Here is a 57,671-nt window from a genome sequence, read left to right on the forward strand (position 1 = left end):
CCCCCCACGCCCCTTTCGCCCGCTTGGCCCCCCCCGCCCCCAGCCCCTTTGCCTGGCCAAGGAGATTTTACCCTCCCTCAGCCTCCGCCCCCTCCGCCCCACCCCCCCTTCCCACCTCAGCCAGAAGACCCGCCCCCACCCCCCTACCCGCCTCCGTAATCCCACTTCCGTTGGCATGAAGGCCGGTGGACGTTCAAAGTCCGGCGCTGCTTGGAAAATCTCTGACGCTGATCCGCCTCCCTTCCCCAGCCCGTCCCCAACGTCCAACGTCTTCACCCACCCACTTCCCCATTGCGGCTGCCAACAATTTCCCCTCAGCCCGCCCGCCCTCGCGCTGCGTGCTTGCCGGACGCCCCCCTTTGCCGTAAGGTGCGCCCAGCCTGAGTTCTTTTCCCGCGCCGGTGTGGCGAAATGGCAGACGCACAGGACTTAAAATCCTGGGACCGTAAAAAGTCGTGTGGGTTCGAGTCCCACCACCGGCACCAGCCTTCGCCCCCGCTACTCCCCTCCGCTCATCATGCGAATGAGGAAATAATACTGCCGAACCAGGAAGTGAATGGGCACTGTCTCAGTAATAGTGCCGTCCCCCCCAATCCGGCCCGAGGCCACCACCACCCACTCCGCCACCGGCTGCGTAATGCGCTCCGAGGCCAGAATCTCGTAGCTCCAGCCCGGCTGCCCGCCCGTGGCTCGCAGCACCAGGTTGTCATGATCTCGCACCGGCGCCGCAAACACAGGACCGGCCGGCGGGGCGCGCGTCACCCGTATCGTGCCATCCACCAACAAGTTGCTGACATCCCACCGCAACCCTCCCGGCAAAGCCGGCAGCTCCAGTTCATTAAACGTGTATAGAATCCTTGCCGCATCAAACAAATCAAAGGTATCGCCATCCGCCAGCGCATCCCCGCTGGCCACCACCCGCAGCGTCCCGCCGCATATTAAATCTCCGCCCATCACCAGCCGGTCACTTGCCAGCACTGACCCGCTCTTGGCAATTTTCATGACCAGCAGCCCCGATAATCTCGCGTCTTGCCCAATCGAGCACGTCACCCATCCCGGCCCCAATTCCAGCGCCGCCCCCTCGCGCACCCTCAACGTCCCCGCCAGCGACCCCTGCACCCGCAAGGTGCCCGCATAGACCCGCGTCAAGCCGCCGTAGGTGTGATTGCCTCGCAGCTCCAGCACGCCCGCACCGCGCTTGTTCAAGCCCCCCGGCCCGGACAACAACCCTGTGAGCTGCACCGTATGGGTATCCGTATCCACCGTCACATCCCCGTTGGTCCCCGTCAGCGTCATCGCCAGCACGCTCGTCCAGCTTTGCCACGCCCCCAGCGTGCCCCCGCCCAGATTGATCTGATAACTGGTATTGTTATCCAAATTCCCGCTCTTCAAACCGGAAGCTCCCAGCCGGAATACTCCTCCCTCCAAATTAAACGTGTCCGTCCCGGCCGTCTCCCAGCGCCCATCCAGCACCATCCCGTGCGCCATGGCCGCCCCGCCCGTCTGCGTGAACACCCCTGTCCCATCAATGCCGATGTACAATATGCCGTTCTGCTCGGCCACCGCATTCTGATTCACCACCCCCGCCGGCACATTCGTCAGGCTCAACGTGCCCCCGCCCAGCACATAAGTGCTGGTGTTGTCGGGCCAGTGCCCCACCCGCATCTCCAGCGAAACAATCACCTCCCCGCCCTGCTGCACCACATCCCCCGCCGTCCCCGCAATGTTGCCCACATTAATGCGGCCCACCACCGGCCGCGCGCCATCCCGGATGATCAATTTCCCATAATAATCCCGTCCCACCTCCAGGCTGCCGCCAATCTCCATTTGCGCGCTCCCGTCCAGGATCATCGCGCCCCCCGCCCCCGGCGTCCGCACATACACCCCGCCCGCCCCGCGAAGGGTGTTGGTCAGGGTGAACACATCCGAACGCCAGAAATAGAGCGACGCATTGACCACCATCTCCCCCGCCACGCTCCCCACCTCCGTGCCATTGCCCAAAAACAAATTGCCCGCGCTCACCACCGTCCCGCCCGTGTAAGTGTTGCTGCCCGTCAGGAACAGGTTGCCCGCGCCCAGCTTGGTCAACGAACCCTCACCGCTGATCGGTCCGGCCAGCGTGAAATCCGTCCCCGCGTTGCTCGCCACTTCCACACTGTTGCCCCCGGACAAAAAGCCGCGGCCACGCAGCGTCGCCGTCCCGTTGTCCTTGAGCAAACGCGCCCCATTCCCCAGCGCATACGCCTTGTCCTGCGCCACCGAGCTGCCCCAGAACATCACCGTCGCCCCGTTGGTCACCACCATCACCCCGTTGCTCCCCAGATACGTGTTGCCCTCCACCGAGAACGTCCCCTCCCACACCAGAATGTTCCCCAGCGCCGCGTCCCCCACCTGCACCAGCGAAAACTGGTTGGGCCCCAGCTTGGTCAGCGCATACCCATTGCCCATCACCGCCGCATCCGGATTGGCCCGCACGTCAAACCGGCCTATGGCATTCACCGTCGCATCGCCCGCCAGCGTTAAAAACTGCAAAGCATTGTTTTGTGCGCCACCACTGTTCACCAGCACCCCCCGCCCATCCGGCCCCACCCCCTCAACGATCAACGGCTCCGCCCCAAAATTGATCCCATTGATCTCCAAGGCGGCACCGGCCCTTATGTAGGTCGTGCCCACCGCCGTCCCCAACGCACCGGCCGCCGTCGGCCGCAGCCGCCCACCCTGCACATCAACGGTCCCATCAAAGCCGGCCATGGAAGCCCCCAACGTCAGCGTGTTGGTCCCAACTTTGATAAACTGGCCTCTCCCCGTCATGACATTGCCCCACGTCACATCGTCACTCCGATCAAGAATCAACCGCGCCTGATTCTCCACCGGCCCGGGGCCCAAGTTGCCAAAAGTGCCGCCATTGCCCACTTGCAACGTCCCCCCCAACAGGGTGATGGCCCCCGGAAAATCATTCACCCCGGTGTTCGCAATCACCATCCTCCCCGCCTGGGACTTGGTCAAACCTCCACCCCGCACCCGTCCCTCTCCCCTGAACACATATTCCCGGAAATCCTCCTCCACCCGCCACAGCGCCGGATACAAGTCCCCCACCAGCTCCACCGTCGTCACCACCCCGGAGTTGTCAAAGACTACAGTGTCCCCCGCCAAAAACCGCTCCCCGCCCGCCCAATTCGGCGTCTTGTTCAAGTCCCACACCCCCGGGGCCATCGGATGATCCCCGCGCCACGTCAATATTGCCCCCTCCGCCGTGGCCAGCACGCGTATCTTCCCGGCCACCGAGGTATCCAGATAAAAACTGTAGCGGCTGTCAGAAACCACCACCACCTCGGCCAGTGACCCCCTCAACCGGCCGCTGTAATTGATCAAGGTATAAAACTCCGTCGTATTCAGCGGCGCCATCGGCACAATGCGAATGGTCACAGGGCCCGACACCGTCAAATCACCCAGCACCTGTAATAAATCATTCGTGCCGCCCCCCTCCACCGGCGAGTCGCCCAGCTCAAACACCACCGTGGCCCCATCCCTCAATGTCAAATGATTGGTGATAATCAAAGTGCCTGCGCTCATCCCGGGCGCCACCACCGCCCGCTCCACCGCCACCACCGAACCATGCACCTGGCCCTGCCCCATCAGCGTCTGCCCGGCCGGCACTTCGTATTCTTGCGGATCCCGCGCACTGCTCACATCCAATATCGCACCGCTGGCCAAAATCAAATTGCTCACACCGCCCAACGTCACGTTCGTCCCCAATACCAGCCGGCCCGCATTGATGTTAAACGTCCCCTGATAAACCACCGACGACATCAACGCCAGCGTCCCCGCCCCGTTCTTGTTCAAGCGCCCGTCCCCGCCCAACTCTCCCCACATCGCGATGCTCGAGCCTCCCTCCACCGTATTCGTGCCCCGCAAGCGCACCGGCCCCGTCAGCAGGGCGGTATCCGCCGCCGGCGCAGTCGCGTTGAGCAGCCGGCCATTGTCCACCTGAATTCTCTTGTTGAGCTGGTTGGGCCCCACCGCCCAAAAGGCCAGCGTGGCCCCCGCCCCCACCCGCACCCGCTCCGTGGGATTCCCCAACCGCGTATTCCCCAGCACCGTCAACTGGCCCCCCAACACCTCAATCTCGCCCAATCCCGTTTCCCCCAGATGCGCTAGCGCGATCTCCGCCGGCCCCACCTTCACCAAACGATACCCGTTGCCCACCAGCGAGCCGCCAAACAGATCAAAACGATTGGTCCCACCTAACGTCGTGTCCCCCTGCAGGCTTACCACCCCCAGCAAACCGTTGTTGATTAAGGCGCCCCCGGAATTGATGATTGCCCCCATCCCGTTGATCCCCGCCCCGCTCACCGCGATCGGCTCGGCTCCCGGCGAGTAACCGCCCAGGTCCAGCGTCGCCCCGGACCGGACGATGGTCCCCCCAACCGTGGATCCCAGCGCCGCAGGATTGGCAATTTTCACCATCCCCTCCTCCACCACCACCGGCCCCAGAAAGTTGTTCGCCGTCCCCAACGTCAACGTCGCCGTCCCCGATTTCGTCAGCCCCTCACTCATCCCCCCCAGGGAACCGGTGCCGGTGAACGTGAAGTTGGACGTGCTGGACGCCACCACCATCGCCGCCGGAAACAACCGCTCGCCAATCACAATGTCACTAAGCACCGGCCGCGCATCGTCAAACCGCACCCGGTCAGCCTGCCGAAACACATCCGCCGTCTGCGTCACCAGGTTGGACCAGGTTGTCCGCGTCAAATCCCACGTCCCCATCGCGTCGGAAGCCCACTGCAGCCAGGCATTCGTGCCTTTCACCGTCAGTTTGATCTTGCCTCCCTCCCCTTCATCCAGACTGATGTCATAACGCGTGTTGTGCACCACATTGGGATTTAACCGGCCGTTCATCGCTCCCGTATATTTCATCAGCCAATATGGCTCCGCCACCAGCGCCGCCAGCGGGTTGATCACCACCGTATTGCTGGCCACGTTCAAGTCCCCCTGAATCTCAATGAAATCATTATGCGGCCCAAGGGCCGCGTCCGCCCCCAAATCAAACACAAAACGGGCCGAAGGCGCGATGTCCGGCGTGTCGCCAAACGTCAGCGTGCCGGGCATCCCCACCCCCGCCGGACTGATATCCCCGTAATACGTGGCGGGCGCGGTCAACCCTGCTCCCGGCCCTAACACCACGTAAAACCTGTTGCCGCTGATGAACGCCTCCCCCGGCGCCGGCGTGCCGGGAATGTCCGTCGTGTACGCCCACCGCCGCCCCTTCACCGTCCCTACGCTCCCCGGCCCGCCATCAAAAATCGCCCACAACGCCCGCACCTCGGCCAGGCTGTAGTCCAGCCCCAGTTGCGTCGGCACGCTGTTAAGCGTGTATATGCGCTCCAGCGGCAGGGCCTCGTCAAACAGCGCCACATCATCCAGATCACAATCATCAAACTGATCCATCCGCCCCATCTCAAAGACCGCCGTCGTCGTGGCATCCAGCCACGATTGCGTGGTGCTGTTGGTGGACATGCCGAAGATGATCGCGATGTTTTGATTCCCCCCGTCGTGCCGCAACACCACATGATACCACGTCCCATTCACCAGGGTCGGCGGAAACATGTTGGGCTGTGCATTGCCTCGTTTATAGGTCACGCGGTTGCCCGATCTTGCCCGGAAAAAACCCCACCCAATGTTGGAGCCGCTGGTGGCGCTTTGGGAGCCAATCCGCATCGGCCCGGGAAAACTCCCAATGTTGGGCCCCGGCCGGTACCAGAAGCTGATCGTAAAGGCGTCATTCAGCCGCAAGTCCGCCTGAAACGGCACCGTCACCAGCGAACCCGCGTTGTCATTCAGCCGGTTGAAATCAAGCGCCGTACCAAAACGCCCCCCAATCCACTGCGGCGGCGTGGCCCCAGCGCTGGCGCCCAGCGTCCCATCATGCGGACTCGCCACCCCCGACCTATCCTGGGCCAACGTGCCGCTGCCCTCATCAAAATTCCAATACGCAATCAAGGCCGCCGGCAGGGATAACGGCGCAGCAACTATCATCACCGCCGCCACCACGCACCAGCAGGCCGTCACGCTCCCATGCCAGGAGGTAAGTTTGTAGGGTTTCATAAAACCGATGCAGGTTTGAAGGTTTGCTCTTGCTCGGCCTGCCGGATGACAAGCTGGCCCTCGCCTCAAGTATCCCAACTGGCCGATAAGATATGGTGATTTTTGTGGCTGATTGTATTATAGGAATTACTGCTCTTGGAAGTCAACCTTTAAATAAACCATTTGTGCCCCAGGCCACAACCCACCTAAAACCGCGCATCTCTTTCACCTTGTCCCAAAACCACCTGCCTCTCCGCTGTTGTGAGAACCAAAGGCCTGCGCTACAGTGCCGCCCGGCATGAGCGATAACACCAACCATTTCCGCGCCCGCTGGCGCAGCCTCGGAGCTGCCCTCGCCGGACTGAATGGTTTCGTTTTGTTGCTCCGCCTCTGCAAACCCGCCCTCTACCGCGCCTGCCTTTCGGAAAATGTCCGCCGCGGCGAGGAGTTTCTGGGATGGGGGCTGCCGCCCCGTGATCCCATCCAATTTTTGTGGCAAAATCGCCCTCCCTCCGCCCCCGTCATCGAGCGCGTGCATCTGCCGCCCCGCCTCACCGATGCCGGCGGCACCTCCGTGGGAGAACTCGCCCTGCTGGCCGCCGTCACCCGCCTCCTCCAACCGCGCTGCGTCTTCGAAATCGGCACCTTCAACGGCCGCACCACCACCGTCTTCCTCATGAACACGCCCCCTGCGGCCCGCGTGTTCAGCCTCGACCTGCCGCCCTCCGCCCCGCCCCCCGACCAGTCCATGATTGATTCCGACCGCGATTTAATTCAGCGCCGCCGCCTGGCCGCCTATGTGTACGAACACGGACTGGAAGCGCGCTTCGAGCAACTGCTCGGTGACTCGCTCGCCTTCGATCCCGCCCCCTTTGCCGCACGCGTGGACCTCGGCTTCATTGACGGCGCCCATGCCCTGCCCTACGTCCGCAATGACACCGAAAAAATGGCCCGCATGATCACTCCCAACGGCCTGGTCTTCTGGCACGACTACGGCGGACGCGGCCGTTTCGGCCCCCTGACCGCCTACCTGGAATCCTTGCAAAACCGCCTGGCTCTCTACCGCGTGCCGGGCACCACCCTCGCCTGGACCACCGGCCATGAGCTGCGCAAAGTTTTGCCCGGCAACCCTTCTCCCTCCTGAGGTGTGAGCGCCCCCGTCCAACATCTGCCCTATCAAATCAATGAAGCCGGCAACCGGCATCATTTCTACGAAAATCATTGGAAACGCGTCGGCCTGGAGTTGCTCGCCCGCCATTGCCCCCCCCAGGGCCAGACCGTTCTCGATTACGGCTGCGGCCGGGGTGAATTCCTCGCCCTCGCCGCCGCAGCCGGTTACCAGGTCACCGGCGCCGACGTGGACCCCCAATGCGTGCAGCTCGCAACCGAAAAAGGCCCGGCCCGCCTCATGCAACCCGGCGATCCCCTCCCGCAATTTGGCCCCCGTTCTTTTGATATCGTCGCCTGTTTTCACGTGCTGGAACACGTGGACAACCCCAAATTAGTCCTGTCCGGCCTGGGCCGCATCGCCCGTCACTACTTGATTCTGGCCGTCCCCAATTTGCGCCACCTCACCTGGCTGCTCCACCGCCGCATCCGCCTGGACTACGTCAACGAAGGCCATCTCCAATCTTGGGACCATTACCACTTCCTCAATCTGGCGCAACGCCATTGCGGCCTGGAACTGGTCGAATGGGGCTTCGATGCCACCGCCCTGCCCCTGTTAAGCCCCCTGGCTGGCAAACTCCTCGGCGAAAAAATGCAAATCCGGCTCGAAACCGGCCCCTTCAAACGGCTCTTCCCCTTCCACGGCATCTCCGTCCTCGGCCTCTTTCGTCCCCGGCCTTAAGAGCACGCCAGACGAATAATCTCCCGCGGCGCAAACGGCAGGCTCCGCAACCCCTGGCGTAAATAAAACCACGCATTGCCGGCCAGCTCCGCCGCCGGCACGGCCAGCAACATTCCCCACAAACCCCACTGCGGCGCCAGACACAAGCTCAGCGTCATGGCCCCCAGCCCCGTCATTAAGGCCACCCGATTGAACGGCATCACATTGGCCGTGCAGGTCAGCGAACCAAACGCGCCATAAAAGGTTTGAAAAAGCAAACTGGCAAAATAAAACGTCAGCATCGGCCCGGGCAGCAGCCGCGTCTGCGTGCCCTTCCACTCCAGCAACACATTCCCCACCAGCAATACCAGTACGGCCAATCCCCCAAACGTCATCACCGTCAGCGCCAGCCGCCGCGCAAACAACCGCGTCAATTCCCGCATCCGCCCCTGCGTCCGCAAAATCGTGATCTCCGGCCATTTGACATTCAGCCACAAATTCGCCAGCCCCAACAAAAAGAATCCCACCTGCACCGTCAGCCCCAGCGACGCAAATTCCCGGTCCGGCAAAATCTGGCTGCCAATGAGAATGTTGCCGTTGGTCAGCAAATAAGTGCCAATGAAAGTCACCCCAAAACGCCGGGCATTGGGCCACAACCGCGCAAACAGCGCCGGATCCGGCGCCACCGGCTCCGCCGGCGGCGGCACCGCCGCCAAATACGCCCGCCGCCACAATCGCCGCGCCAGAAACGCCCGCACCGCCGAGGCCACCACCAGCGCCATTAACCCCTGCCCCGCCAGCAACAGGCCCGCCGCCAGCACAAAATACACCAGACCGCTCCACAACGTGGCCACCTGAAACTCCCGCACCCGGTTCACCCCATGGCACGCCATGCCCCAATACGAAGTCGCTAGGTTGTACCCCGTCGCGACCAGAAACGTCACCCACGCCGCCCAATTCCATGCCGGCCGTGCCGTGGCCGCAATATGCGAGGCCACCAACAACGTCCCCACCAGCCCAATCACGGTCATTGCCCCCACCGCCAGCCAGAAATAAAAACGCGCCGCCGCCAGATGCACCTGCCGCAAACGCGCATAATTGGGCTCCCCCTTCTCCGGCGGCGGACGCAGCTCCTCGCCATCAAAATCCTCCACCCCCGCCCACAAAAAGCTGTACACCCGCATCAACGCCTGCCCAAAACCAAAATCCGCCAGCACCACCAATGCGCCCAGCGACAAAAACAGCCACCAAATGCCCAATTCCTTCTCCGGCAGTACCGTCAGCACAATGGGCAGCAGGAAAAATTGCGCCCCCGCCCGCACCGCCGTGGCCAGCACCCCGTAAAACACGGCTGAACCGCGCACCCGGCGCCACAATTCCTGCCCGCGGGCCCACCACGATTTCATGCGCCACCCCCGGCTATTTCCCGGTAGATTTCCACATGCCCGGCCGCCACCACCGCTGGCGTGTGCCGCTCCTGCACCCGCTGCCGGCCGGCGGACGCCAGTCCCTCCCGCCACGCCGCTTGCTCGAGCATCTGCTCCAGGCGCTCCCGCATGTCCTGCGTGTTCAACGGATCAAACAAGACCCCGTTCACGCCGTCCTCGATCAAATCCGGAATGCCCCCCACCCGCGCAGCCGCCACCGGCACGCCCGCAGCCATGGCCTCCAACAGGGCCATCGGACAGTTGTCCTCCAAACTGGGCAGCACCATCAGCGTGGCCCGGGCCAGTTTCTCCATCAACTGCCCCCGGCTCCAGAAGCCCTCATGCTGGCACCAGGAGAATTGTTTCACCGTGCGCTGGAATTCCTGATAATACGGATCCCGCGGCTCTCCCAGCCCCGCAAACACCACCCGAAACTGCAGCCGCCCGGCCAGCGGCGCCAGCGCCTCCATCAGACGCAACTGGTTCTTCAAAGCAATGATGTTCGCCGGACAAACCACCAGCGGCACCGGCTCAGGCTCGCGCTTCACCGCAAAAAAAGCCGGATCCACCGCATTGGGTAAATACCACGTCCGCCGCGCCAAACCTTCCACCTCCCGCAACGAATGGCGGCTGAGACACAACACCCCTCCCGTCCGCCGCACCACCAGGCCCTCCAGTTTCGCCGTTATCCAGAAGTAGCTCAGCGGACGCGGCCGATACAACCGCGCAATGGCGCGCATGTTGCCATGCAACGTGATCAGATTCCGCCGCCCGCTGTAAACAGCGGCCAGTCCACAATAGCGCTCCGTCCCCTGCCCATGCACCACGTCCGGCTGCAACTGCTCAATCCGCCGCCGCAACGCCCGCACCGCCGGCACATACAGCCCGCTCAATCCCGCCCGCCGCCCCGCCGGCACCAGATGAAAAGGCACCCGCCCAAACAACGTCGCCGGCGCGCGCATCGGACGCCGCGTGATGGACAGCACATGCACCTCCACCTCCTCCCGCTCCCGCAATCCCATCAACAGCGCCGTCGGCGCCGTGCCCAACTGCGGCTCCGGCTGCTCATATTGCCGGCGCTCGTCCCGGTTGTCCGGGATGATCATGGCTATCCGCAACGTCTTCATGCTCGGGCCGCCACCGGTATCCGCCTTCCTGCCGCCTCCCATGGCCCACGCGGAGCCACGCTCTGATAATCCGAGGCGCTCATGCCACCAGTCCCATGTGGCCGCATACTAATTTCCGCCCGCCTCCACTGACAAGGGATTAGTGGCTCGCCGCGCAGCCGGCCGCCAAATGCCCGCTTGTCATTTGCCCCAAACGTGCCACTTTTGCTCTATGGATTCTGCATCATCCAAATTAAAAGTGCTGTTTCTCTGCACCGGCAACTCCTGCCGCAGCCAGATGGCCGAGGGCTGGACCCGCCAGCTTAAAGGCCATCTCATTGAACCCTATTCGGCCGGCATCGAAAAACACGGCATGAACCCCCACGCCCTCAAGGTCATGGCCGAAGCCGGCGTGGACATCTCCCGCCAGTATTCCAAAACCCTCGCCGAACTCACCGGCGTCACCTTCGATTTTGTGATCACCGTCTGCGGCCACGCCCACGAAAGCTGCCCCCGCTTCCCCGGCCAGACCAAAGTCCTCCACGTCGGCTTTGAAGACCCGCCTTCCCTGACCCGCCATCTGCCCGATGGCGAAGAAAAATTGGCCGTGTACCGCCGGGTCCGCGATGAAATCCGGCGCTTTGTGGAAACCCTCCCCGAGAGCCTCAACGCCGGCCGCTGACGCCGCGCCGTTTTCCTGTTGTCGTCAGACCGGCGGGCCGTTAGGTTTGCGCCCGATGATTGGCCGTATCTTGCCATGTTGGATGCTGTTGGCCGCCGGCCTTGCCGGTGCCGCAGGGCCTTCCCTCAATGAACTCCGGGAGGTCCTGCTCAAACATTTGGAGGGCGTCAACCCGGAGATGCTGGACGAAGCCGCCGTGGACGGCATCTTGCGCCGCTTCAGCAACCAGGTCATGCTCGTGACCAACGCCGCCCCCCGCGCCCCACGCTCCGCCACCGCGGACACCAATGCCCCCGCCGTCGCCCAGCACCGCATCTTCGACGACCAATATGGTTATTTGCGCCTCACCCGTCTCGAAAGCGAAACCGTGGACGAAATCACCCGGGCTTTGTCTGAACTGACCTCCTCCAATCAACTCAAGGGCCTCGTGTTGGACCTCCGCTTCGCCGCCGGACGCGACCTGGCCGCCGCCGGACGCCTGGCCCAATGGTTCGTGGGCCGCAACCGCCTCCTCATGGAATGGAAAGGCCAAAAAATCACCGCCCCGCCCGAACCCGCCGGGAACCCCGGCCCGCTGGTCGTCCTCATCAACGGCCAGACCAAAGGCGCGCCCGAAGTGCTGGCGGCCATCCTCCGCGAACAAATCACCGCCGTCCTCATCGGCTCCCCCACCAGCGGCGACACCGCCGAGTATCGCGAAGTCACCCTCGCCAACGGCCAGCTCCTCCGCCTGGCCGTGGCCGCCGTCACCCTCGGCGACGGCCAGCCCCTCAAACCCGGCGGCGTCCGCCCGGACATCCTCGCCGCCGTCAGTGAACGCGAAGAACGCGCCTATCTCGACAACCCCTTCCGCCTGGGAGAGGGAGGCGGCGACCCGGCCTCGCGCCCACGCCTCACCGAAGCCGACCTCGTCCGCATGAAACGGGAAAGCTCCGAAGGCGAAAGCCCCGCCCGCCCCCGCCCCTCCACCCGCCCGGACCCCGCCGCCCAACTGGTGCGCGACCCGGCTCTGGCCCGGGGACTGGACTTGCTTAAAGGTTTGAATCTGCTCAAAATGGGCCGCGGTTCCTGAGGAGCCTGCCCATCAGGCGCCCCAAGGCGGGTTTTACCATTGACGCCAACACCTGTCTTGACCAACTTGACCGCTGGTTGACGGCATGAAAACCGTACTGTTTGTCTGCACCGGAAATATCTGCCGCAGTCCCATGGCCGAAGGATTGCTGCGCCATCTGACCCGCGACAAAGGCGGGTACCGCGCACTCTCCTGCGGCCTGGGCACGCTCGAAGGCCAGATGCCCAGCGCCCACGCCGTCCGGGCCATGGCTGACATCGGCATTGACATCTCGCACCAGCGCAGCCAGCCCATTAGCGCCGCCCTCGTCGAGCAGGCCGATGTCATCGTCGGCATGACCCGCAGTCATGTGGAACAAATCCTCCTCCTGTACCCCCACGCGGCCGAAAAAACCTTCCTCTTGCGCGAATTTGACGACACCCTGCCCAACCACCAAAAAGACATCGCCGACCCCATCGGCATGCCCTACGAGGTCTATGTCGAATGCCGCCGGCAAATTGAACAAGGAATCCGAGCCATGCTGAACTTTTTTGAATCCGCTCAAAACCACCGCGAAACCACCGCCCAGCTCCGCGCCGCCATCGGCGCCGACCACGGCGGCTTCGCCTTGAAGGAAGCCCTCAAACCCCTCCTGGAGGCGCGCGGCTTTGTCGTCGAAGACCACGGCGCCGCCTCCGCGGAATCCTGTGACTACCCCGACTACGCCCAGGCCGTCGCCGAAGAAGTCGCCCTGGGCCGGGCCGCCTTGGGCGTCCTCGTCTGCACCACCGGCATCGGCATGAGCATGGCCGCCAACAAAATCCCCGGCGCGCGCGCGGCCCTCGTCACCACCCCCGAGCTGGCCCGCCTGGCCCGCACGCACAACGATGCCAACATCCTTTGCCTCGGCGCCAAAGTCACCCCCCCCGAAACCGCCAAAGCCATCCTCGAAGCCTTCCTCGAGGCCGGCTTCGAAGGCGGCCGCCATCTGCGCCGCGTCCTCAAGATGGAAAAAGGCCTCTCCTGCCCCGGCCTCTGGTTGAAACGCACCGACCCGGCCATCGCCGACGCCATCGCCCGCGAGCGCCAGCGCCAGCAGGAAAACATCGAGCTGATCGCCAGCGAGAACTTCACCAGCCTCGCCGTCATGGAGGCCCAGGGCTCCGTCCTCACCAACAAATACGCCGAAGGCTACCCCGGCAAACGCTGGTATGGCGGCTGCGAAAATGTGGACGTGGCCGAGCAACTGGCCGTGGACCGCGCCAAGGCCCTCTTCGGCGCCGAACATGCCAACGTCCAGCCCCACTCCGGCAGCTCGGCCAACATGGCCGTTTATTTCGCCATGCTCAAGCCCGGCGACAAAATGCTGACCATGGACCTCAGCCACGGCGGCCATCTGACCCACGGCAACAAGGCCAATTTCTCCGGCAAGTTCTTTGAAATCATCCATTACGGCGTGCGCCGCGAGGACGAGCGCATTGATTACCATCAACTGGCCGACCTCGCCCGCCAGCACCGCCCCCGCATGATCACCGTGGGCGCCAGCGCCTACCCGCGCATCATTGATTTTGCCCAAATGGGCGAAATCGCCCGCGAGGTCGGCGCCCTCCTCCTGGCCGATATTGCCCACATCGCCGGCCTCATCGCCGCCGGCCTGCACCCCAGCCCGGTCGGCCACGCCGATTTTGTCACCACCACCACCCACAAAACCTTGCGCGGACCTCGCGGCGGCCTCATCCTCTGCAAGGCCCAGTACGCCAAGGAAATTGACTCCATCACCTTCCCCGGCATCCAGGGCGGCCCGCTCATGCACGTCATCGCCGCCAAGGCCGTCTGCTTCCAGGAAGCCATGCAGCCGGAGTTCAAAACGTACCAGCAAAATATCCTCAAAAACGCCCAGGCCCTGGCGCAGGGGCTCGCCCGCAACAACTTCCGCCTCGTCAGCGGCGGCACCGACAACCACCTCATGCTCGTGGATGTCGGCGCCCGCGGCATGACCGGCAAGGACTGCCAGATTGCCCTCGACGAAGCCGGCATCACCGTCAACAAAAACACCATCCCCTTTGAAACCCGCTCCCCCTTCCAGGCCAGCGGCATCCGCCTCGGCACCCCGGCCGTCACCACCCGCGGCATGGGCGAAAAGGAAATGGCCGCCATTGCCGACATGATTGCCGAAGTGCTCTGTGACCTCAAAAATCCCGCCACCGCCCGCCAGGTCCGCGAGCGCGTGCGCGAGCTGACCGCGAAATTCCCCTTGCCCTATTGATTTTTGCTGGTAAGTTAACTCCGTCACCAGCCCGCACGGGGCTGGGCGTTGTTTAGACCCGCGTTAGGATAATGCATTCCAACATTGGCGCCTCGGGTCGCCCGATGCGCGCCTTGGTATTGACCCTGCCGCGTTAGATTTTTAATAACATTTACAAAATGGCTAAAGCGTATGCCACGAACTGCTAAAACCAAAACGGCCAAAAAAAAGGCCGCCAAAAATTTGACCGAAGCCCCTGAGACCTCCCAGGAAAACCAGGCGGCGATGGCGCTTGTCTCCGAAGCCGGCCCGCCCCCGGCCGCCGACAAAGAGCCGGAAAAAGAAGGGCCGGTGCGCGACGCCTCCGACCTGCGCCCCCCCCAACATGCCGTCGAAACCACCGAGGGCATGAACGAAGCCCCCGCCGCCCCCGTGGACCGCAGCGCCCCCGGCTCCATCAACATCGCCAAGCTGCAGGCCATGAGCATGCCGGAGCTGACCAAAATGGCCAAGGAATGGGGCGTGGAAAACTTCGGCACCATGCGCAAGCATGAGATCATCTTCCAGCTCCTCCAGAAAAATGCCGAGCGCAGCGGCGTCATGTTCTCCGAAGGCGTCCTGGAAGTGCTCCCCGAAGGCTTTGGCTTCCTCCGCTCCCAAAGTTTCAACTACCTCCCCTGCCCCGAGGATATTTACGTCTCCCCCTCCCAAATCCGCCGCTTCGATTTGCAAACCGGCAATGTCGTCGCCGGCCAGATCCGCCCCCCCAAGGAAAAGGAAAAGTTCTTCGCCCTCCTCAAAGTCGAGGCCGTGGACGGCGAAGACCCGGAAAAGGCCAAGGACAAAACCCATTTCGACAATCTCACCCCGCTCTTCCCCAACAAGCGTTTCATCCTCGAAACCGAACCCGATGAACTGTCCACCCGCGTGCTGGACCTCGTCTGCCCCATCGGCAAAGGCACCCGCGGCCTGATTGTCGCCCCCCCCCGCACCGGCAAAACGGTGCTCATGCAAAAACTCGCCAACGCCATCCTCCGCAACAACCCCGAGGTCTATCTCATCATCCTCCTCATTGACGAGCGCCCGGAGGAGGTCACCGACATGGAGCGCACCTGCAAGGGCGCCGAGGTCATCAGCTCCACCTTCGATGAACCCCCCGAACGCCACGTCGCCGTCGCCGAAATGGTCATCGAAAAAGCCCGCCGCATGGTCGAACACAAGCGCGACGTCGTCATCCTCCTCGACTCCATCACCCGCCTCGCCCGCGCCTACAACACCGTCCAGCCGCACTCCGGCAAAATCCTCTCCGGCGGCGTGGACGCCAACGCCCTCCACAAGCCCAAGCGCTTCTTCGGCGCCGCCCGCAACATCGAGGAGGGCGGCTCCCTCACCATCATGGCCACCGCCCTCATTGACACCGGCTCCCGCATGGACGAAGTCATCTTTGAGGAGTTCAAGGGCACCGGCAACATGGAAGTGCACCTCGACCGCCATCTGGTGGACCGCCGCATCTTCCCCAGCATCAACATCGAACTCTCCGGCACCCGCAAGGAAGAGCTGCTCTACCACCCGGACGAGTACCAGAAGATCGTCCTCCTCCGCCGCGCCTTGACCGGCGTCCCGCCGGTGGAAGCCATGGAGCTGCTGCTCAACAAGCTCAAGAAAACCCCCAACAACATCATGTTCCTCTTGAGCCTGTCGGTCTGAGCCCCACGCTCCTTTCCGCCAAACAAAAACCCCGCCCTCCGGGCGGGGTGTTTTTTGCCAGCCTCAATCCGCCCCGGCGGCGGCCTACAGTTGCAAACGCGCGTCCTTGTCGAGCATCTCGCTCAGGTTGGTCCAGGACGTCTCATTCATGGTGTTGAACGCGTGCAGATACACAATCACCGCCTCGCGCGGATGCTTCTCCAGCAGAAAATCCACCGCCGCCTTCAATTTCTCATCCTCCACCTTCTCGGGCAGATCCTCCACCACCCCCTCCTTGTGCGGAATGCCCAGGTGATCCAGAAAATCCGCCAGCATCGCGCTTTGTTTCTTCAACAACCACGTGCGAATCAGGTTGCTCGCCGCCGGCTCCATGTGCGGCTTGGTCAACATCTCCAGCATCAACTTGTGCCGCTGCACCCGCGGTTGCCGCTCCAAAAACACCGGCCGCACCCGCCGGGCCTCCGCCACCGCCGCCATCGTCGCGCGGTACACCGGTTTGTCCGCCGCATACGCATGCTCAATAATGTCATTGGCCAGCTCGGGCGGTATGAACGCTAACAGCTCGTTGGACGTCATCATAAACGTTTAACGTGCCGCGCAGTCTAAACGGGACAACCGCTCACTGGCAAGCGTCCCGTGCATGACCGCTCCCCGGGCGTTTGACATCCCCCGCCGCCGCCGTACATTCAACCCCATGGCGCAAGAGCCTGCTCCAGCCTGCATCCGCCTGCGCGGCGTGCGGCACAACAACCTGAAGCACTTTGACCTCGACCTCCCCCTGGGCCGGCTGATCGTCATCACCGGCCTCAGCGGCTCGGGCAAAAGCTCCCTGGCCTTTGACACCCTCTTTGCCGAGGGGCAACGCCGCTACATCGAAACCTTCTCCCCCTACGCCCGCCAATTCTTTGACCGCATGGACAAACCGGCGGTGGACAGCATCGAGGGCATCCCCCCCGCCATCGCCATTGAACAGCGCAACACCGTCCGCTCCACCCGCTCCACCGTCGGCACCATGACCGAGCTGTGCGAGTTCATGAAACAGCTCTGGCCCCACGTCGCCCGCCTCTACTGCGCCGGCTGCGGCCAGCCGGTCCGCCGCGAACCCCCCGAAACAGTGTGGGAAACCGTCGCCCGCGACTGCCAGGGACAGGAAGTCCTCGTAACCTTCGCCCTGCCGCTCTCCGCCAAACTCAGTGTGCCAGAGTCTTTGCAGCTCATCCAGCGCCAGGGTTACCGCCGCCTGCTGGTGCAGGATACCGTCATGGACATTGACGCCGCAGCGGCTTGGCTCTCCCCCTCGCCACCCCCCCACGTAACCGTGATTCAAGACCGCCTGCGCGTCAGCCCCGAGGGGCGCAGCCGCTTCCTCGAAGCCTGCGAGCAGGCCTATCACTTCGGGCATGGCCGCCTGCGCGTCTGGCCCCTGCACCAGGGCCGCCCCGTGCCGGATAAAGCGCTCAGTTTCAGCATCCACTGGCATTGTGCCCGCTGCGATTTGACCTATTCCCCGCCAGCCCCCGCCCTCTTCTCCTTCAACCACCCGGCAGGCGCCTGCCCGGCCTGCAAAGGTTTTGGCCGCATCATCACCGTGGATTACCGGCGCGCCCTGCCCGACCCCGCCAAATCCCTCGCCGAAGGGGCCATCAAACCCTGGCAAAGCGGCATGAGCCGCGAATGCCAGGATGATCTGCTGACTTTCTGCAAAAAACGCGGCGTGCCGGTGAACGTGCCTTTCAAGGATTTGCCGTCCGACATCCAAAATTGGGTCATCGAGGGCGATCCCGACTATGGCCGCGACGCCGCCCATCAATGGCCCCATTCTTGGTACGGTTTGCGGGGCTATTTCCGCTGGCTGGAATCCAAAACCTACAAAATGCACGTCCGCGTGCTCCTCTCCCGCTATCGTGCCTACACCCTTTGCCCCGCCTGCCAGGGCACCCGCCTGAAACCGGAGGCCCTCAATTATCGCCTCCCCCCTCCCTCCCCCCCCTTGACCCTGCCGGACTTCTACCGCCTGACCCTCCAAAAGGCCCTGGAAGTCGCCACCCAATTGCGCCAGTCCCACCCCTGGCAACCTCACCACCCCCTGGCTGTCGTCCTGGACGAAGTCTGCGCCCGCCTCGGTTACCTCGTGGAAATCGGTCTGGGCTACCTGACCCTGGACCGTCCCACCCGCACGCTCTCCGGCGGCGAAACCGAGCGCGTCAACCTCGCCACCTGCCTCGGCACCCGCCTGGTCAACACCCTCTTCGTGTTGGATGAACCCAGCGTCGGACTGCATCCCCGCGACACCCATCGCCTGGTAAAACTGCTTCACCGCCTGCGCGACGCCGGCAACACCGTCGTGGTGGTCGAGCACGAACCGCTGATCATTCAGGCCGCCGATCAAATCGTGGACCTGGGCCCCGGCCACGGCGCCGAGGGTGGCCATCTGATTTTTCAGGGCTGCCTGGCCCAACTCAAACGCTGCCAGCACTCCCTCACCGGCGCCTATCTTGGCGGCCGCCGGGCCATCCCCCTCCCCGCCCGCCGCGCCGTGGACCCCACCACCCCCCGCCTCGTCATCCACCATGCCCGCGCCCACAACCTCAAGGATTTGACGGTGGAAATTCCTCTGGGACGTCTGGTGGCCCTCACCGGCGTCAGCGGCTCCGGCAAAACCACCCTCCTGCGCGAGGTGCTCCTCCCCCTCCTCGCGGCGCATTTTCCCAACCTCAACGTCCAAGCCTCCAAAGATACCGAGGAGAACGAGGAAGACGACCCGGCCCTGGCTCAAACCTCCGACGCCACCGCCGCATCCTCCCTCGAAGGCGCCGAGGCCCTGGGCCATGTCGTCTGGGTGGACCAATCGCCCATCGGACGCACCCCGCGCTCCAACCCCGCCCTCTACACCGGCGCCTTCGAGGCCTTGCGTGAGTTCTTCGCCCAACTCCCCGTGGCCGCCCAGGCCGGACTTAAAGCCAGCGACTTCAGCTTCAACTCCGAGCGCGGCCAGTGCCCCGCCTGCCGGGGCGCAGGCTTCGAAAAAGTGGAAATGCAATTCCTGAGCGATGTCTTCCTGCGCTGCCCCGTCTGCCAGGGCCGCCGCTACCGCCCCGAAGTCTTGAAGATCACTTTCGCCGACCCCCGCCAACCAGGCCGCGGGTATAACATCGCCGACGTGCTCGAGGCCTCCGCCGAAGACGTGCAGGCGCTCCTCCAACACTTCCCAGATTCCGCCCCCGCGCGCCGTGCCGCCGCCGCCTTGCAAATCCTGCAGGAGGTGGGCCTCGGATACCTCCGCCTGGGCCAGCCCATCAACACCCTTTCCGGCGGAGAATCCCAGCGCCTCAAACTCGCCCGGCATCTGGCCGAATTTGCCGCCACCGCCTCCGCCCACCGTGGACGCCCCACCTTGTTCCTCTTCGACGAGCCAACCACCGGCCTGCACTGGGAAGACGTCCGCGTGCTGCTCGAGGTCTTCCAAAAACTGGTCAACGCCGGTCACTCCCTGCTGGTCATTGAGCATAATCTGGAAGTCATCAAAGCGGCAGAGTGGTTGATTGACCTCGGCCCCGAGGCCGGCGAGGCCGGCGGACAAATCGTCGTCTGCGGCCCTCCCGAAGTGGTGGCCGCCTGCCCCGCCAGCCACACTGGCGCGGCCCTGCGCGCCGATCCCCAGATGGCCCGTCAGCCGCAGACGGCGGCCGCAGCACCCGCGCCAATCACGGCCCCCCTCTGAGGACCGGTTGCAGGGCGCGCTCGGCCAGCGCCATCATTCGGCGCGCCGCCGCTTCCTCCTGCCCCAAATCCCATTCCGTCTGCGCCAGCAGATAAACCAGCCGGGGCGGGCTGGCAGCCGGGGCGGCCGCCTGGCGCAGGAAAGCCAGATCCCTCTGCGCCGCGGGCAGATGATACATGGCCTCCGCCAGCGCCAGCACCACGTTGGTGTCCGTGGGGGTTTGCGTCCAGCGCGCCCGCCACTGCTCCACGCCGGCCTCGGCAAAGCCGGAATTCAGCGGCTTGTCCAGCGTGCCGGGCGGCCAATGCACCCGGCACAACCGCTCGGCCAGCCGGTAGGCCTCATTGAACTGGCGCCCGGCCATCAACGCCTGCAGCAACACCCACTGGCCCGCGGGCAGATTGATTTCTCGGCCCAGGGCATTGGTGGCTGAACTCACATCCCCCGCCCGCAAAAATCGCGTGGCCACCTCCACCCCCAACACCCGGTTGGTGGCCTGGCGGCAGGCTTCCCGGGCCAGCCCACCCAACCCCCGATGCAGCGCAAAATCCGCCAGGGTCATCAGCGCCGCAGGCGTGTCCGGCGTCAGCGACCACAGCGTCGCCGGCTGCGGCTCCGCCTGCCACGCAATCTCCAGCGCCTCCCGCAAATCCTCCGGCCGCTCCAACGGCGCCGCCTGCAAAAACTCCAGCGCCACGTGCGGCTCACGCACGGCAAAATGCCGGGCAAACCGCAACCCCAGCCGCGGCTGCAGGGGATTCAACCGCATCACCCCCCACGCCGCCTCCCTGCCGGCGGCGGACGACTCCGAAAAAGCCAGCTCCAGCCATGCCAGTTCCAGCCGCAGTTCCCACTGATAAGGGTCCAGTCGCAAAGCGCGCAAAAATTCCTCCCGCAAATGCGCCGCCTGCCGGATTTGCTCCGCCCTTGGCTCCCGTTGCAGGGCCAGCACCCGTGCCCGCAGGCAGGCCACACGCCTCTCGCTGGCCCATGGCCAGAGCCGCAGCGATTGCCCAATGGCCGCAGCCTGCCCCTCCGGCGCAGGGTGATCCAGCCGCGTCTGCCACCGCCAGAAACTCCATCCCTGCGCCACCGCCGCCATTACCACCGCCCCCCCCAGGGCACAGTGAACCACCACCCGGCTCCGCGGCAGTGCGGGCGGCACTTCGGGACGATGCGGCTCCTCCAACATGCCCACCACCAGGCCCAACAAGGCCGCCGCCAGCAGGAGATTGGCCTGCGTCTGCCCCACAAACTCAAATTGCGCATGCACCAGAAAGGCCAGCAACGCCGCCAGCGCGCCAATCAATATTTCCGGCTCCGTCACCTTGCGCCGCAGAGCCTCCCGCGCCCCCTTGGCCAGCAAAATCCCCACCAACAGCAAACCCCAAACCAGCCCGGCCACCCCCGTCTCCGCCACCCACTGCACCAGATCATTTTCGGCATGCCAGAAGGTTTTATCCCCGCCAAACGTCTTAAAGTGATTGAACGCCGTCGCAAACGCGCCCGGCCCCACCCCAAACCACGGAAACTTCAGCGTCATCTCCATCGCATCTTTCCAAATCGCCCGTTTGAAGGACAAATCCTTGGCCCCTCCCTCTAATCGGTCCAGCACCAGCCCGCTGGCGGCCAGCATGATCAACAGCACCAGCACCACCGCGCCCGTGCACACCAGCAGCCGCGTGCGGTTTTTCGAGCGCCGCGCCAGATACACCAGCCACGTCAGCAATCCGGCCCCAAACGCCAGCCCCCCCGCCCGCGAGCCGCACGCCACCGCCGCCACCAGGGCCGGCACCACCACCACCACCAGCAAAACCAGCGTGGGCCAGCGCCGGCGCGGCCGGGGCCGCCACTCGGAGCACGCCCGGTGTAAGGGCGACACCGTCCGCATCCCCCATCCCAAAACCAGCAACACCCCCATGTACACCCAGTTGGCAAAGTGATTGCGGTTGGCAAACGTCCCGGCCGCATATTGATAACGATTCTCCCATATCCCCAACAGCCGGCTCGCGTCCACCCACCGCAGCCACGCCTCGGACAACACCAACAAAAACAGCGCCGCCAGCACAAACCGCACCAGGACCATTGGAAAACCGCGCCGATGCGCCCCCTGCCGCGCCAGCCAGAAAATCACCACCGCCTGCAGCAATTCCCAATATCGCTGCACCGTGCCCGCCGGCGACAATGTCAGCGTCATCCACCGCTCAGGCGATCCGGATGCCACCGGAAATTGCTGCGCCAGGGCCGCCCGCGCCGGACTCAGGTACTGCACCAGCGCTGCAGGCAGCGGAATCAAATAGAGCGCCAGCCCCGCCACCGCCAGCCAGCCCCAGCCGCGCGGCAGCCACCGTTCCTCCCCGCGCCCCAGCTCCTCCACCAGCAGCAAAACACTCAGCCCCAACAGCAGGCCCACCGCCGCCTGTCCTTCGGCCGTCACCGACCCAAACAACAGCGGCGCCAAAAATAGCGCCGTCAACCATGGATAATGCCGCCACATGGGCGCCCTCATCATGCCCGCCCGCGCCGCCAGCGTCGAATCAAAAACCTTGGCGGCTCCTCGGCCCCGCGCCCCGCCAACTTCACTTTCCGGCATTGCCAGCGCCCCACGGCTGGTTATATTAACCGGCTGAGGCGGGTACTGCAGCCTGCCGGGTCATGGAAATACTAAAGTTCATAGTCATTTTGCTGGAAGTGCTGGTGCTCTTCAACCTGCTCATCATCGTGCATGAGCTGGGCCACTTCCTGGCGGCACGCTGGCGCGGCATGGTGGTGGACCGCTTTGGCGTGTGGTTCGGCAAGCCCCTCTGGCAGCGCAAAATCGGCGGCGTGACCTACTGCCTCGGCTGGATCCCCGCCGGCGGCTTCGTCTCCCTCCCCCAAATGGCCCCCATGGAGGCCATCGAGGGCGAAGTGCAGGTGGACAAACAAAATCTGCCGCAAGCCCCGGTCAAAGACCGCATCATCGTGGCCTTCGCCGGCCCCCTGTTCAGTTTCCTCCTCGCCATTGTTTTCGCGCTCATCGTCTGGCAGGTGGGCCGGCCCGTGTATGAGTCCGACAGCTCCAACGTCATCGGCATGGTGCTCAAAGACGGCCCGGCCGAAAAAGCCGGCCTGCAACCGGGAGACCGCCTCGTCGCCATTGATGGCCATCCGGTCACCCGTTTCGGCGGCATCGGCACCGACAGCATCAAATGGCGCATCATCTCCTCCGAAGGCGAAACCATCCAGGTAACCTACGAACGCCAAGGCCAGACCAACACCGTCGCCATCAAACCCGAAGTCGAGAAGACCGGCTTCGGCCAGCGCAGCGGCCTGCGCCAGATCAAAATTGTGCCGGCCTACACCGCCATCATCGCTGAAGTCCTGCCCCACAGCCCGGCCGACTACGCCGGCCTGCGCAAAGATGACATCATCCTCGAAGCCAACGGCCAGCGGCTGATCCATCCCAGTCAGGTCAGCACCCTCATCGAGCGCAACGGCACCAACGCCGTCCGCCTCCTGGTCAAACGCGGCGCCCAAACCAATCTGGTGGCCGTCGTGCCGGAAATCCCCGCCGTCGCCGCCCCCGAGGACAAGCGCCCCAGCCTGGGCGTCTATTGGGACAGCCGCGGCCTGCAAACCATTGACCGCCCGGGGCCGGTGGAGCAAATCCACGCCAGCGTGGACATGATGGTCAGCACCTTCAAGGCCCTCTTCTCCCGCAAGTCCGGCGTCAAGGCTCAGCACCTCTCCGGCCCGGTGGGCATCCTGCGCATCTACTACCTCCTCTTTCAAAGCGAGCACGGCTGGCGGCTGGCCCTCTGGTTCAGCGTCATTTTCAATGTCAACCTCGCCCTGCTCAACCTCTTGCCCGTGCCCGTGCTCGACGGCGGCCACATCCTCCTGGCCCTCATCGAGGGCATCCGCCGCAAGGCCATGAACCTCAAGGTGCTCCAGGCCGTCCAAACCGCCTGCGCCGTGCTCATCATCGGTTACATGCTCTTCATCACTTTCTACGATGTCGGCGCGCTCTCCGACCGCGGCCCCAAAGAACCGCCCACACCGCAGTTTGCGCCCAAGGTCCAAATTCGCGGCCAGTGAGCCACCTCGCCCGGCTGTGGCGCCCGCCGTAGAGCTGCAAACAAACCATGAGTTATTGCGTGTCACCTTATTTCTACCGCCGCCGCCCCACCCGTGAAGTGGTGGTGGGCGACCCCGCCCGCGGAGGCGTCATCATCGGCGGCTCCCACCCGGTGGTCAAACAATCCATGCTCACCTGCGACACCATGGATACCGAGGCCTGCGTCCGCCAGACCCTCGACCTCGTCGCCGCCGGCTGTCAACTGGTGCGCATCACCGCCCCCACCGTCAAAGATGCCGCCAACCTGCGCCTCATCGTCGAAAAATTGCGCGCGCAAAACTGCTTCGTCCCCATCTGCGCCGACATCCATTTCAAGCCCGAGGCCGCCCTCGAGGCCGCCCGCTGGGTGGAGAAAATCCGCATCAACCCCGGCAATTTCGTGGACAAGAAAAAGTTCCAGGTCCGCGAGTACGACGACGCCTCCTACTTCGAAGAACTGGACCGCATCGAGGAGGCCTTCACCCCCCTCGTGCGCCTGTGCAAGGAGCTGGGGCGCGCCCTGCGCATCGGCACCAACCACGGATCGCTCAGCGATCGCATCATGAATCGCTACGGCGACACCCCCATGGGCATGGTGGAAAGCGCCCTCGAATTTGCCCGCGTCGCCCGTCGCCTCGATTTCCACAACTTCTGCTTCTCCATGAAGGCCTCCAACCCCAAAATCATGATCGAGTGCTACCGCCTCCTGGTGGACAAGCTCGACAAACTCGGGCCCGACTGGAACTACCCCGTCCACCTGGGCGTCACCGAGGCCGGCGAGGGCGAGGACGGCCGCATCAAAAGCGCCATCGGCATCGGCTCTCTGCTCTGCGACGGCATCGGCGATACCATCCGCGTCTCCCTTACCGAGGATTCTCCCTACGAGATCCCCGTCTGCGCCGACCTCATCGCCCAAACCCCACGGCTTACGGCGCCGTTGCCGCCGGTGGCCCTGCCCGAATGGGCTTTCACCCCCCTGCCCTTTGATCCCTTCAACTACCAGCGCCGCCCCACTGCGGAAGCGCCGGTGGGCTTCGGCCTGCGCTGCGGCGGCGAGCAGCCCATTCGCGTCATCGTCCCCCGGCGGGTCTATAACCAGGTGCTCCTGCGGTTGCGGCCGCAGGACGACGTCCGCCCGGAAGGCATCTACGAAGAATTGCCCGTGGTGGAGGTGGACCCGCGCGAAGCGATCAACCTGCCGGATGACTCCCGGCTGGTGACGGTCAAAGATGACCTGCCCCTCCCGCCCATCAGCGCCTTCCGTTTGCTGGCGGGAAAATTGCAGGAAAGCGGACGGCGCAATCCCATCCTGCTCAAAGATTGCCTGACCGCCGCCGCCGACCCGCTGCCCCCGGCGCAAGTCCTCCTGCAATCCGCCACGGTGCTCGGCAGCCTGCTGGCGGACGGCATCGGGGATGCCATCCTCGTGCGATTGGAACCCGGCGCCGGCGCCTCCCTCCGGCTGGCGTATAACATTCTCCAGGCCGTGGGCAGCCGCTCCTTCAAAACAGATTACGTCGCCTGCCCCTCCTGTGGCCGCACGCTGTTCAACCTGCAAACCGTCACCGCCCGCATCAAAGCCCGCACGGAACATCTCAAGGGCGTCAAAATCGCCATCATGGGCTGTATCGTCAACGGCCCCGGCGAAATGGCCGACGCAGACTTCGGTTACGTCGGCGGCGGTCCCGGCAAGGTCAATTTGTATGTGGGCAAAACCCCCGTGCGCTTCAACATCCCGGAAGCCGAGGCGGTGGAGCAACTGGTGGCCCTGATCAAGGAACACGGCAAGTGGCGCGAGCCGGACGCCGCCTAGCCCGCTTCCCGCACCAACGCCTCCACCTCGGCCAGCGTCAATCCCACCAGCGACGGCAGCACCATGTCCGCCTCCCGCAGGCTTTCCGCCGGATGCGTGGTCGCCAGTCCCACCACCTTCATCCCCGCCGCCCGGGCGGCAGCCAGACCCACATGCGCATCCTCAAAAACCACGCACCGCGCCGGCGGCACGCCCAGTCTCTGGGCCGCAGTCAGGAAAACTTCCGGCTCCGGCTTGCCCCGCCGCACGTCCTCCGCCGCCACAATGGCCTGAAAATAATGGGCCGCGCCCAGCCGCTCCAGGCACAGATCAAGATTCTCCCGCGGCGTGGAGGAGCCAATCGCACACGGCACTCCGGCCTTTTTCAGTGTCTCCAGCCATGCCTGCACACCCGGCAATAATTCAATCCCCTCCGCCCGCAATAAATCCCGGAAGTACTCCTCCTTCTGCCACGACCATTCGGCCACTTTGGCCGCATCTTGCGTCCACCCCAGCAGCTCGGTGATTACCCGGTCATTCTTCATCCCAAAGCTCCGCCGAAAGAATCCTTCAGGCAATGGCAGGCCCTTTTCCTGCGCCAGGCGGACCCACGCGCGCTCGTGCTGACGGGAGGAATCCACAATCACCCCGTCCCAATCAAAAATGGCAGCCCATGACGGCATGGCGGCGATTGAAGGCTATTGTCCCCCCGCTGGCAATGCTGGAGGTGTCATCGGCCTTCATCCGCAGCCCGGCCGGCGTCACTCCTCTTCCTGCGCTGCTGCCGATGCCCCACCCGGGGAACCTTGCGGCAAAGCCGCCATTAATTTTTGCTGTAAAAACTGCACATGCCGCGGATTGGCCGGAGCACTAAAATCCGCCACCCGCAATTCAGGATTAGGTTGGTTGAGCAAACGCTCCACCGCGGCCAGCAAACCCCGGATTTCCGTGGGGGCCAGCGCCAGCGTCACGGGGGTTTCCTGGGAAATTCGCATCCGCTTGCGCGCAAATTCCAATAACAGCGCGCATGGCTCCAGACAGGGGATCAGGCTTTTGTCTTCCGGCCGGTCCACCGCCAGCCCCGGCACACCCCAATAACGTTGTTTCAAACAAAAGCGCGGCGCACAACACGACTGCACCATGGCCGCCGCCTGCTCCGGCGTGGCCTTGGCCGTCAGCCGATACATCCCGCTTTGCCGCTGCGTGAAGGCATAATAGTCAGTCACCGGCGGCGGCCCGGTACGCACCGCATGCCAATCCGCCAAAAAACCCGGATACACCGCCTCCAGGGCCTGCTCCAGCTCGGCCGGAGTGCCCACCCGGCAATACCACCCGCGGCATAAATCCGGCGCTGAATGCAGGGGCCGAAACATGCCCAGACTGTTGTATTGTGTCCGGCTCTGAAGTTCATCCACCCCTATCAACTCCAGCCCCTCCACCCCCCCAACATCCTCCACATGCCGCAACAAATAACCGGCCTCGCCCTGGCGCTCGATGCTGAGTTGGGCCACAATTATGCGCTCACCCATCTCCTTTATAAAAAGGGCCAGCGCTGGATTTTCAAAACTACCCATGCCGCCAAGCTTAGTCCAGGTTCACACCGCTTTCCAACTGCCAAAAGCACCCGTTGTGGCCCCCACCAGGGGCCACGGGCCGCCCTCACGGGTCCGGTTTGTTACTCAAACTTAACTTGACTGTCATGGGATATTTGCGTTTTGCTGCCTATTGAAGGGGTTGGCCGCATCCCGGCCGCGCTCCTGCAAAACAACCAGACTCATCGAAACCCAATAACCGCAGCCCAACCTTCTGCTTTCTGCCATGAAAAACCTCACCCCCACCCCGGAGCAGTTGGACAAGCTCCATGCCCAACAACAACAGCTTGCCCGGCAAGTGCAACAACTCAATCAGAAAACCGCCGCCGCCAAAACCCGCGCCAAGGAAACCAAGGCCGCCGCCAAAGCGGCCAAGGCCGCCGCCAAACAGGCGCGCAAAACCTACAAGGAGCTGAAAGAAAAACTGGCCGCCGCCGAAGCGCGCCTGGCCGAGCTGCAGGACACGCTCGATAAATGGCAGCGCAAAATCGCCGCCCGGGCGCGTGCGTCCAAACCATCCCCCAAGCCGGCGGAAATCAAACCCCAACCGGCACCGAAAATTGCAGCCACCCCGCCCAAGGAATCGAAAAAAGCCTCTCCGCCCGCCCGCAAGGCAACCCCGGCCCGCGCCTTGCCCCGCAAAACCGCAGAAGCCACCCCCTCAGCCGCCGCCCCTGCAGCTCCTGCGCCAGTGCCGTCCACCAAGGATGCGCCCGCCCAGCCGGCCTGAGCTGGTGGGCATGACAGGACTTGAACCTGCACGGATTGCTCCACGGGATCCTAAGTCCCGCGCGTCTGCCATTCCGCCACATGCCCGCCATGTCCTCCGCCAAGTACCCATGACTTTAACAAATCCAGCCGGCTGAAAAAATAAAAATCGAGACGGAGGGCGGCAATCCTTCATCTCTTGGCCCCGTTCAGCCGGCCCGCCCATGACCGGAAATGCCTGCTCCAGAGAGGCCGAATGGAAGGGTCGGCATAAGAATGTGGCATAAGGTTTGCTCATATCTCCCACCATGAAGTCCGCACCAATCAACACGGCCACGACAGGCAGCCTGTTTCTGGCGGGTCTGATGTGCTGCTGGACGCTCTGGGCGCCCCAACCGGCTCAAGCCCAGACGGTAACCGATGCTGTCGCAGCTATAGACGAGTGTGTCCAAAAATTGGACAAAGCGCAGCTCCCCGCCCCCGTGGCGCAAGCCTTGCAAATGGACGTGGCCTTTGTCGAAAAGGCGCTCTTGCAGGAAAATTGTCAGGTCAGTGACCTGGTCTTCATCCGGGCGCTGGCCAAAAAAACCGGCTCCTCCTGCGAGGCCATTCTTTCCTCCCACCCGCAGCGCGAATGGCTGGTCTCCCTGAAAAAAGCCGGGGTGAACGAAGAGGACATCGTGCAACTGCTGGACGATGCCTACGCCGACCTGGCGCTTAAGATGCTCGATTTCCCCAAAAAGAAAGAGAATGTCAAAAAAACAGCCAAACGTTGATTAGGTGGGTTGGTGGACTGGGGACTCAAAGGGCGCTCTGGAATGGCCAGCAGCGCCCTTTGACTTTGCTGCCAAGCCGTATTATTCGAGGCCGGCCGCCCGGAGAATCGCCCGCGCGCGCTCCTGAACCGCCGGATCCATCCTAATAATCGGCGGCCAGGGACGCGGAAAACCCTCGGCAGGCAGTTTGCGGGTGGCATCAATGCCCAGCTTGGAGCCAACCCCCATCACGCTGGTGGCGTGATCCAGCACGTCCGCCGGCCCTTTGGTGAAAATGCAATCCCGTTGCGGATCGGTGTTGGCGCACACCCGAAACAGCACCTCGGAGGTGTTGTGCACGTCCACGTCCTCGTCCACCACCACCATGTATTTGGTGAACATCATCTGGCCCATGCCCCACAGGCCATGCATGATTTTGTAAGCCTGCATGGGATAGGTTTTCTTGATGCTCACCAGCACCAGATTGTGAAAAACCCCTTCGGCCGGCAGGGCAATGTCCACAATTTCAGGAAAATTCATCTTGATCACCGGCAGAAACAGTTTCACCGAGGCGCTGCCCATGTAGAAATCCTCCATCGGCGGCAGACCCACGATGGTGGCCGGATAAACCGCCTCCCGCCGGTGCGTTACCGCGGTAACGTGAAACACCGGATACGGCTCCGGCAACGTATAAAACCCCGTGTGGTCCCCGAAGGGGCCCTCCAGGCGCAGCGGCTCCCGGGGATCCACATACCCCTCAATGACAAAGTCGGCGTCGGCCGGCACATACAAATCATTGGTCTCGCACTTCACCAGCTCCACCGATTTCTTCCGCAGGTAGCCAGCCAGCAACAGTTCATCCAAACCGTCGGGCAGCGGAGCCGTGGCGGCAAAGGCATACACCGGATCGCCCCCCAGGAAAATGCTCACCGGCATCCGGGTGCCTGTCTCATAATACCGCCGCCCATGCCGCGCCCCCACCTTCTGCAACTGCCAATGCATGCCGGTGGTCCGCTCATCATAAATCTGTATGCGATACATCCCCACATTCCGCTCGCCCGTATCAGGATCCTGCGTCACCACACACGGCAGCGTGATGAACCGACCCCCGTCCAGCGGCCAGCACTTGAGAATCGGCAGATTGAGCAACGTGGGGGGATTTGGCGCAGTGGGCGGAAGATTGACCGGCCCCGGCGGCAACGCCGGCGGCGGCCCCGCCTCCCGCGCGGCGGCGGCCGTCACGGCCGGCTCAAACAAATGCTTCACCTCTTTGCAGGGGCCGCTGGAAACCTTCACCGGCCGCGCATGGCGCAAATCCAGGGCCGTGCTCAGGAGTTTGAGCGCCTCCCGGAAATTCATCGGCGGTTTGGCCTTGACCAGGCTGCCCAATTCGGCCGCCACCGCCTCCACCGACTCCGCGCCGAGGCTCAAGGCCATGCGTTTCCAGGATCCCAGGGTGTTGATGGCGACTGGAAACGGCGAGACCTGCCCGTTGACCGTCGGCTGCTCGAACAGCAGAGCCTTGCCACCGCCGGGAGCCTTCATCTGCTGATCCGCCAGCGCGGTGATTTCCAGCTCCGTCGCCACCGGCGCGCTGATGCGGACCAGCTCGCCGGCCTGCTCCAGCCGGCGGAGAAAGTCGCGGAATGAGGCGTACGCCATAACGCCGGAAAAATAGCAGGCGGCAAAAAAACCTCATAGCAAATTGTCCGGGGCAAAATAACTCGACAAAACGCACCTGACCCGGCATTATATAAATCTTTGAAGCGCAGTATTGTGACGTTCTTATGTTACCTGGGTTAAAGCGGCGCGGCATCAATTTCGCCGACATTGTGCTCTACGTGGCGATTGCCTTGAAGCACTGGCGGCTCATGGTGCTGCTCATGTTTTTTGCACTGACTCTCGGTTTGACGTTCTTCGTGTATGTCAAACCGGTGTACATGGCCAAATCACTCATTCGCTACCACGCCCTGGAGCGCCCTGTGGACGCGGAAAAGGTGTTCCGCGACAGCAGCGAACGCGAACTCATCAGCCGGCTCACCGCCGATCACATCATCCGGCGCACCGCCCGCCGCCTCGGTTTGCCGGACAATCCCAAAATCCTGTATGCCGAGCACCTGCGGGCTGTGCAGGTCCGCTTCAATTCCGAGCGCAACCTCGAAGTCACCGTCCTCGCCTATCAGGGCGACCTCGTCCGCAAATGGACGGAGGTCATGTTGGAGGAGTTTTTGAAAGACCGCGAAGAAAAGCGCGTGGAAATGCGGGAAAAGATCATCTCCTCCTACACCGAAGAGCTGAAGGAAGTCTCCCGCCGCATGGAAGAAGCGCTCATGTCCACCCATCAGGTGGAAAGCGGACGCAAAACCGAGCTGCAAACCAAGCTGGCCCTGCTCCAGGAGGTGCCCAAGCAGTTGGTGGAAGTCTCCGAACGCCTCGAAGTGCTGGAGCGCGTCAGAAAAACCCTCGACGATGAAAGCATGGACGTCGTCTCGCGCCTGTCGCTGCTTTCCGCCATCCTGAAAAACTCCACCATCCGGCCGGGGGACCTCGTGCCGGGCGCCGAAGGCGCCAACAAGGCGCCCGTGGTGGTGGTGCCCTCCAGCGTCACCTCCCCCACCCAGATGCGCTGGGAGGATTTGCAACGGGAGCACGAAAAACTGCAGCTCGCGGTCAACGAGCTGGGCAAAAAATACCTCCCCGGCCACCCCAAAATGGCGGAGGCGCTCAAAAAACTTGAGGAAATCAACCGGGCGCTGGAAGCGGAACTGCGCGCCGCGCAACAGACTTATCACCTCGAATACGTCAGCCTGAGCCAGAAAAAGGCCGAGCTGCAGGCGCGCCTGCCGGAATACGAAAAAGCCCTGCTCGAGCAAAAGATGTTCATGCAGGAATTGGAGCGCAAAGGCGCCGGCAACCTCGGCTTCGCCGCCATGTACAAGGAAATGGCCACCCGCCTGAGCATGATTGACTTCGGCGCCGACAAGGAGCGCTCGCATTTGCAATTCATGGGGCACATCGAACTGCGTGATGAAATCCCCGTTTCCCCCAACCGCTTGAAGCTGGTGATCTACTCTCTCGGCCTGGGATTGTTTCTGGCCCTGGGCATCCCCTTCCTCATTGAATTCCTCGATCACACCGTCAGCAACGTCGAGGAAATGGAGCAAAATCACCGCCTGCGCGGCCTGGGCATTGTGCCCCGCCTCGACCCTAGCCAGTTGCCCGGCAGTCCTGTGGCCGGCGGGCATGTGGACCGGCAGATTGTCGAAAACTTCCGGGTCATCCGCACCAACCTGCTCTCCATGGGCGCGGTGACCCGCGACCCACAGGCCATCGTCATCGCCAGCGCCATGCCGGAGGAGGGCAAAACGGTGGTCAGCTACAACCTGGCCCGCTCCTTCGCGCAAATGGGGGAGAAAACACTCCTGATTGACGCTGACCTGCGCCGCGGACGCCTCCACCGGCTCTTTGGCCAGCGCAGTGCGCCCGGCCTGAGCAACATCCTGATGCAACATGCCAACTGGCGCGACGTTGTGCGCCCTACCGATCACGAGCACCTGACCCTCCTGGCCTGCGGCAAACATCTGGAGGGCGCCACCGAACTGGTCGGCTCGCCCGCCTTTGAGAAATTGCTCACCGAACTTCGCCAGGAATACCGCCGCATCATCATTGACACCCCGCCCATCCTCGGGCTGTCGGAAACCGCCATGCTGCAACGCCTGGTGGACGGCGTGGTGCTGGTGGTCTGGTGCGGACGCACCCCCGCCCGCTATGTCAAATCCGCCGTGGAAATCCTGCAGGCCAATCACGCCAATTTCTACGGCTTTGTGTTGAACCGGCTGGACCTGTCGGTGACCTCCAACTACTACAATTATTACAACTACTATTATTACTCGTACCACTACTATAAGAGCTACAAGGCCGTCGAGGCCCAGCCGCCCGCCGAATCCAATCCCACCCCCGCCGAAAAAAGCACCTCCTAACCCCGCAACCACGGCCGCCCATGCCGCCAGTGGAGGAACAGGCCGGACCGCGCAGCTCCCCCTCCCCCGCTGCCGCCCACACGTGGGGCGTGAGCGTCATCATCCCGGCTTACAACTACGCCCACTACCTGCCCCATGCCCTGGAGTCCGCCCTGGCGCAAACGCATCAACCGCTGGAAATCCTGGTGGTGGACGACGGCTCCACCGATGCCACCCGCGAAGTCGTGGCACGCTTTGGCGGGCGCGTGCGTTACCACTATCAAACCAATGCCGGCTTGTCGGCCGCCCGTAACACCGGTCTCCGGGAAAGCCGTTTTCCCTTTGTGGCCCTGCTGGATGCCGACGACCAATGGCTGCCGGAGCGGGTGGCCTCGGCCATCGCCTGCTTCCAGCAGCTTGACCCGCAGTTTGGTGTCGTCGCCTGCCGCTCCACCCGCATCAACCAGCATGGCGAACCCCTCCCCCTCAACCCCGGCGAACAGGAACTGGCCGGAGAAATCACGGCGGCGGACATTTTGTGGCGCACCCGGTTTTCGCCTTCGTCGGTGGTGGCCCGCCGGGAGGTGTTTGAGTCGTGCGGAGGATTTGACACGGCCCTGCGCAGCTCCGAGGACCGGGATATGTGGCTGCGGGCCGCCATTCGCTGGCGCGTGTGGCTGCAACCCGAACGCCTGGTGCTCATTCGCAAGCATGACGCCAACATGAGCCGCCACGCCAGCCGCATGCGGGAAAACATGCGGCAGGTCATCAACAAAGCCTGGCGCCTGCAGGCGGTGCCGCGGCATCGCCTGGATTACTGGCTGCAGGCGCTGGCCATCTGGCGCTACCAGACCGCCTTGATCTGTGCCGGCAGCGGGCAGCAGACGGAGGCGCTCCGCGATCTGCTGTTTTCGCTGCTCTTCTGGCCTCTCCCCATTCAGGGCCGGCGCATCGGCTCCACCGTGTCCTTCACCCGCCTGCGCTCCTTGGGGCGGGCTTTGCACCCCTCCCCTTCTGTTTCCCGCTCCCGCTCCGCATGAGTCAGCCCCAGCTCATCTTGCACGTGGTCTTTTCGCTCGAACCCGGCGGCATGGAGAACGGTCTGGTCAACGTGGCCCGCCGCCTGGATGCGCGGGAATTTGCCGTGCATGTCTGCTGCCTGGAAAAGGCCGGGGAGTTTCTCCGGCGGCTGCCGCCCGCCATCGGCGTCACCGTCCTGGGCAAAGGCGGCGGCATGTCACCCGCCACGGTGATGAAATTGCGCGGGCTGCTATACCACCTGCAGCCCGCCGTCCTCCATACCCACAACCTGGGGCCGCTGTTTTATGCCGCTCTGGCCAACCGTTGGGGACCGCGCGTGCCCTTGCTCCACGGCGAGCACGGCATGTTGACGCCCCGCGAGCGGCGGGGCTGGCGTTATTGGCTGCGGCGCGCCTTGTACCGGCGCTGCACCGCCGTCCACACCGTTTCTCAAACCCTCTTGCAGTATTATCACGCGCGCGGATTCCATCATCCGCGCATGACCGCCATTGTGAACGGCGTGGACAGTGAACGTTTCGCCCCGGGCGACCGCGCCGCCGCCCGGCGCGCGCTCGGCGTGCCGGACGGGGCCTTCGTCCTGGGCATGATGGGCAGTTTCCAACGCCGCAAACGGCACCAGGAAGTAGTCTCCGCCTTCCACACTGTGGCCGGAGATTTTCACCAGGCTCACCTGCTCCTGGTGGGCGCGCGCGGTCCGGAGAGCGACGCCGTGGCCGCGCTGGCCCGCGCCGGGCGTCATGGCTCGCGCATTCACCTCGTGCCCTACCAGGAAGACCCCCGTCCGTTTTATCAGGCGATGGACGTCCTCATTGTGGCCTCGGAAAACGAGGGACTCTCCAACGCCGCCCTGGAGGCCATGGCCTGCGGCGTGCCGGTGTTGGCGGGAGAAGCTTGCGGGAACGCAGAAATCATCACCCCCGGCCAGAATGGCTGGCTGGCGCCGCTCGACACAGCGGACGCCATCGCCCGCGCCTTGCGTTCCTGTCTGGCTTCCCCCCTCGAGGCCGCCCGCCTGGGAAGCCAGGCCCGCGCCACCGTCGTGCAACAATTCCGGGTGGAGGACATGGCCGCGCAATATGCCCGGTTGTACCGTGAGCTGGCACAGCAGGCGGCAGCCTGAAGAACCGCTGCGCCGCTCATCTTGCGCTTGCGCCGCAGACTTGGTTTTGCTTTACTGCCGGAGCACGAAGCCAATACACGAACAAAGCAACAGCCTTTTTAAGCTCGAACATGAACACGGTAACCTCCCTCAAAGTCGTCAAGAAAAACGTCAAAACGCTGGTCGAATCGGCCCTCCAGGAAAGCGGCGGTCTGTTGCGGCTGGCCCCCTGCTGGGTGCCGCGCTCCTTCCTGCAACCAGGCAAGCGCCTCAAGCTGCATCCGGATGATTTATATGCCTATGGGTTGAACCGCGGCGGCATTGATGAACGCTGGTTTGCCTCCACCACCCCCGCCGCCAACGAAAATCGCACCCCCGATGAAGGCCTGAGTTATGTGGTCACCGGCAAGTACCGCTTCACCCTCAAGCAGGCCGTCGAGGAATGTGGCGCCACGCTGATTGGCGAGCGCATCTGGAAGAAATACAAACGCTGGCCCGTGTATTCCAAGTTCTTCGACAACATGGGGCCCATCCCCCACCACATGCACCAAAATGCCAAGCAGGCCGCGCTGGTGGGCCAGGAAGGCAAGCCGGAATCGTATTATTTCCCGCCGCAGCATAACAACGTGGGCAACAACTTCCCCTACACCTTCTTCGGCCTGGAGCCCGGCACCACCAAGGAGCAGGTGCGCAAATGCCTGGAAAATTGGAACAAGGGCGACAACGGCATCCTGGACCTGTCCAAGGCCTACCGCCTGAAACCCGGCACCGGCTGGCTGGTGGGCCCCTGCATCCTCCATGCCCCCGGCTCGCTCTGCACTTATGAGCCGCAATGGGGCAGCGATGTCTTTGGCATGTACCAGTCCCTGGTGGAAGGCCGGGAAGTGCCGTGGAGCCTCCTGGTCAAGGACGTGCCCAAAAAATACCACCAAGATTTGGATTACCTCGTCGAACAGCTCGACTGGGAAGCCAATGTGGATCCAAACTTCAAGGACAATCATTACCTTGAACCAGTCCCCGTGGCCGACACCCGCAGCGAAGGTTACATGGACCGCTGGATTGTCTATGGCAAGGTGGACGGCGAGCAGCTTTTCACCGCCAAAGAACTAACGGTGGACCCCGGCGTGAAGTGCACCATCAAGGACAAGGGCGCCTACGGCCTCATTGTCGTGCAGGGCAAAGGCCGCATGAACAATCTCGCCTTGGACTGCCCGAAACTCATCCGCTTCCATGAGCTCACCGAGGACGAGGTGTTCTGCACCGAGGAAGCGGCCAAGGCCGGCGTCGTCTTTGAAAACACCTCCCCCGTGGAGCCGCTGGTGGTTCTGCGCTATTTCGGCCCGGAGGTAAACCCTGACGCCCCCGAAGTCGGGGCCTACAAGAAGAACAAGTTCTAACCCGCTGCGTCCAAACAACCAAATGCCAGCAGGGACGGTCTCCCAGGCCGTCCCTGCTTTTTTAGCAGATGTTGCGGCGCGGCTTTCCCTCCCCGCGACGGACAGAGGCGCCCTGGCTTGATTTGCCGGCCCCAGCCCACATTTGGGATTCACACGTGACAACCGCCATTTGTGCGCCTATCTTTGGCCAGCGCCGGCCCCGGCCGGCTTAACCATCAATTAAAGCTATGCGTTCTGACATCGTGAAAAAGGGCGCCGAGCGCGCCCCGCACCGCAGTCTCCTGCGCGCCACCGGCGTGATTGAGTCCGAGGAAGATTTCAACAAACCCTTCATCGCCATCGCCAATTCCTACACCGACTGCATCCCCGGCCACGCGCATTTGAACGAGGTGGGGTTGCTGCTCAAACGGCTGGTGCGCGCCGCCGGCGGGGTGCCGTTCATCTTCAACACCATCGGGGTGGATGACGGCATCGCCATGGGCCACAGCGGCATGCTGTATTCCCTGCCCTCCCGCGAGCTGATTGCCGACTCCGTGGAAACGATGGTCAAGGCCCATTGTTTTGACGGCATGATCTGCGTACCGAACTGCGATAAAATCGTGCCCGGCATGCTCATGGGCGCCATGCGCGTGAACATCCCCACCCTCTTTGTCAGCGGCGGCCCCATGGCCGCCGGCATCGCGGAAATGGCCGCCACCCATGCGGACGTGGTCGCCCATCTGCAACCGGCCGCCAAAAAGGCCGATCTCATCTCTGTCTTCAAGGGCGTGGGCGAGCTGCAAGCCGGGAAAATCACCGAAGAACAGCTTAAAAAACTGGAGCAGGTGGCCTGTCCCACCTGCGGCTCCTGCTCCGGCATGTTCACCGCCAACTCCATGAACTGCCTCTGCGAGGCCCTGGGCATGGCCCTGCCGGGCAACGGCACCATCCTGGCCGTGAGCAAGGAACGCGAGGCATTGTACGAACGGGCGGCGCGGCAAATCCTGTACCTCGTGGAAAAAGACATCAAACCGCGCGACATCGCCACCCTGGAGGCCTTCGACAACGCCCTCATGCTCGATGTGGCGATGGGCGGCTCCACCAACACCATCCTGCACACCCTGGCCATCGCCCGCGAGGCCGGCATCCCCTACGACATCAAGCGCATTGACGACATCTCGCGGCGCATCCCCTGCCTGTGCAAAGTCAGTCCCTCCTCGGATTACCACATCCAGGATGTGCAACGCGCCGGCGGCATCCACACGATCCTGGGCGAGCTTAAACGCATGGGCGTGCTCAACCTCAACTGCCTGACCGTCACCGGCAAGACCATCGGCCAGAACATTGATGAATGGGATGTGCGCTCCGAGCGTTGCACCCCCTGGGCCAGGGCCTCCCGTGTCAGCGGCGCCTCGGCCATCGTCGTGGACCCCAACGACAAACTCGGCCCCGCCGCCCGCACGGCCTCCGGCAACCTGGCCCCCAAACCCATGCTTTTCCACGCCGCCGAGCCGCTGGCCATCACCCTCTGGCGCTGGGCCGCGGCCTGGAACGCAGGCGACTTCGAGGCCCTGCTTGCCCTCTGCAACGATAAAACCACGCTCAAACTGCCCGATCAAGCCCTCCGCAAAGGCCTGGCCAACCTGCGGGACTTCTGGCAGCAGCACTACCAGGAAGCCCGCGGACTGGTCCGCGCAGAATTGGGTGATTTCCGCGGCGAACCCGTGGTCATCCTCTGGAAGTATGAAAAAGCCGGCGCCCGCGCCAGGGCCGCCATCCTGCGCGGTCGCGGCTTGAAGAACTGGGTGCTGACGCGCCTGGAGTGGGACGCCAACCCCAAACACCTGGCCAAAGTCACCGCCAGCGGCCTGATGCCCTACGATCCGGCCTTCCGTTTCAATCCCCAGGATTGCATCCGCAGCCGGGACACCGCCTATTCCCCGGATGGGGGGTTGGCCATTTTGTATGGACAACTCGCCCCCGAGGGCAGCGTGGTCAAGACCGCCGGCATCAGCGAGGGCTTCAAGGCCCAATGCGGGCCGGGCTTTGTATTCGAGGGGCCTTGCGTGATTTTCGAAAGCCAGGAGGAAGCCTGCGCCGGCATCCTCGGCGGCAAGGTCAAACCGGGCGATGTCGTGATCATCCGCAACGAGGGCCCGCGCGGCGGGCCGGGCATGCAGGAAATGCTCTCGCCCACCAGCTACATCGTGGGCATGGGACTGGGCGACAAGGTGGCGCTGATCACCGATGGCCGCTTCAGCGGCGGCACCGCCGGCGCCTGCATCGGGCATGTCTCCCCCGAAGCCGCCGAGGGCGGCCCCATTGGCCTGCTCAAGCCAGGCGACCGACTGCGCATTGATTTCCCCAACCGCCGCATTGACATCCTGGTGCCGGAGGCGGAGCTGGCCGAGCGCAAACGCCACTGGCAGCCCGTCCAACGCACCTTGAGCGGCTGGCTGGCGCGCTACCGCAAAATGGTGACCAACGCCAGCCAGGGCGGGATTCTCGCGTCCTGATTTCCCGGCGCACCCAGAATTTGAGATGCTTTTGGGAAAAACTCCGGGGCTCGAGCAGCCGGGCCTTCCGGGGAACGTGGAGTTTTGCCTGCAATAATGGCGCTTCAGCGTCTGACCCAACGGGCCGCCAGGCCAGGGGAATCTCAGCCGATTTCCATTTCCGGTGATACGTTGGGCGTGAGCACCCAGTCGAATTGCATGCGTTCAAAGCGCCGCCGGTACAGCAGGTAAAAGCCCCACGATGCCCCGTGCCCCAACAAAATCAACAATACCGCCAGCCACCACACCGGCACCAAAAACACCGCCACTGTCAAACCGGCCAGCACCATGAACCCCAGCGCGAAGCCCAGCTTGCTGAGGTTGGGAAAGCGCCGGTCATCACCGCAAACCGCAGCAAATCTGAATACGAAAACTGCAGGCTGTAGAGCCAGTCCCACCAGCACCACTTTCGCCGCCAACCACACCCCCACCTCTGCGGAATAATTGAACTGCCCGGCCATCACCCCGCCAAACACCAGCAAGATCGGGGCGGCGGCCAGCATCCGAATCCCGTTGCACGTGATCACCACCCGCCCAAGCTCGCGCAAACTGACCGGGTAAAAGGAAAGGAAGGAATATGCCGACCGAAAGTTGAACACCGGCCGCAAGGCAGGCCAGTGGCCGCCGAACACTGGCCAGGCCGTTGCGGCCATGCCCACGATGCCAATCACCACAGCCCAATCGCGCAAGGGAGGTCCAAATAGGGCCAAAACCCACGTCACCAGCACCACCAACCAGGCGTTGCGCCATGCGGCAGACCAGCGCGGCGGCCCCAGCAGCAGCATTTGCAGGATCAATTCCAGGCGCGGATTAAACCAGCGTATCACCCAACGCTCCAGCCAGCCCGCCAGACTCCAGGAAAAATGTTGCAGGAATTTTCGCTGCAACACGTAGCTGGTGAAGGCCGCCGGACCCTGATGCGGAGAGGGCAAGGAGTGCGGCAGCGGCAAGGCTTGCGTGTCAGCCGGCCGGGCGGCCGCGCCGGCTCCAGCCGCGTTCTCCTCCCCGTCAGCTTGCGGCTGCCCCTGAAGAGCGACCACCAAGGGATCTTCCTCCTCCCAAGGACCTTGATGGTTTTCCTGCAAGAATCGAAAGGCTCGCAGGCTGAGATAAACCCACCCGCCCATCGGAATTAAGAGCAGCAGCATGAACGGGTTTTGCCGCACCCCCACTTCATAGAGGAGCGTCGCAGGCCAGCCCCACGGCAGCAACAGGCCCAGCCAGTTCCCCAGGTCAGCCGCTCCTTGTAGGATGAAGCCGCCCCAACTTGGTTTGTTGGTGGCTGAAATCAACCCCGCCACCAGCCAGCCAAAGATTACCAGGAAATAGGCGGCATTCAGCACAAAGCTGGCCAGGCGGTGAATCCAACCAAGCGCCCACCTCCACCCGGCCTGCGGCAGCAGGGGAAGCGGAGAACGGGGGTCATGGAGCAGAAGGACAAAACCCACCACCATGAGCCACTGCAGCCCCAGCCAGAGCACACCCGCCACCCAGGCCCAACCCGGCAAGGGATGCTTTGCCAAAATGACCGCCGCCATCAGGCCATACCCCATGGCGGCAAGGGCGGAGTGTTTCAAAAAACGCCGCCAGCCGAAGGCGAACAAATCCCGGGGAGCCACGGGCCAGCGGGCAAGCACGTATTGCTCCACCCTGCCATACATGGCCGTGTCGTAAACGCTGAGCAACCAGACGGCCGGCAGGGTGCCAAGTAAAATCAACAGGCCCTTGGCCAACTGCAAGTCGGTCGCGTGAACCAGCGGGACCCCCAGGAATACCGCTATTAGGAGGCCCAGAAAGATCCCACTTAATGATGGGCCACCGCCCACCCGCCTGGCGGCGTTCTTCCATTGAGGAACACGACGGATTTCCCGCCGCACCAGCCGGCGCAGCCGGCGCTCGAGGGCGCGATTTCGCAGTGGATTCACGGTTGCTCCCGTAATTGTTGGAACAAGGCCGCCAGCGCCTCGGTCCCCGGGCCGGTTGCCTGCAGTTGGGACACCTTTTCCAGGGCGCGCACCTCGCCTTCGTGCAACACGCACACACGGTCGGCAAAGCGCTCCACCACATCGAGGATTTGCGTGGTAAAGATAATCACCCGCCCGTGCCGGGCGGCCTGCCGGGCCTCCTCCTTGAAGATTTGCAGGCCATGCGGGTCCATGCCCGAGGCAAAGGGCTCGTCCAATAGCCATAGTTCAGGATTCACCGCCAACAACGCCGCCAGCGCGGTCTTGTATCGCTGGCCGCGGGAGAGGTAACCCAGCGGCTTTTCAGCCAGGGGCAGCAAATCCAATTTCCGGAAAAGTTCCAGCACCACGTTTTCCACCCCCGGGGTGTCCGCCTCGTAAATGCGCAACACGGTGGCCAGGTGCTGGATGATCGTCCAGTGGTCGCAAAGCAGCGGAAAATCAGGCAGGAAATGCAACTTGCGCCGCAAATCCAGCCGGCCGCGGTTGAACGGCATGTCGTCGAAATAAACCGCCCCCTCGGTGGGCGCCAGCAGACCGGCCAGACAGTTCAGCAGGGTGGTTTTGCCGGCGCCGTTGGCGCCCAGTACCGCCACAATCTGCCCCGGTTCAAGGCTGAACGAAACCCGATCCAGGGCGCACGTTTTGCCGAAGCGTTTGGTGAGGGCGCGAATCTCAATTTTCATGTCTGGCCACCGAGCTTTACCAAACACCGGCAACCCCTGTCGAACGCATTTTGCTCCAGAGCAAAAAAGCGCCGGAAAATGGCAATCGGGCGGTTGACGGATTTCTTTAAAACGGCGTATGCTCTCCGCCCAAGCTCTTGCAGCGTGGAAGACCTTCCACCCCTCCAGGCGGAGGAGCAGGGTTTTCCCGGCCCGTTGCGGCCCTGCCAGGCCGCGGTGCGGCAAGCTGGAGCTCAAGCAAGACAGGCTATGTGGACCTGACGGCCCGGCGGCCGACGACATAAGGCAGATACATGAAAAGTTATCAAACGGCAGACCTACGGAATGTGGCGATTATGGGCCATGCCTCCTGCGGCAAAACGATGCTCACGGAGTGCATGGCCTTGTGTGGCGGGGTGATCAATCGTCTGGGCAGCGTGACCGGCGGCTCCACGCTTTCCGACTACCGCGACGAGGAGCAGGCCCGTCAAATTTCCGTGCAAACCTCCATGGTGGTGGTCGAATGGCAGGGCAAAAAGATCAACCTGCTCGACACCCCCGGTTACCTGGATTTCATCGGCGAAAGCCTCTCCGCCGCCCGCGTGGCGGACCTCGCCCTTGTCGTGGTGCATGCCAATCACGGCATCGGCGTGGGCACCGGCAAAGTCTGGGATTTCACCACGCAATTCAACACCCCCCGCCTGGTCGTGGTCAATGCCGTGGACAAGGAAAACGTGGACTGGGACGCCCTGCTGGCCAGCCTGCGCGCCCGCTTCGGCGCGGCCGTCACCCCCGTGACCGTGCCGGTCAAAACCGGGCCGGGATTCAACCAAATCCTGGACGTGATCACCAAGGAGGTCCTCACCGGCAAGCCGGATCAATCTGGCAAGTACGAGGCCGCACCCGCCACCGGCGATTTGAAGGCCAGGGCGGACGAACTGCACAACGCGCTGCTGGAAAAAGTGGCCGAGTCTGATGACAAACTGCTCGAAAAATTCTTTGAACAGGGCGGTTTGTCGGAGGAGGAAATGCGCAGCGGCCTGGCCGCCGGCCTGGCCAAACAAACGCTGATTCCGGTCTTCTGCACCTGCGCCGAAAGCAATCAGGGCGTCAGCCGCCTGCTGGATTTCATCGCCCAATTCGGCCCCTCCCCCGCCGCCAAACCCAAAGTCATCGCCCAGGGCCAGAACGGCGAGGTGGAAGTCGCCCTCACCGACCCCGAGCCCTGCCTGTACGTCTTCAAAACCAGCGTGGAAGCCCAATTCGGCGAGCTGGCCTATTTCAAGGTGTATTCCGGACAGTTGGGCGTGGGTGCCGACTTGTACAACCCGGACAAACAGGCCGCCGAGCGCATCGGCCAGATTTATCTGCTGAACGGCAAAAACCGCATCCCGGTGGACTCCCTCAACGCGGGCGACATCGGGGCGGTGGTCAAGCTGCGCGACACCCGCGCCAACCAAACCCTGTGCAGTCCCAAGCGCATCGTCACCCTGCCCAAAGTCACCTATCCCAAGCCCAACATCCACGCCGCGCTCGTGCTCAAGAGCAAGGGCGATGAAGACAAGGTGGCGCAGGGGCTGGCGGCGTTGCACCACGAGGATCCGACCTTCCTTTACAACGTGGACGCCGAACTGCACCAGACCGTCATGTCCGCCCAGGGCGAGTTGCACCTGGACGTCATGGCCCAGCGGCTCAAGTCCCGCTACAAAATTGATCTGGAGCTGACCCAGCCGCGCATCCCCTACCGCGAAACCATCAAGGCCAAGGGCGACTCCAAATACCGCCACAAAAAGCAGACCGGCGGAGCCGGCCAGTTTGCCGAGGTCTGGATGCGGATCGAGCCCAAGCAGCGCGATACCGGCGTCGAGTTCATCAACTCGCTGGTGGGCCAGAACGTGGACCGCGTCTTCGTCCCCTCGGTGGAAAAAGGAGTCCGCAAGGCCTGCGCCGAAGGCATCCTGGCGGGCTACAAGGTGGTGGACGTGCTGGTGGACTTCTACGATGGCAAGATGCACCCGGTGGACTCGAAGGACATCGCCTTCCAAATCGCCGGTTACTTCGCCTTCAAGGAAGCCTTCGAGAAGGCGCGTCCCTGCCTGCTGGAGCCCATCAACAACGTGGAAATCCGCATCCCGGAAGATTGCATGGGAAACGTGATGGGCGACCTCTCCAGCCGGCGCGGCAAGATTCTGGGCATGGACTCGGACGGCACCTTCCAGATCATCCGCGCCCAGGTGCCCGCCCGGGAAATGTACCGCTACTCCAGCAGTCTGCGCTCCCTCACGGGTGGCCGGGGCATTCACACCGAGGAATTCAGCCATTACGAGGAAATGCCGCGCGAGCTGGAGCAGCAGGTGATTGAAGAAGCCAAAAAACGCAAGGCGGACGCGGAAAAGCAGGGTGAATAACCCGGCCTCCGTCCCTCGGGAACGCTCCCTTTCAGGGGACATCGCCCGGCGGGAGAACCAATGGCTTCTCCCCCGCGGCGCCATGTCCCCTGCCCTGTTATGAATGTGCCATTTCTCAATCTGGCCGCGCAACACGCCGCCCTCAAGGACGAGCTGCTGCCTGTGGTGGAGCAGACGCTGGCCAGCGGGTATTATATCCTCGGGCCGAATGTGGCGGCTTTGGAAAAGGAAATCGCCGCCCTCACGCAAACCCACTTCGGCGTGGGCGTCAATTCCGGCTCGGATGCGCTGACCCTGGCTTTGCGCGCCCTGGAAATCGGGCCGGGGGACGAAGTCATCACCACCCCCTTTACGTACATCGCGCCCGCCGAATCCATTTATCAGATGGGCGCCCGCATCGTGTTTGCGGACATTGATCCCCACACCTTCAATCTGGACCCGGCGGACGTGGCGCGCCGCATCACGCCGCGCACCCGGGCCATCATCGCCGTGCACTTGTTTGGCCAGGCGGCGCCCCTGCCACCCCTGCTGGATTTATGCCACCAGCACCGCCTGCACCTGCTCGAAGACTGCGCCCAGGCCATCGGCGCAGAGTACCAGGGCCGGCCCGTCGGCGGCTGGGGCGTCATGGGTTGCTTCAGCTTCTATCCCACCAAAAACCTGGGCGCGAATGGCGATGGCGGCATGGTGGTCACCCGCGATGAGGGGCTAAACCGGCGGCTGCGCATGTTGCGGGTGCATGGCATCGAGAAGCGTTATTTCCACGATTTGCACGGTTACAACTCCCGGCTGGATGAGCTGCAGGCCGCCATTTTGCGGGTCAAATTGCGGCATCTGGCGGACTGGAATGCGCGCCGCAGGGCCATCGCGGCCCGTTATGATGCCGGGTTGCGGGATCTGCCGCTGCAGTTACCCCAAACCGCCGCCGGCAACCACCATGTGTTTCATGTCTATGCCGTGCTAAGTGACCGGCGCGATGCCCTGCATCAGTACCTGGCCGATCACGGAGTCCCCTGCATCATCTACTATCCACGCCCCTTGCACCTCCAGAAGGTGTACGCCGATTACGGTTGGCAGGAGGGGGATTACCCCGTGGCTGAAGACATTTCCCGGCGCATTCTGCCCCTGCCCATGTACCCGGAGCTGACCGATGCCCAGGTGGATTATGTGATCGCCAAAGTGCGGGAGTTTTTCAGCGTGGCTTGAAGCGCCGCCCTGCCGGGCCGGTTTATTTCAGGAACGCAGCGCCGCCTGCCGCCAAACCAGCACGGATTCCCCCTGCTGGGCCTTGCCCTCGAAATCCCGCGTCGCCGCCTCGAAACTGGCGGTGCATCCCGGTTTGATGGACTCGTGCAGTTCCACCATGATCACGCCCACCTTGTCCCGCCAACTGGCTGACGTTTCGAAGATTTCCTTCTCGGCGCCTTCAATGTCAATTTTGAGGATGTCAATGTAACTCAGGCCGTGATCTGCCATGAGTTTGTCCAGGGTGATGGCCTGAACCTTCTGCACCACGGGCAGCGACCCTTTTTCCGCGCTGTCGCGGGTTTGGAAGCCCCAGGCCCCAATGCCCGGATCCACCAGCTCCAAGGTTTCGTTGTTTTTCCACAATGCAGCCTGAATGGGGATAATTTGCGGAAAAGGCGCCACGTTTTTGACCAGATAACCGAAATTGCCCGCCTCCGGCTCAATGGCCAGGATTTTGGCCTCCGGGTATTGGCGGGCAAAAAACAGCGAGGCAAAGCCCACGTTGGCGCCGGCATCCACTATCACACGCGGCTTGAGCGGCAGCTCCAGAGCATACTCCTTGTCGCGAAAGATTTTCTTGTACGTGGGCAAATCCGAGCTTTTCAACCGCAGGCGCAAGGGATGCGCAAAATCCGGCACACGCCCCGTCCATTCTGCCGGCAGGGGCCAGTGCCGCGTGCGGGCGAAGAGCCACAGCCCCGCGGGACCAAAAACTTCGTAATAAAGCCCGATTCTTTTGAATTTTTCCACCACTTGTTGAAGACGCCCCATGCGATGCAATGGCCAGATGGTTTCAGCTTGAATGGAAAGCCCCCGCCGCCCCTTTCCGGCGCTTGGTGGGCCGCCCGGGAGATGGCGCAGGGTGAAGAAGGCAGGCTTGGCTCATAAGGCCCCCATCGCCTGCAACCGGCTTTTGACCTGCCGGAGATCCACCAGCGCGTTTAATTTGTGATCCGAAGGGAAAAGCAGAAATTCATAGTCCACCTCCACACACTGCGCGATCCATTCCTGGTCACCGGCAAGATAGGCATCGGCAAAAAGCTCCAGAAATTTGCAGCCGGGCCGGCACCACACCATGTTGGCCGTGCCGGAACCGTGAATGGCGCAAATGGCCTCGGCCCCGGCAAAGTGTTGAATCTGCCCGGCAAACGACATCTGGGCCGGATCCACGATCGCCCATCCCAAATCGGCAAAGAACTGCAAAACCTCCGCCTCGTTCACCATGTTGCGCCCGTAACTCGTGCGGCGCACAAAAAACTTTTTGGGTGTGGCAGCCGGCGAGACCCGCGGCAAAAAGGTGGCGCGCAGGAACTGGACGGCATACGGATTGTAGCAGACCACCATGCTGGTCGGCGGGCTGAAATAGTAGTCCTCCACTAAAAGGTGCGTCTCCTCAGTCCACCGGCAGCGATCCAGCAGCCCCAAAAGCTGCATGGTTTCGACCTGGTAGCGGGGCTTCAAGGCCGGCAGCAAGATGCCCGTCTCCGGCGGAAACTCATTGAGCACGGCCAGGCGCGGCAGGGCATCCAGCAGCCAATGGGCATAGGGCGGATTGGCATTCAACGGAAACCACTTGGAAACCACGCTCGTCCAGGGGCCGGACAACGTAACCGGCCTGCTTCGCACAAAATGCCACCAGGCCGGATCCGCGCCGGCCCGCCGCGGGCCATAAACGGACTCCACACAAAGTTGCTTCTGATCATTTAACAAAGCCAGGCTGGCCCCCACCAGGCGTGCGTGGCGATGGCGTGTCCAAAAGATGGGCCAAGGTTGCTCCAAATGCTGCTGCCGCCCGCACAGGAGAATGATGGAAGGCTGGGGAAGCCTGGGGCTTCCCTGGTCCTTCAACACCACCCGCCCCTCGGTGGCCCCCTGCTCCAACCGGGCCAGCTCGGAATAAGTGCCCCGTGGGAGTCCCCAGGCAACCGAGCGCGGAATCAGGACGCGCACCACCTCCAGCAGACCGTGGGCCACCTTGGGCAGGGCCACCCGATGCAACCAGCGTAAGGGCTTGTGCAAGGCCCCAAACCGCCGCAGCTCCAGGCGCAACCGGGTGAACAGCGGCACCGCCGCACGACCGGGGGCGGCATCCTCATGCTTCGCCGAGGTCAAACGCGGGGCATCTTTTAAGGCTGTGTGGTTCAAAGGACTCAGACACGTCAGCTTCAACCGAGGCGAAGCTTTTTGTTGGGCGGGGTGGAAGTCAAGGAGCTTTTTCCCCCGCTTACCCGGGCCGCCCTGAGCCGGTCTCGGTGAGTTCCTTCGCGCCACGCTGCGGCCCCGGCGCCGTCACGGCTTGACCAGCCGGAAAAAGCCCGCGGCGTTGGTGGGGGCCAGGCCGCCAATGAAACCAAAGGAGTTGGTCAGGGTGAAGGAGGCCACGTTTTGCCACGGCACGGCGGCGGAAAGGCTGGGCTTGTATTGCAGTATGTAATTGCTGGAGGTCTGCCCAAAAACCAGCAGAGGCGACAGCCCCGCGCCCGATCGGCCCAAGGCCAGGATGGGCGGATTGGCCTGAAACTCCGCCGCCCGATAGAAGCGGATGGCAGGGTCATTGGGCACGCTTACCACGGAAACGAGATTGGTGGACGGAAACCGGGCGAGCACCTGCCAGGAGCCGCTCCCCAGGGCGGCGGTGCCTTCAATCAGGAAACTGGCCCACGGGTTGCCATACACCACCAGCTCCCGGCCGGGACCGCTCGGGCGGCGCGGTTCCAGCAACGGTTCCCGGCCAATGACCACCACGCGCCCGTTCTGGCTGAGCACCCCCGGCACCAAAGAAGCACCCGGCTTGCGGGCGCTGACATTGAAGACCCGCAGCGACACAAAGGCCGACGGCACCTGGGTCAAGGCCACAAATTGGAGGCGGCACAACACCTGTTCACCCAGAAAGACCTGCCCGGAGCGGGAGGCGACGCGCAGCCGCCAGGTATGCGGCGCCGTCTGGCTCAATTCCACTTGCGCGGGATCTACTTCAGCGGCCAGGGACACCAGGACCAGATTGGTCAGATGGCCATCCTCAATTTCCACCTCGGCGCTCCATTGGTCCACGCCCACCGTAGAAAAGCTCATCACCGGCACGCTGCCGGTCTGGCCGGCCTGGATCACCAGCGAGCCCAGACTGAAGGAGCCCAATTCACTGCCAAAAGTGGCAAGCTGGGAGCGGGCCACACTGAAAGCGCCGGTAAACTCCACTGGAAACGTCTGGGTCACCCCGCCCTCCGAGCCGCCGCCCAGAACTTGCGCCTGAAAGACCTGGCTGCCCGTGGCGGTAAAGTTGCTCCAACCCGAGGCCTCCAAAAGCTCGGCCAGACTGAACACCACCTGGTTGGAGGCGGCCCCATCTCCCACCACGGCGGCCAGGGGGCAGGCGGCCTGGGGATGAGTCAACAGCACCAGGCGGCCGGCCACAGTCTGACCCGGCACCTCCAACAAGAGCTGCACGGCTTCCGGCACCAAGGTGACCTCGCCGGCCGTCCTTACCGCCACCGGCGCTTCATTCAGGGCCGGGAAATAATTGGTGCCCCCATGGCGCACTATCGCAGCCCGCACGTAATAAGTCGTGCCGGGGCGGCAACCGCTAACTGAAGCGGAAGCCAGGCCGTACTCGCGGATTTTCTGACGCAGGGCCTGCCGGCTTAAACGTTGCGCAGCGTCTCCGATGGCGAGGGGACTGCCCGCCCGCAACGGCAGGTACTCGACGGCCACCTGGCCGTTCAAGTTGGTCACGCCGCCGGCATCCGCATCCACCCGCAGGAATAAATCCGCTTCTGGCGGCGCCCCCCAAACGACCGTGAAGGAAGAAGGGGTCACGTTCACCGCCGTCACATTGGTGTAAGCCGCGGCCTGCACCTGAAAAGCGTTCATCCAAAGCGTCAGGGCGGACAAGGCCGCCAGGCTGAACGACGCATGAGCCATGGGTTTTATCATAAGCAATCAGGGTTAAGGGGCTGGAGGAGTTGGCGGGGTGACAACCGGCGCCGGCGCGGTGAGCAAACCGCTGCCCGCCCGTTGCAAACCAGGCTCGCCTCGGCGGGCCAGAGCTTCCTCGCCTCCGGCCAGGATGACAAACCGCGTCATGCCGGCCGCCCGCAACAGCCGGGCGGTCTCCTGCGCCTTGCCATCATTGCGATCAATGAGCACCAGCAGCGGCGGAGTGGACTTTTCCGCTTTGGCCCGTTGCGCAAGGCTCAGCGGTGATTGCGTCACCGGAAAGCGGGGAAAAACAGCTTTCAAGTCCGTCAATGGCGTTTCAGGCTGGGCTGGCGCCGCCAGGCCGCGGGCGGGCGCGGTGGAAGGAGCGGTGCGCAAATCCACCAGCACCACATCGCGATCGGTGGTTTGCTCCAGTCCCTGATAGGTGATCACGGGCAGTTCTTCGCGCGCCGCCCCGCGGGGCGCCGCCACGGTGCGCTGGGTGGTTTCCCAACCGGCGTAACCGCCCCGCAAGATTTCCGCCCGAATGCCCGGCTTGCGATTCAGGGCCTCCAGGGCAAAGGCTGCGTTGGTCTGGCCCAGCCCCTCGTCATACACCACCACGCGGCCCAGGGGCGGCAACTGGCGGTCCGGGCACAAAGCCGCCGGGATGTTGATGGCCTGCGGCAGATGGCCGCGCTGGTACAAGGCGGTGGAGCGGACGTCAATCACAGTGATTTTTTCACCGGCCGCCAACAACGCAGCCAGCTCCTGCGGCTCGAGGCCGCGGGCCACTCCGGCCACGCCCACCACCACACACAACCAACCAAGGGTTCTAAGCATCATAAGGCATCATCAGGGTTGAAAGTTGCTCACGGGATTAAGCAGCTCAAGCATCAGCACAGCCACTTTGGGAATGCGGAAGTCCTCGCCCACCGGCATCCCGGCACGCATTTCCGCCAAAGCCCAACGGCCCTGCGCTGCATCCAACATGCGGACCGCCCGGACCTTGTCGGCGCCCAGTTGGCGCAACAACTGGTAGGCCGAGTAGTTGCCGGGGAATTTGTCGTAGGTCACCACATTCAGGCCGGCACTCAACTGCAAGGGCGTTTGCGGGTTGAGGCCCAAATCCACCACGCGGGCCTCCGGGAATTTCACCCACAAAAAGGTGCCGGGCGTCAGGGTGAAATTGACCCCGGCAGGCGCACCGTTGTTCCAATACGCCGTTTCGCGTACAGGGGTGGGCGCCAAAGCGGTGAAACGGGAGATTTCCACCACGCCGGCCTGCTGCTGCCAGAGTGCCAACAAACTGAACACCTGCGGATGGGCCGTAGCCAGGGCCGGCGTCACCGCCACCGTGTTGGGATTCTCAAACACCCCCTGCAGGCTGGGCAGCTCGGCCATGCGGATGGAGTGGGCGTTGCCCTCCGCCTCCTGCCAGAGGGCCACGCGCCCGGCCAGGGCGGGGCGGGTCTTGAAGGTGGCGCTTCGCGTCACCGGCACCAGGCGGCGCGAAGGCAGATGCAGCAGGCGCAGGTTGCCCGTAAGGGAGCCCAGGGATGACTCCTGACACAAAACCCACTCGCCCTCGATGAAGGGCAGGGATTCATCCTCCGGCGTCTGGGTCAGACGCACCTCGACTCCACGGCGCAAATCGTAGCCATAGAGCTCCACCTGCCCGTGGCGGTTGTCCTGCCAGACAATCCACGGGCCTTCGATGACCGGGTGGTACTGGCCGAACTGATCGGTGGTCATGCGCCGGAAGTCGCCGGTCTCCAGATGGCGGTAATAAATCTCGCCGTAACCCACGTCGCGGAAATCCTGCCAGACCACCTGACCATCGCGCACGTCGGGGTCGAGTTGATCTTGCGATGAGGGCGAGACCGCGATGGTCTGCCCTGTCACTGCATTCCAGGCGCGCAGTTGCCACGGGGCATTGGGTGCATCGGCGCTGCGCGTCTGAAACACCACCCAGGGCCAGTGCACCGCCGGATTGACTTCATCCCGCGTGGCAGTGGAAGTAATGTTGCGCGGCGGCAAAGTGTCCTGCATGTCCTGGATATAAATGTCCCACGTCCGGTTGGGCTGGCGGCCCTGCCAGACAATATAGCGGCCGTCCGTCCGCGGGTTTTCCTGGTTCAGCACGGTTTCGGTGATCTTCCGGATGGGGGCGCCATTGGTGCGCAAGTCCTGGGCATAAATTTCCCAGTTGCCGTCGCTTTGATCCTGCCACACCGCCAGCCAGCCACGCGCATAAGGATTGCGCGCGCCACGGGCGGCCTCCGCCACGAGCGCCGCCGGGCCGCTGAGGTCGCCCACCTGGATCACGCGCGTGAGGAAATTGGTGCGCTGCAAGGCATCCACCAGGGTCAGGCGCACAGTATAGGCGCCAGGCATGACCACCACACCATTGCTGCCGCGGGCATCCCAAATCCACTGCTGCTCGGCGGTGCCGATGTTGGTGAAAGCAACGCTGCGAACCAGGGGCAGCCCCGGTTGCGCGAAACCGTAAAGCGGATCATGCCACCATTGCAGGGTGGTGGCATTATTGGTGCCCTGCCACACGCCATTGGTGCGGCCAATGACTGCCAGGGTCTGCCAGCCCGGCGAAACATTGGTGAGATTCAGTGGGGTTGTCACCGGCTCTTCCGCACGGTAATACCCCTGATTCAACGTCCACCGATAGGCCGAAACCCCCGGCCCGCCCACTTGCACGGAGGCCTGGGGCCATCGCGTGGGCGTGGCCGGTGCGCCGGTGAGAGTGGTGGCGGGAGCGGAAGCGGAAACAGTCCAGCTCACCCGTGCCGCCTGGCTGGCATCCAGATAAGCGCCGTAGCGAGAGCGGCCCAGCACCTCGATCAACTGGGGACCGGCGCTTAGGCCGCTGAGCTGGAGGGGTGATTCCACCGGGAACTCCGCGCTCCAAGGCCCCCCGTTGTGACGGTACTTGTAGTAATCCACATGCTGCCCGCCCACCCGCAACGAGGCACTGGTGCTGGCGGTGGGCGAGGAGGGCGCATTGGAAATGGTGGCCCAGCCAATGACCCCCTGGAAAATATCCAGCGTGGCATTGACGGCGGCAGGATTGGGCGCCGCCTGGAAAACAATGGGCGCCGCATTGGGGCGGATGGACAGCGCGTCGCCGGAGGCTTGAAGCTGGGGCACCGGCGTAGCAAACAGCGCGAAGTCCAGCGTGGCCTCACCGGAAATCACCAACATCACCTGGTTGGTGGCCTCCGTGTTGCCGGCCGTATCCCGCGAGTAATAGCGCAGGCTGTACTGGCCGGGCGAAGTCAACCAGAAGGGGTAGGCGGGAACAAAGGGGCCATTGGTGAGACTGTAGAACATGGACACCGGGTTGGCATCCTCCGCGGTGAAGTAAATCTGCGTCTGTGGTGTCAGGTAGTACCGTCCGCCCGCCTCGGTCACCGGCCCCACAAAACGCAAAGTGGTCACCGGCGGGTTGGTATCCACGCCGCCGGCGGTATAGGTGACGGTGTAGCTGTAGGTGCCCAAATCCACCAGGTCAAGTAGGTTGAAATAATTCTGCCGGATGTTGCCGATGCGGGTGTAGCGGATGTTGGTCCAGTAATTGTTGGTGTTGATGATTTTGCCATCGGAACGCACCACGCTGGCAATTTTAAGCCGCGCCTGGCCGGGGTCGGTGAGCCGCAAATAATTCCAGCCGCGCACATCGGCCTGAAGCTGGATGACGGCGGTGTTGCCGGGAGCGAGGGAGGGGGAGATGGTGGCGTTGGTGGCATAATAGACCGGGGTCTCATTGCCTTCGCTTTCAAACAAAGTATCGGGAATCATGGCCGGATCGCGATCCACATCAGCCAGGAAGTCCTTGATCTCATCGCGGCCCGGCTGGTCGTTCATCACTTCATGGGCAATAAAGTGGGCGTTCAACGAGGTGATCACCGACGTCTCCTCCCCGCCCAGGTCCGAGGCGTGCTTGTAGGAGGCCTTGAATTCGATGAACTCCCCCGACAACGAGGTGATCATATCCCAGGCCCCCTTGCGCGTCTGGCCGGGAGGAATGTCGCCCAAATCCACCAGCAGGCTGGCTGAGCGGAGCGGGCTGTCCTGGACCCGCGCGCCCAGCAGGCGCGCAATCAACAGCAGGCCATTTTGGTTTTCGACGATTTTGGGCTGCTGGGAATCAATTTTCAGCTTGTTGGCCATGCCATAGCCCACGTTTTTGACCAGCACGCCAAGGGTGAAGGGAATGGGGCTTTCCACCTCCGGCGTGAACGGGTCATCCCCCTGCACATCACGGGGTTGGAAATAGGTGATTTGCAACTGCGGCTCCGGCCGCACCGTGATGGTGTCGGGAATGGCAAAGAGGATTTCCCGTGGAATTTCCACCCCCCGCATCCGGCCGGAAAGGCGGCAACCGACGCGGTACTGGATACCCTTGGGCGAGGTGCCGCCGGCGGCGATTTTGGGGATGATGAACCATTTGACAACGGCCTTGGCGGTGGGCTGGATGACGCCATCACCCGTTACGCTGTTGATGTTCTGCAGCTCGGGCGCGCGCACAAAAAACAGGCTTGCGGCGTCATTGACCACCCCATTGGTGGAGAGCAGCGGATTTTCAAAGGTCAAATCCGCCGAAAAGTCCGTGATGGGATCCTGGCCATCATTATTGGTGACTTCCAGCAGGGCTTCAAAGCCGATGCGCTCGAGCGTCAGCTCCTGCTGGATGACAATTTTGACCGTGGAACAAACGCCTTGAAATTGTTGCTGGGCATGCACGGAGGGCCAGAACAGGCAGAGGCCTAGCGCCAGGGTCGTTTTAAGCAGATGTTTCATGGTCGGCCAATGCGTGCAAAAGCTCACGGGTGAAAGAACGGTTTTCATGGCGCCACCTCCTTTCCGCTGAAGGCTGGCAGGGGGGTGGCGATCCCCCCGGGTTCAGGAGGCAACAGCCGGTGGAAGAAGGGCGTTTTGTCACCGCAACCATCGCGCACCAAAACATCGCTGGCAAACAACGCATGATCCTCGCGGTTGACGAGGGTGTGAACCTGTACCGGCCCCTCGCGGCGGCGGACATCCGTCACCTTGACGCGGCGTCCGCTGCTGTTCATCAGGAAATGACCGGGGTTGATCTGGCTGGCAAACACCCACCCCTGGCCCTCCACCCAGAGTTGGTGTTCGGGGGTGGTGGAGAGCAGGCGGCCATTATCAAGGTGCAGGTCAAGCACACCCGGCACCTCGCGTGTCCTCACCTCCACCACGGTGGCAATCTCCCGCGGATCCGTGCCGGTGCGCACCTGCTGGTTGGTGGTGATGGTTTCAATGGGCACCCAGCGGCCATCGGCCAGCAGCACCTCCGTGCCGGCCGCGAAGCAGGCCGCAGACGTGCCATAATCCGAGTAACCCCTGGCCGGGCCGCTACCGCCCCCGCCACCGCCGCCACCACCATAATTGCCGCCACCGCCGGGAGGCGTGGGACAGCCCAGCAGCCGGTACACCAGCACCACGCCTTCAATGGCTTTGTAGAACTTGGCTTTTTCGGTGTATTTTTTGATGCCCTTGGTGGCCAGGGACATGATGGTTTTCAAATCCGGGCATTGCGCACAGGCATTGACAATCGCCATGAGAGCGCCGGCAAAGTTATCTATGTCAAAAATGCCCCCCGTGCAGTCCCCCGGGGTGGGCTGGCCATAGCCGGGCGGGAATTCAATGCCGCCCCGGATGTTGCCCTCTTCGTCAATGTCGCGCCCGAAGCATTTGGCGCGGCTGGTGAGGCATTTGGAGCGGGTGAACTGGGGCGCCAGCCCGCTGGTGTTGGTGCCGCCACGGCCGGCGTAATAAAAGCGGAAAGGAATATCAATGCTTTGCATGGCGCCCAGCTCGGGCACGTAATTGATCAGCGGGGTGGAGGTGGCGTAGCCATCGGCCCCGCCCTGGATGATCAGATCAAACGCCCGCACCAAACCGTGGTTTTTCACGTTGTAAATCACGGTGGCCTCAAAGCCCGCCTCAATATTGAAAAACTCATACTGGGGCGGAGTCATCACCAGCACCGGCACCGGCACATGCGTCTGGAAGGTTTGCTCAATGGTGATCTCGTAACGATCAGTGAACGGCACCGGCGTCACCACGAAGTTCACCGTCACGAGACTGCGGGACAGCCGCGGCTCCACCAACACCGTCTGGTTGGGGACAATGTCCACGCGCCCGGCGGCGGACGCGTGGCCGGGGGCCAGTATCTGCCACGCCCACGGCCCTTCCTGCAGGTTTTCTATCAAGACCTCGCCATTGGCGTCGGTTTGATAGCTTTGCTCAATTTGCAACAGGGAATTTTTAATGCGCACCGTGGCGCCGGGCACGCGCTGGGCCAGGATGTTGTCCACCACAAAGCGCACATTACCCCGGCTGGAGGAGGTAACCAGGGCATAAAGATTCACCGTAAATTCCGCCGGCGAATTGGTGCCGCGAATGATGAGGCGATCCTGGAAGTACTCCAAGGGCGCATTCGGTGGCGGAGCAAACACGACGGTGATGGTATTGCTCTGGCCCACCCGCAAATCGGGCAGGTAAATCCGGCCATCGTTGGAGGGCGCGAGATTCAGGCTCATCCACGGGACGTTGGTGGGACCTTGCACAGTAATGCCGGTAAGGTCCCGCAACCCCATGTTGGCCACGGTAAAGGTGCGGCTGAACAACTGCCCGCGGTTGACGCTTACATCCACATAACCCATGGGCGGATCAATTACCGTCAGCACCGGATTGGCGGGCAACAGGGTCAGGTTGGCCTCAAACGTGGCGGCCGCCCCCTCGGCCGAGCGCAGGCGCAAGCGCATCCGGGCCTGGTCGGGGGCGTCCAGGGTGGCGGTGATGCTGATGGGCACGCGGATATTTTCGCGCGGGCCGATGACAAAATCCGGCGTGATGCCGGCCGCAGCCGTAAGGTTGGTAATGGGCACCAGATTGGTGCCTACCACGGCCCAAGCCTCGGATTCCATGACGAACCGGCTTAAATCTTCCTCCCCCGGATTGACGAGGGTGATGTTAAAGACGAGCGTATCGTTCTTCGTCATCCGGATATCCCCCGCCACCGGGCTGAAGTAGGCCCGGTACACCGTGATTTCCGCCTGGTTGAGCACATCAAAGACCTCCGGATGCGCCGCCCAGAGTTTGATGCGGCCGCTCAGGCCTGGCGGCGGCTGATACTCATAAACAAAGCTGCCGCTGAAGTCGCTGGTGACGCTGTGATAGAACTTGAAGCCGCGGATGCTGAACCCGATTTTCATCGGCACATTGGGCCGTGGCTGGCCGGTTTGGCGATCAAGTGCCTGGCCGGTGATGATTACCGGATCGTCATTGCTGTAGTTGGTTTTGTCGGTGGTCAACACGCCGTAGTAAGGCGTCAGCCGGAGGGACGAGGTCAACTGCCCGCTGATGGGGCCGTTGGTCACCTGGCTGGCCGTGCCATAGCGGTAATAGATGGGGTTGATCACGGCCTCAAAGGTGGTGAGGTTGGTGCCCAGATTGTCCGGCACCAGGATGTTGTCCACCGCGAAGCTGCGCGAGGTCCCTGGCGGGAGGCGCAAGAAGGTGGTGCCATCGGGAGCCACCATGGCGCCCGAGGGCATGCCAACGTAGGCCACGCGGTTGACCTCCTGGCCCAGATGATTGCGCACCGTGATGGTCAAATCGCCCGGCTGGGTGCCGCCGGCGCGGGCGGTAACCACATCCAGATCGGCGTAACCGCGGTTGTGCACCCGCAGGTTGAGCGTGGCCATGCCTCCGGCCAGCGGCGGTTGGGCGGCGCTCACCTCCACCATCACCTCGGGATTCACCACGGTGACGTAATCCACGAGGGTTTGGTAAATGGCCTGACCACCCGTTTCATGCGGCTGCTGCACGGCGCGCACCAGCATCATTTGCGGCCGCGCCACCGGGCTGGACGGCAGCACCACCTCGCGGTTGATCTGCGCGTTGGGCGGCACCGCCGCGTCCACGCCATTGGAGCGGGTAACCGGCGGCAGCCCGGAGATCACGCGGCGCAGTTCAACGTGTTGCACCGGCAGCGGGGCCGTGAGGTTGCGGTTGAACACGGTGACCTGGAAGGCATCGAAGTACCGTGTCACGGGCGGCGATTCCGCGCCGCCAAACAGGTTGGCCATGACGAGGAAGGACACATCATGCAAATCCACCCGGCGCGCAACGCTTTCCGCATTGGTGGCGTTGACGGCGTGCACGGCATAGGAGACCATGCCGCCACGCGGGACGCCGAGGCCGTCAGTGAAGGCCGGAGTGGTCAAGGGGGCGGTGTTCTGTTTTACCCCGTTGCGATAAACATTGTACCCCACGGCGGCGGGATCGTCCGATTCCCACGTGAGGATGGGCGACTGGCCAAGGTTGTGCACCACTTCGAGATTCTTCACCGCGCCCACCAGCATCTCAAAGACAGCCGGCTGGCTGAGGGCTTCGTTGCCCAGCGCATCCACCGCCCCCACGACGTAGGAAAGCAGGCCGCGCGGCGGGACATCCAGAATGTTGGTGCCGCCGCCAAGCACACGGATGAGCGCGCCGTTGCGATAGACGCGGAACTGGTCCTGCGACTCGCCCGGCCCCGGCTGCCAGGCCACGCGCAGTCCATTGGCCACCAGTTGCACCGTCACATTGG

34 protein-coding genes, 2 tRNA genes and 1 pseudogene (1 of these 37 running past the window's edge) are annotated in these 57,671 nt (G+C 63.2%); 20 read left to right on the top strand and 17 right to left on the bottom strand.

The window, feature by feature from the left end; genetic code table 11:
- Nucleotides 1-397: 397 nt before the first annotated feature.
- Nucleotides 398-485, top strand: a tRNA-Leu gene (locus N3J91_03135).
- Between the two features lie 13 nt (nucleotides 486-498).
- On the opposite strand, the gene N3J91_03140 is transcribed toward N3J91_03135, so the two are convergent.
- Nucleotides 499-6,105 carry an autotransporter-associated beta strand repeat-containing protein gene (locus N3J91_03140; GenBank protein ID MCX8155443.1) on the bottom strand — a complete coding sequence of 1,869 codons (5,607 nt, stop codon included), beginning with the start codon at nucleotides 6,103-6,105 and terminating at the stop codon, nucleotides 499-501.
- A 277-nt stretch (nucleotides 6,106-6,382) separates the two neighbouring features.
- On the opposite strand from N3J91_03140, the gene N3J91_03145 reads away from it, so the two are divergent.
- A complete protein-coding gene (locus N3J91_03145) occupies nucleotides 6,383-7,228 on the top strand; it encodes a class I SAM-dependent methyltransferase (GenBank protein ID MCX8155444.1) in 846 nt (281 codons plus the stop codon).
- Between the two features lie 3 nt (nucleotides 7,229-7,231).
- Nucleotides 7,232-7,933, top strand: coding sequence for a class I SAM-dependent methyltransferase (locus N3J91_03150; GenBank protein ID MCX8155445.1), 702 nt, complete (start codon nucleotides 7,232-7,234; stop codon nucleotides 7,931-7,933).
- Here N3J91_03150 and N3J91_03155 read toward each other — a convergent pair.
- Nucleotides 7,930-9,318: a hypothetical protein gene (locus tag N3J91_03155; protein MCX8155446.1), complete on the bottom strand. Its 1,389-nt coding sequence runs from the start codon at nucleotides 9,316-9,318 to the stop codon at nucleotides 7,930-7,932. The two genes, N3J91_03150 and N3J91_03155, sit on opposite strands and share 4 nt — an antisense overlap.
- Nucleotides 9,315-10,466 carry a glycosyltransferase family 4 protein gene (locus tag N3J91_03160; protein ID MCX8155447.1) on the bottom strand — a complete coding sequence of 384 codons (1,152 nt, stop codon included), beginning with the start codon at nucleotides 10,464-10,466 and terminating at the stop codon, nucleotides 9,315-9,317. The genes N3J91_03155 and N3J91_03160 overlap by 4 nt, the downstream gene beginning before the upstream one ends.
- A 211-nt stretch (nucleotides 10,467-10,677) precedes the next feature.
- On the opposite strand from N3J91_03160, the gene N3J91_03165 reads away from it, so the two are divergent.
- The 5 genes and pseudogenes from N3J91_03165 (at nucleotide 10,678) to rho (ending at nucleotide 16,130) form a co-directional block, all read left to right on the top strand.
- Nucleotides 10,678-11,127, top strand: coding sequence for an arsenate reductase ArsC (locus tag N3J91_03165; GenBank protein MCX8155448.1), 450 nt, complete (start codon nucleotides 10,678-10,680; stop codon nucleotides 11,125-11,127).
- Nucleotides 11,128-11,209: 82 nt separating this feature from the next.
- Nucleotides 11,210-12,199, top strand: coding sequence for a S41 family peptidase (locus N3J91_03170; protein MCX8155449.1), 990 nt, complete (start codon nucleotides 11,210-11,212; stop codon nucleotides 12,197-12,199).
- An 85-nt stretch (nucleotides 12,200-12,284) separates the two neighbouring features.
- A pseudogene (locus tag N3J91_03175) lies at nucleotides 12,285-12,707 on the top strand (low molecular weight protein arginine phosphatase).
- A 9-nt stretch (nucleotides 12,708-12,716) separates the two neighbouring features.
- Complete coding sequence (gene rpiB, locus N3J91_03180) at nucleotides 12,717-14,444, top strand: ribose 5-phosphate isomerase B (GenBank protein MCX8155450.1); 1,728 nt, start codon at nucleotides 12,717-12,719, stop codon at nucleotides 14,442-14,444.
- Nucleotides 14,445-14,831: 387 nt separating this feature from the next.
- Complete coding sequence (rho, locus tag N3J91_03185) at nucleotides 14,832-16,130, top strand: transcription termination factor Rho (GenBank protein ID MCX8155451.1); 1,299 nt, start codon at nucleotides 14,832-14,834, stop codon at nucleotides 16,128-16,130.
- An 84-nt stretch (nucleotides 16,131-16,214) separates the two neighbouring features.
- On the opposite strand, the gene N3J91_03190 is transcribed toward rho, so the two are convergent.
- On the bottom strand, nucleotides 16,215-16,709 hold the full coding sequence (locus N3J91_03190) for a hypothetical protein (protein MCX8155452.1): 495 nt from the start codon (nucleotides 16,707-16,709) through the stop codon (nucleotides 16,215-16,217).
- A 61-nt stretch (nucleotides 16,710-16,770) separates the two neighbouring features.
- Here N3J91_03190 and uvrA point away from each other — a divergent pair, with 61 nt between their 5' ends.
- Entirely contained in the window at nucleotides 16,771-19,851 is a 3,081-nt protein-coding gene (uvrA, locus tag N3J91_03195; GenBank protein MCX8155453.1) for an excinuclease ABC subunit UvrA, read from the top strand.
- Here uvrA and N3J91_03200 read toward each other — a convergent pair.
- On the bottom strand, nucleotides 19,835-22,348 hold the full coding sequence (locus tag N3J91_03200) for an O-antigen ligase family protein (GenBank protein MCX8155454.1): 2,514 nt from the start codon (nucleotides 22,346-22,348) through the stop codon (nucleotides 19,835-19,837). The two genes, uvrA and N3J91_03200, sit on opposite strands and share 17 nt — an antisense overlap.
- Nucleotides 22,349-22,506: 158 nt before the next feature.
- Between N3J91_03200 and rseP the strand changes: the two genes are divergently transcribed.
- Entirely contained in the window at nucleotides 22,507-23,931 is a 1,425-nt protein-coding gene (gene rseP, locus N3J91_03205) for an RIP metalloprotease RseP (GenBank protein MCX8155455.1), read from the top strand.
- Nucleotides 23,932-23,978: 47 nt separating this feature from the next.
- Entirely contained in the window at nucleotides 23,979-25,763 is a 1,785-nt protein-coding gene (gene ispG, locus N3J91_03210) for a (E)-4-hydroxy-3-methylbut-2-enyl-diphosphate synthase (GenBank protein ID MCX8155456.1), read from the top strand.
- Here the strand turns inward: ispG and N3J91_03215 are convergent.
- Together N3J91_03215 and N3J91_03220 are read right to left on the bottom strand one after the other, a co-directional pair.
- Nucleotides 25,760-26,425, bottom strand: coding sequence for an HAD family phosphatase (locus N3J91_03215; protein MCX8155457.1), 666 nt, complete (start codon nucleotides 26,423-26,425; stop codon nucleotides 25,760-25,762). The two genes, ispG and N3J91_03215, sit on opposite strands and share 4 nt — an antisense overlap.
- Before the next feature lie 78 nt (nucleotides 26,426-26,503).
- Nucleotides 26,504-27,271, bottom strand: coding sequence for a DR2241 family protein (locus N3J91_03220; protein MCX8155458.1), 768 nt, complete (start codon nucleotides 27,269-27,271; stop codon nucleotides 26,504-26,506).
- Nucleotides 27,272-27,560: 289 nt separating this feature from the next.
- Between N3J91_03220 and N3J91_03225 the strand changes: the two genes are divergently transcribed.
- Entirely contained in the window at nucleotides 27,561-28,064 is a 504-nt protein-coding gene (locus N3J91_03225) for a hypothetical protein (protein ID MCX8155459.1), read from the top strand.
- Between the two features lie 2 nt (nucleotides 28,065-28,066).
- On the opposite strand, the gene N3J91_03230 is transcribed toward N3J91_03225, so the two are convergent.
- A tRNA-Leu gene (locus N3J91_03230) sits at nucleotides 28,067-28,150 on the bottom strand.
- Nucleotides 28,151-28,350: 200 nt separating this feature from the next.
- On the opposite strand from N3J91_03230, the gene N3J91_03235 reads away from it, so the two are divergent.
- A complete protein-coding gene (locus N3J91_03235; GenBank protein MCX8155460.1) occupies nucleotides 28,351-28,818 on the top strand; it encodes a hypothetical protein in 468 nt (155 codons plus the stop codon).
- An 81-nt stretch (nucleotides 28,819-28,899) separates the two neighbouring features.
- Here N3J91_03235 and N3J91_03240 read toward each other — a convergent pair whose 3' ends face one another.
- Nucleotides 28,900-30,459: a menaquinone biosynthesis decarboxylase gene (locus N3J91_03240; protein MCX8155461.1), complete on the bottom strand. Its 1,560-nt coding sequence runs from the start codon at nucleotides 30,457-30,459 to the stop codon at nucleotides 28,900-28,902.
- Nucleotides 30,460-30,584: 125 nt separating this feature from the next.
- On the opposite strand from N3J91_03240, the gene N3J91_03245 reads away from it, so the two are divergent.
- From N3J91_03245 to N3J91_03265, 5 genes are all read left to right on the top strand, one after another.
- A complete protein-coding gene (locus N3J91_03245; GenBank protein ID MCX8155462.1) occupies nucleotides 30,585-32,777 on the top strand; it encodes a polysaccharide biosynthesis tyrosine autokinase in 2,193 nt (730 codons plus the stop codon).
- Nucleotides 32,778-32,797: 20 nt separating this feature from the next.
- Nucleotides 32,798-33,796 carry a glycosyltransferase gene (locus N3J91_03250; GenBank protein ID MCX8155463.1) on the top strand — a complete coding sequence of 333 codons (999 nt, stop codon included), beginning with the start codon at nucleotides 32,798-32,800 and terminating at the stop codon, nucleotides 33,794-33,796.
- Nucleotides 33,793-34,917, top strand: a complete 1,125-nt coding sequence (locus N3J91_03255; GenBank protein MCX8155464.1) for a glycosyltransferase — start codon at nucleotides 33,793-33,795, stop codon at nucleotides 34,915-34,917. Before N3J91_03250 ends, N3J91_03255 begins: the two co-directional genes overlap by 4 nt.
- A gap of 110 nt (nucleotides 34,918-35,027) precedes the next feature.
- Nucleotides 35,028-36,293 (top strand): hypothetical protein, encoded by a 1,266-nt coding sequence (locus N3J91_03260; protein MCX8155465.1) that lies wholly within the window; start codon nucleotides 35,028-35,030, stop codon nucleotides 36,291-36,293.
- 227 nt (nucleotides 36,294-36,520) lie between these two features.
- A complete protein-coding gene (locus N3J91_03265; protein MCX8155466.1) occupies nucleotides 36,521-38,788 on the top strand; it encodes a dihydroxy-acid dehydratase in 2,268 nt (755 codons plus the stop codon).
- Nucleotides 38,789-38,931: 143 nt separating this feature from the next.
- On the opposite strand, the gene N3J91_03270 is transcribed toward N3J91_03265, so the two are convergent.
- Together N3J91_03270 and N3J91_03275 are read right to left on the bottom strand one after the other, a co-directional pair.
- Nucleotides 38,932-40,752 (bottom strand): hypothetical protein, encoded by a 1,821-nt coding sequence (locus N3J91_03270; GenBank protein MCX8155467.1) that lies wholly within the window; start codon nucleotides 40,750-40,752, stop codon nucleotides 38,932-38,934.
- Entirely contained in the window at nucleotides 40,749-41,477 is a 729-nt protein-coding gene (locus N3J91_03275; protein MCX8155468.1) for an ABC transporter ATP-binding protein, read from the bottom strand. Before N3J91_03275 ends, N3J91_03270 begins: the two co-directional genes overlap by 4 nt.
- 293 nt (nucleotides 41,478-41,770) lie before the next feature.
- On the opposite strand from N3J91_03275, the gene N3J91_03280 reads away from it, so the two are divergent.
- On the top strand, nucleotides 41,771-43,864 hold the full coding sequence (locus tag N3J91_03280) for an elongation factor G (GenBank protein MCX8155469.1): 2,094 nt from the start codon (nucleotides 41,771-41,773) through the stop codon (nucleotides 43,862-43,864).
- A gap of 99 nt (nucleotides 43,865-43,963) precedes the next feature.
- A complete protein-coding gene (locus N3J91_03285) occupies nucleotides 43,964-45,070 on the top strand; it encodes a DegT/DnrJ/EryC1/StrS family aminotransferase (protein ID MCX8155470.1) in 1,107 nt (368 codons plus the stop codon).
- Nucleotides 45,071-45,097: 27 nt separating this feature from the next.
- Here N3J91_03285 and N3J91_03290 read toward each other — a convergent pair whose 3' ends face one another.
- The 6 genes from N3J91_03290 to N3J91_03315 form a co-directional block, all read right to left on the bottom strand.
- On the bottom strand, nucleotides 45,098-45,883 hold the full coding sequence (locus N3J91_03290) for an FkbM family methyltransferase (protein MCX8155471.1): 786 nt from the start codon (nucleotides 45,881-45,883) through the stop codon (nucleotides 45,098-45,100).
- A gap of 111 nt (nucleotides 45,884-45,994) precedes the next feature.
- Nucleotides 45,995-47,224 (bottom strand): glycosyltransferase family 61 protein, encoded by a 1,230-nt coding sequence (locus N3J91_03295; GenBank protein ID MCX8155472.1) that lies wholly within the window; start codon nucleotides 47,222-47,224, stop codon nucleotides 45,995-45,997.
- A 177-nt stretch (nucleotides 47,225-47,401) separates the two neighbouring features.
- Entirely contained in the window at nucleotides 47,402-49,030 is a 1,629-nt protein-coding gene (locus N3J91_03300; GenBank protein MCX8155473.1) for a hypothetical protein, read from the bottom strand.
- Nucleotides 49,031-49,054: 24 nt separating this feature from the next.
- Nucleotides 49,055-49,873: a rhodanese-like domain-containing protein gene (locus N3J91_03305; protein MCX8155474.1), complete on the bottom strand. Its 819-nt coding sequence runs from the start codon at nucleotides 49,871-49,873 to the stop codon at nucleotides 49,055-49,057.
- Nucleotides 49,874-49,882: 9 nt separating this feature from the next.
- A complete protein-coding gene (locus tag N3J91_03310) occupies nucleotides 49,883-53,845 on the bottom strand; it encodes a hypothetical protein (GenBank protein MCX8155475.1) in 3,963 nt (1,320 codons plus the stop codon).
- A gap of 44 nt (nucleotides 53,846-53,889) precedes the next feature.
- Nucleotides 53,890-57,671: the 3' end of an FG-GAP-like repeat-containing protein gene (locus tag N3J91_03315; GenBank protein MCX8155476.1), read on the bottom strand. 16,648 nt of this gene lie beyond the right edge of the window; 3,782 of the gene's 20,430 nt are visible here — the last part of the coding sequence; the start codon falls outside the window, past its right edge; its stop codon occupies nucleotides 53,890-53,892.

It is taken from the genome of Verrucomicrobiia bacterium (genome assembly GCA_026414565.1).
Lineage (GTDB): Bacteria > Verrucomicrobiota > Verrucomicrobiia > Limisphaerales > Fontisphaeraceae > Fontisphaera.

What these genes read in the sequence shown, in the direction of transcription:
- N3J91_03140 (MCX8155443.1), bottom strand. Translation starts at nt 6,105, where the DNA reads ATGAAACCCTACAAACTTACCTCCTGGCATGGGAGCGTGACGGCCTGC.
- N3J91_03145 (MCX8155444.1), top strand. Translation starts at nt 6,383, where the DNA reads ATGAGCGATAACACCAACCATTTCCGCGCCCGCTGGCGCAGCCTCGGA.
- N3J91_03155 (MCX8155446.1), bottom strand. Translation starts at nt 9,318, where the DNA reads ATGAAATCGTGGTGGGCCCGCGGGCAGGAATTGTGGCGCCGGGTGCGC.
- N3J91_03160 (MCX8155447.1), bottom strand. Translation starts at nt 10,466, where the DNA reads ATGAAGACGTTGCGGATAGCCATGATCATCCCGGACAACCGGGACGAG.
- N3J91_03165 (MCX8155448.1), top strand. Translation starts at nt 10,678, where the DNA reads ATGGATTCTGCATCATCCAAATTAAAAGTGCTGTTTCTCTGCACCGGC.
- N3J91_03170 (MCX8155449.1), top strand. Translation starts at nt 11,210, where the DNA reads ATGCTGTTGGCCGCCGGCCTTGCCGGTGCCGCAGGGCCTTCCCTCAAT.
- rpiB (MCX8155450.1), top strand. Translation starts at nt 12,717, where the DNA reads ATGCTGAACTTTTTTGAATCCGCTCAAAACCACCGCGAAACCACCGCC.
- rho (MCX8155451.1), top strand. Translation starts at nt 14,832, where the DNA reads ATGAACGAAGCCCCCGCCGCCCCCGTGGACCGCAGCGCCCCCGGCTCC.
- N3J91_03190 (MCX8155452.1), bottom strand. Translation starts at nt 16,709, where the DNA reads ATGATGACGTCCAACGAGCTGTTAGCGTTCATACCGCCCGAGCTGGCC.
- uvrA (MCX8155453.1), top strand. Translation starts at nt 16,771, where the DNA reads ATGACCGCTCCCCGGGCGTTTGACATCCCCCGCCGCCGCCGTACATTC.
- N3J91_03200 (MCX8155454.1), bottom strand. Translation starts at nt 22,348, where the DNA reads ATGTGGCGGCATTATCCATGGTTGACGGCGCTATTTTTGGCGCCGCTG.
- rseP (MCX8155455.1), top strand. Translation starts at nt 22,507, where the DNA reads ATGGAAATACTAAAGTTCATAGTCATTTTGCTGGAAGTGCTGGTGCTC.
- ispG (MCX8155456.1), top strand. Translation starts at nt 23,979, where the DNA reads ATGAGTTATTGCGTGTCACCTTATTTCTACCGCCGCCGCCCCACCCGT.
- N3J91_03215 (MCX8155457.1), bottom strand. Translation starts at nt 26,425, where the DNA reads ATGCCGTCATGGGCTGCCATTTTTGATTGGGACGGGGTGATTGTGGAT.
- N3J91_03220 (MCX8155458.1), bottom strand. Translation starts at nt 27,271, where the DNA reads ATGGGTGAGCGCATAATTGTGGCCCAACTCAGCATCGAGCGCCAGGGC.
- N3J91_03225 (MCX8155459.1), top strand. Translation starts at nt 27,561, where the DNA reads ATGAAAAACCTCACCCCCACCCCGGAGCAGTTGGACAAGCTCCATGCC.
- N3J91_03235 (MCX8155460.1), top strand. Translation starts at nt 28,351, where the DNA reads ATGAAGTCCGCACCAATCAACACGGCCACGACAGGCAGCCTGTTTCTG.
- N3J91_03240 (MCX8155461.1), bottom strand. Translation starts at nt 30,459, where the DNA reads ATGGCGTACGCCTCATTCCGCGACTTTCTCCGCCGGCTGGAGCAGGCC.
- N3J91_03245 (MCX8155462.1), top strand. Translation starts at nt 30,585, where the DNA reads ATGTTACCTGGGTTAAAGCGGCGCGGCATCAATTTCGCCGACATTGTG.
- N3J91_03250 (MCX8155463.1), top strand. Translation starts at nt 32,798, where the DNA reads ATGCCGCCAGTGGAGGAACAGGCCGGACCGCGCAGCTCCCCCTCCCCC.
- N3J91_03255 (MCX8155464.1), top strand. Translation starts at nt 33,793, where the DNA reads ATGAGTCAGCCCCAGCTCATCTTGCACGTGGTCTTTTCGCTCGAACCC.
- N3J91_03260 (MCX8155465.1), top strand. Translation starts at nt 35,028, where the DNA reads ATGAACACGGTAACCTCCCTCAAAGTCGTCAAGAAAAACGTCAAAACG.
- N3J91_03265 (MCX8155466.1), top strand. Translation starts at nt 36,521, where the DNA reads ATGCGTTCTGACATCGTGAAAAAGGGCGCCGAGCGCGCCCCGCACCGC.
- N3J91_03275 (MCX8155468.1), bottom strand. Translation starts at nt 41,477, where the DNA reads ATGAAAATTGAGATTCGCGCCCTCACCAAACGCTTCGGCAAAACGTGC.
- N3J91_03280 (MCX8155469.1), top strand. Translation starts at nt 41,771, where the DNA reads ATGAAAAGTTATCAAACGGCAGACCTACGGAATGTGGCGATTATGGGC.
- N3J91_03285 (MCX8155470.1), top strand. Translation starts at nt 43,964, where the DNA reads ATGAATGTGCCATTTCTCAATCTGGCCGCGCAACACGCCGCCCTCAAG.
- N3J91_03290 (MCX8155471.1), bottom strand. Translation starts at nt 45,883, where the DNA reads ATGGGGCGTCTTCAACAAGTGGTGGAAAAATTCAAAAGAATCGGGCTT.
- N3J91_03300 (MCX8155473.1), bottom strand. Translation starts at nt 49,030, where the DNA reads ATGGCTCATGCGTCGTTCAGCCTGGCGGCCTTGTCCGCCCTGACGCTT.
- N3J91_03305 (MCX8155474.1), bottom strand. Translation starts at nt 49,873, where the DNA reads ATGATGCTTAGAACCCTTGGTTGGTTGTGTGTGGTGGTGGGCGTGGCC.
- N3J91_03310 (MCX8155475.1), bottom strand. Translation starts at nt 53,845, where the DNA reads ATGAAACATCTGCTTAAAACGACCCTGGCGCTAGGCCTCTGCCTGTTC.